Raw genomic sequence first — 57,671 nt, 5'->3', positions numbered from 1 at the left:
TGTAGTTTTGCGTCCTAATGTTTCCATCAGTTTGCCTTTCTCGCTGAACGAGTTGAACGATATGGGAGTTCTATGAGAATTAAATTATTCTCTATCAAAGATTACAACATAAAAATTAAAATGTCTACCTATTTAGAGATGCAAATGTAAAGTTTCAATGTATTATTTTTTCGAAATAATTTAACAAAGTTCGTGAATGTTACATTTCTTGTGTTATATAATAAAAAATGTATATAACACAAGGATTGTTTTGAGTATTTATTTTAATTTTCATTCAAATTAAATTATTCGAATATATCTTAACTAATGAATTTCGGAGGTAGTTTATCATGTTTTGGCTACAATTTCTTACGTTACTACTCTGCATTTTTATTGGCGCACGCCTAGGCGGAGTTGGTTTAGGAGTAATGGGTGGCGTTGGTATGGCAATACTTGTTTTCGTCTTCCACTTACAACCTACAGCTCCTCCTATTGATGTAATGCTTATGATTTTAGCAGTAATTACAGCTGCCGGTGCACTGCAAGCCGCTGGAGGAATGGACTACCTTGTTCATCTGGCTGAAAAAGCATTGCGAAAAAATCCAAAGCGCATTACATTCTTTGCTCCAATTGTCACTTATTTATTTACACTGTGCGCAGGAACTGGTCACGTTGCTTATTCTGTACTTCCTGTTATCGCAGAAGTCTCTCGCGAATCTGGGATTAGACCGGAACGACCAATGTCAATTGCCGTAATCGCTTCCCAACAAGCAATTACAGCTAGTCCTATATCAGCTGCAACAGTTGCACTTTTAGCAATGCTAGCTGACTATAAAATCACTTTATTAGATATTTTAAAAGTAAGTATTCCTTCTACCTTCATCGCTTGTATGGTAGCTGCATTTGTTGCTAGCAAAATGGGGAAAGAATTAAATGAAGACCCTGAATACTTGAAACGTTTAAAAGAAGGAATGATTCCTAAATTTGAAGAGAAGAAAGAATTTGTTGGTTTAAAAGGCGCTAAACTATCCGTTATCCTTTTCTTAGTAGGAACTTTCCTTGTCGTGCTTCTCGGTTCATTTGAAGCACTTCGTCCAGGATGGATAGTCGACGGGAAGTTAGTTCGTCTTTCCATGCCAAACACAATTGAAATGGTTATGTTAACTATCGCAGCTCTTATTATTATTTTCTGCAAACCAAATGTAGAAAGCATCGTGTCTGGTAACGTCTTTAAAGCGGGTGCAACAGCAGTTGTTGCTATTTTCGGTATCGCTTGGATGGGAGATACTTTCTTTAACGGAAACTTAAATATGATTCAAGGATCAATTCAACACCTAGTAACAAGTGCACCATGGCTATTTGCCATCGCATTATTCATTCTATCTATTTTACTATACAGTCAAGCCGCAACAGTACGTGCTTTAATGCCTCTCGGATTATCACTCGGTATTCCACCAGCACTACTAATCGCGATGTTCCCTGCAGTAAATGGATATTTCTTCATTCCAAACTATGGAACAATCGTTGCTGCCATTAACTTTGATCGAACTGGTACAACAGGCATTGGTAAATATGTTTTAAATCATAGCTTTATGATTCCAGGTCTAATCGCAACATTCACTTCAATCGGAATTGGAATGCTCTTAATTTCAATTATGTTTTAAAGAAAAAGCACAAACCTACATGGATCAAGGGTTTGTGCTTTTTTAATCAAACGTTTGTTTAAATAAACGAAACAACTCATTTTGCAACGCTACAAACCTATTCCGTTTCAAATAATCCCCCCTATTTCTAATGATTAATACCCAAAAAGCTATGTAGCATTTTACTACATAGCTTTTTTCTACAAATTCTTACTTACTTCCTCTACTAACTTCTTCGTACTTTCATACGCTGATTCCGCTAAACTAATCGCAGAAATAATGGAAACACCGTCCGCACCCGCTTCTATAACTGAAGCTGTATTTTCAATTGTAATGCCACCAATCCCAACGATCGGTATTGTAATTCCTTGTTCTCTAAAATGAGCTAAACCTTTCGTGCCTTGAACTGCTTTCGTATCTTTTTTCGTACTCGTCGGAAAAATCGGGCCAACCCCTAAATAATCAGCTCCGTTTTCAATTGCCCAGTGTGCTTCTTCAATTGTATGTGTAGATACACCAACAATTTTATCCCCCATTTTTTCACGAACAGAAGTAATTCCTTCATCATCTTGTCCAACATGCACGCCATCTGCATCTAACTCGATAGCTAGTTCCACATCATCATTTACAATGAATGGGACACCGTACTCCTTACAAATTGCTTGTAGTTCTTTTGCGAAACAAATACGTTCCTCTCCCGTTAAAGCACCTTCCCCCTTTTCACGGAATTGAAAAATTGTTATACCACCTTCCAGTGCATCTCTCAATACTTGTAGTGGCTCCTTCGTACAATTGTTACTTCCCATAATAAAATATACTGATAACAATCTAGACATTTCAGCCTTTGTAATACGCGGCATCTAATTCCCCTCCTTACTATATAAGCTCAATCTTCCCATACTTCTCAATATCATCTGAAGTTGTATTCGCTAACTGATTTAAAAATTCAATTTGGAAACTACCAGGTCCCTGTTCCACTGTCTTAGCAGCTGCCAGTTCCGCAGCTACACCATAAAACGTTACTGCAGCTACTGCTGCCTTTACATAATCCTTTTCTACCGCTACAAATGCTCCTATTACAGAAGTTAGTAAACAACCCGTTCCCGTAACTTTCGTTAAAATAGGGTGACCATTTCGAATAAGAATCGTTCGCTCTCCATCTGTAACAACGTCTTCTTTTCCAGTAATCACCGCAACTGTATTTAATTCATCCGCTGCCTGTTTTGCAATACTTACAACATTGCCATTTCCAGCACCAGCGTCTACCCCTTTAATTTCCCAGCTCTCATTAATAACATTCGCTACTTCAGCCGCATTTCCGCGGATAATCGCTAAATCAATTTCAGCCGGAATATGTCTCGCAACTTCTGTTCGATACGATGTTGCTCCTGCACCAACTGGATCAAACAATACTGGTACATTGTTCACATTTGCTGATTTACCCGCTAGTAACATCGCTTCTACCTCTTCAGGACGAAGTGTCCCCATATTTAATACTAACGCTCCAGCAATGCTAGCCATTTCTGCTACTTCTTCTTTTGCATATGCCATTACAGGCGATGCTCCTAACGCTAACAAACCGTTAGCTGTAAAGTTTGTTACAACGACATTGGTAATATTATGAACGAGCGGATTAGTTTCTCTCACCAAATCCACTACTTTACTAATTTCTTTCATATTCATTCTTCTCATCCCCTAACTATAATGATGGGAGATACACAAAAAGGCACTTTGCGCGTACGCAAAGTGCCTGAACATGTGCTTTTACACTCTCCCTACGCTGGCATTATCCAACAGGTTCAAATGGTCAATGACGGATTAGTCATACTCTCAGTTTGCATCCACAAACTCCCATGTGCTTATTATTCATCTACTTCAAAGTCTACTCTTATTCTAGTAAAATAACAAGTTCTTTCCTTTTATAGAATGATAGAGATCATAACTCTCCTGGTTCAACCATTCTTCTCCTTTATATAAGTAAAATTCTCACACGTATATTTCATCACAAATAACTCAAACCGTCAGCAAGACTGAATAGAACAAAGATGTATGCTATATTTAACGTATGGAAATTTGAAAGGATGTTTTTAAATATGGCAAAAAGTATTGTAATTGCTGAAAAACCTTCTGTTGCACGTGATATCGCACGTGTACTGAAATGTGATAAAAAAGGGAACGGCTATCTTGAAGGTAGTAAATATATTGTTACTTGGGCTTTAGGTCATCTCGTTACATTAGCTGATCCAGAAAGCTATGATGTGAAATATAAACAATGGAATTTAGAAGATTTACCAATGCTACCGGAGCGTTTAAAACTAACCGTTATTAAACAAACAGGGAAACAGTTTAACGCTGTAAAAAGTCAGCTTCTTAGAAAAGATGTAAATGAAATCATTATAGCTACTGACGCCGGTCGTGAGGGGGAGTTGGTCGCACGCTGGATTATCGATAAAGTTAAAATGCAGAAACCAATTAAACGTCTATGGATTTCATCTGTTACTGATAAAGCAATTAAAGATGGCTTCGCAAATTTAAAACCAGGAAAAGCATATGACAATCTATACGCTTCTGCTGTCGCACGTTCAGAGGCTGACTGGTATATCGGCCTTAATGCGACTCGAGCATTAACTACTCGCTTTAATGCTCAACTAAATTGTGGTCGTGTCCAAACACCTACTGTAGCCATGATTGCAAGCCGTGAAGATGAAATTAAACATTTCAAAGCTCAAACTTACTATGGTATCGAAGCTCAAACAGCTGAGAGATTAAAACTAACTTGGCAAGACACAAAAGGAAATAGTCGCAGCTTCAATAAAGAAAAAATCGATACACTTGTGAACAAAATCAGTAAGCAAAATGCTACTGTTGTAGACATCGATAAAAAACAAAAGAAATCGTTCGCTCCTGGTCTTTACGATTTAACTGAGCTACAACGTGATGCGAATAAAATATTTGGTTATTCTGCGAAAGAAACATTAAACATTATGCAAAAGTTATATGAACAGCATAAAGTTTTAACGTATCCTCGTACAGATTCACGCTATATTTCATCTGATATTGTCGGCACACTTCCAGAGCGTCTGAAGGCGTGCGGAGTTGGAGAATACCGTCCTTTAGCACATAAAGTATTGCAGAAACCTGTAAAATCTAATAAATCATTTGTTGATGATAGTAAGGTAAGCGATCATCACGCGATTATTCCAACAGAGAGCTATGTAAACTTCTCAGCTTTCACAGATAAAGAACGTAAAATTTATGACTTAGTTGTAAAACGTTTCTTAGCTGTTTTATTCCCGGCCTTTGAATATGAACAACTAACATTGCGCACGAAAATTGGTGATGAAACGTTCATCGCACGAGGAAAAACAATTTTACATGCTGGTTGGAAAGAGGTTTATGAAAATCGATTTGAAGATGATGATACAATCGATGATGTAAAAGAACAAATCTTACCTCGCATCGAAAGAGGCGATACATTAAACGTAAAACTAATTGTCCAAACATCAGGTCAAACAAAAGCACCTGCACGCTTTAATGAAGCAACTTTACTTTCAGCGATGGAAAACCCAACAAAATACATGGATACGCAAAACAAACAACTTGCTGACACGTTAAAGTCAACTGGTGGATTAGGTACTGTAGCTACACGAGCTGATATTATCGACAAGTTATTCAATTCGTTCTTACTTGAAAAACGTGGTAAAGATATTCATATTACTTCCAAAGGCCGTCAGTTACTTGATTTAGTGCCAGAAGAACTGAAATCTCCTACACTAACTGGTGAATGGGAGCAAAAGTTAGAAGCTATCGCTAAAGGAAAATTAAAGAAAGAAGTATTCATTTCAGAAATGAAGAACTATACGAAAGAAATTGTTGCTGAAATTAAATCGAGTGATAAAAAATATAAACATGACAACATTTCAACGAAGTCTTGTCCAGACTGCGGTAAACCGATGTTAGAAGTAAACGGCAAAAAAGGTAAAATGCTTGTATGCCAAGACCGTGAATGTGGTCATCGTAAAAATGTATCTCGTACAACAAACGCTCGTTGTCCTCAATGTAAGAAGAAGTTAGAATTACGTGGTGAAGGGGCAGGACAAATCTTTGCATGTAAATGTGGCTATCGCGAGAAATTATCCACATTCCAAGAAAGACGTAAAAAAGAATCTGGAAACAAAGCTGATAAGCGCGATGTTCAAAAATATATGAAACAGCAGAACAAAGAAGAAGAACCATTAAATAATCCGTTCGCAGAAGCTTTAAAGAAATTAAAATTCGATTAAACAAAAAGGTTCCTACCTCTATCGGTAGGAACCTTTTATTATTAATGAATAATTTTACTTCCTTTTGCGTTCTCAACAAACTTTTCACTCGATTTGTTAATTGGTGTTTTCAATAATAACGCAGCAATAACAATGACTACTACGAAAACACTTAACACAAGTAAATCTCGCGTTACGATATCCCAAAGCATTCCACCTACCGTTTCACGAATTGCACTAATTGCATATGTGAATGGTAAGAACGGATAAATCGCTTGGAAGAATGGTGGTGTCATTTGAATTGGGAATGTTCCGCCCGATCCTGCTACTTGAAGCACAAGTAAAATAATTGCCATCGATTTCCCAACGTTTCCGAAAATAGAAACAAGTGAGTACACGATACAAACAAATACTCCGCCAATAAATAAACTAAATAACACAAACCAGAATTTATCGACTACGTACGTACCGAGTAAGAATATATCCCCCATTGATACGATAAACGCCTGCGAAAGACCTATCGTTAAGAATGTTAATAAACGTCCAAAGTATATTTCATGGCTCTTATAATTCGCGCCCTCTTCATGTACTTCTACCGTTAATAATGAAACCATTAATAATGCGCCTACCCATAATGCAAGCACTGTGTAGAATGGTGACATTGCTGAACCGTAGTTCGGCATTGCAAATAATTTATTCTCTTTTAAATTTACTGGATTCGCAAAGTAGTCACTTTGCTTTTCAACATCATTTTTCAATAAGCGTATGATGTCTTTTATATCCTCTTCCGATTCAAAATCACGAATTTTATTTGCTAAGTCTTTAATCTTTTTCTCAGTCTCTGGCATTTCAGCTTTAATGTCCGCTAATTTCTTTCTACCATCTACTAAGCCTTTTGATGAATCTTCTAGTAATTTCTTCACATCTGGAAGCTTTTTGTCTGCATCGTTTAAAATTTGAGTTGTATTTTTCGACATCTCTTTTGTACGAGCAATTGCTGTATTGAAATTAGGTACAATTTCTGAATCGTACGTCGATAATACATCTGTTAATTGAGCTGACCCGCCCTTCGCAGCGTTGTTAATACTTTCAATTACATCTTTTGTAGGTTTCTGTCCATTGTTAAGAAGTGTAATTCCCTTATTCGTTGCATCTACACCTTTTTGCAGACTACTTTTCGCTTTATTTAACTTTGCAATTCCATTATTAAGATTTTTATCACTATTTACATCAGCTAAAACCTTATTTGTGCTTTCTAGAACAGGAATCATATCATCAATTAAACCGATTCCAGATTGGAATTGACCATTTAAACTATTTAAAGCTACTTTCGTGGAATCTAAACCGTTAACACCTCTATTTTGTACATCTTCTTTCGCTTTTTGTAAATCTGCTTTTGCACCTTCAAGGCCATTTTTTGCTTTATCGTAATCTGCTTTTGCATTGTCATATGCTGCATTTGCATCAACTTTAGCTTGATCTACTGTGCTAACTGCTTTTTTATAATCTGCTACAAATGTTTCATTGTAATCTTTTTCCGCTTGATCAATCAATGAATTTGCTGCATCTAATTTTTGATTCGCTACATCTGTAACATCTTTCTTTACTTCTTGTCCTGTACCGATAACATTTACAATATCTTTAATACCATTATTTGCATTTTCCATACCTTTTTTAACATTAGTTAAGTGATCCACTCGCCCTTTGAAAAAGCTAATTCCAAAATCAGTCGTCGCTGAGTTTTGAAGTTCAGTAAAGAAATTAATAAGATATGAAATACCATCTGTACCAGTTTGCAATCGATCTGATACCGCATTTAAATCTTTCTTTGCTTGTTCAGGGTCAAATTGGCCATTTTGTAAGCCATTTAAAACACTTTTCCCATAAGCTGTTCCTGCACGTGATGAACTTAAAACATTATTTACTGTTTGATTAATACTTTGCGCTATACTCTTATAACCATCACTATTCAACTTAGAAAGATCCGGTCTCGCTGGGAATTCAGGTAATCCATTCATTCCAGACAAGTCAGGAATATTTAATTCTACACCTGGATTCATTAAAAAGTCAGTAAACGCAGCTGCACTATCCATAACGCCTTTTGCTGCTACTAAATCATTTCTTATCGTTCCTGGAGCATTTTTTAATGTTTGATCTTGTCTTGCAAAGAACTTATCTAAATTTGCCAATGCTTCCTGTCCATCATTTATGACACTCTCTACAACAGGTAAATCTTTTTGCGCTACTTTCACAATATCTTCTGCTCGAGTCGCATCATCTAACGCCTTATCCATAAGTGTATTCATTTCTGGGAACTGCGCTTCTAACTTAAAGACAAGATCCTTGACCTTCTCAATACTCGGCAAGTTCGTTTCTAAATCGATTCCAAGATCGTTGAAGATTTCAAAAATCTCGCCGTTTGCTGTTTTAACAAAGTTTTTACTAATCTCTTCTGTAAGACCCGATGCACCTTTAGCTGTAATCTTCGGCGCAATGGCATTTACCTTTTCATTTACGTAATACTCAATTTCTGGTTTCTGTGGATTTTCATCCAAGACTGTTGCAATCTTTTCAGAAAAATCTTTTGGAATAGTAATACTTGCAGAATAATCTCCACGCTCTACCCCATAAATCGCTTGCTTTTCATCGACAAACTTCCACCCAAAATTTTTGTCCTTCTTAAGTGAATCTACAATTTCTTTCCCGATGTTAATATCTTTCCCTCTTAAATTTGATCCAGCATCTTGGTTAGAAACTGCAATCTGGATTCCTTTTGTATTTCCATAAGGATCCCAGGAAGCTTTAATGTTAAACCATGCATATAACGATGGTAAAATCATTAATCCTAAAACAATAACAATTGCAGCCCAATGTTTAGCTACATTCCGTAAATCTGTCTTATAAATACGCCAAATTTGTTTCATAGAAGTTATCACCTAATTATATATTTTTCCTTCTTTAGAAAATGATACATACATTTTGCAATTATATCACTTTCTACATCGTGGATTAAACGAAAATACACTATTTTTCCCATTAAATATTTCACTTACTTCATTATATAACGAAGTAAAAAAAGTATGCATACAAAATGACCAAATTAGTTTTACATTCAATAATAACAAATATATAGGAAATGTCATAAAAAATACAAGTATTTTCTCTTGGCAATACTTGTATTCCTCAAAAAAATCCTCACAGCTTTTCATCATCTGTGAGGATTTCTTCTATTCTATATCTACTTGTACTTCTACACCGAAATGATCTGAAATTACATTTCTGTTCGTACCATTAAAAATGACTTTTGAAGAACGAACTTTTTCACTTTGATTACACAATATTAGATCGATTCGTAAGTTATGTTTATTTTCATCCCAACCAGCAATCTCACCTTGGACAGTCGTTCCTTCATCCTTCTCTATTGCTAGTTCATATGTGTCATACAAACCTTTTTGCATCATATATTCATAGCCTTCACCTTGTAAACGAGCGTTATTATTAAAATCACCCATTAAGAAGGAAAGTTCATTACTGTCTACACGCCCCATCAAACGATTAACTTGATCTTTGAATGATTCTTCTTCATCATTCCACCAACCGAGGTGGCAAGAGTAAAACGTGATGTTCTTATCATTATAAGCAATTGTCGCGCTTACAATTTTGCGTGTTTTCCAATACGTTGTATCCTTATTTTCTGAAATAAAGAACGTATCTTCTTTTACAACATTATGCTTCGTTATAATCGCTAATCCTTCTTCATACACATCATATCCAATATGAGAGAAATCCCAAGTAATATTGTAATCTTTTACATGTAACGCTTTTAACTCTTCTAATAGTAAAAGTCCAAAATTATCTTTTTTCTTGTGACCGCATACATTTTCAGCTTGTATAGACTGACTTACTTCTTGCAATGCAATCACATCATAATCTTCTTCTTGAATGACTTTAGCAAGATATTTTATCTTTTCTATTTGATTCTCTTCTTGCCAAGAGTGACAGTTTAAAGTTAGCAATTTCATATTATTACGCACCTAACATATCTTGAATGTCTGACTTTAATACGTCAGCTTTCGGACCATATACTGCTTGTACACCTTTATCTTTTACGATTAGTCCTAAAGCACCATTTTGTTTCCACTGTGCTTCTGGTGCAACAACATCTAAATCTTTTACTGTTACACGTAAACGTGTCATACAAGCATCTACGTCAGCAATATTTTCTTTTCCACCTAATAAATCAATAACTTTTGTTGCTAATGAACCATCTTGTACATTTCCTGTTCCTTCTGATGACTCATCTTCATTATCAATATAGTTACCTGCACGTCCTGGTGTTGGTAAGTTGAACTTTTTAATTAAGAAATTAAATAATGTAAAGTTCAGACCGAAGAATACTAATGAAACGATAACGAAATTGATTAAATCTCTAGTTAGCCCTGCATTAACCATCATCGGTGTACGAGTAATTAACTCAATAAATCCAAATGCATGAACACGTAAGTTAATTAAATCTGCTAATGCAAATGCAAGTCCTGTTGTAATTGCATATACAACATATAATACTGGAGCAATAAACATGAACATGAATTCAATTGGTTCTGTTACACCTGTTAAGAATACTGCTAATGCCGCTGATAAGAACATTGGTTTATATTTTGCACGTTTTTCTTTATCAACATTACGGAACATCGCGAATGCAATACCCATTAATGCTGCTGTTGAACCGATAACTTGTCCAGCTTTAAAACGAGCTGGTACAACATTATTTAATAGATCGTTATATGCTTTTGTATCTCCATTTGCTAATAAGTTATTTAAATCTGTAATCCATGCAAGCCATAATGGATCTTGTCCTGCTACAACTTGTCCAATTTTTGAGCCAGTTAACATTGTATACGTTCCGCCTAGTTCTGTGTAGTTCATCGGAATCGTTAACATATGGTGTAAACCAAATGGTAATAGTAAACGCTCTAACGTTCCATATACAAATGGTGCAACAACCGGTGCACTATCCTTTGAAGCTGCAATCCAGCGACCAAATTCATTTAATCCACTTTGGATAAATGGCCATAAAAGTGATAATACAATTGCAGTGACTGTAGACCAAACAATTACAACGAATGGTACAAATCGTTTTCCGTTAAAGAACGCTAATGCCTGTGGCAGTTTGTTATAGTTATAATATTTGTTATATAGAGTAGCTCCTAAGAAACCTGTGATAATCCCTACGAAAACTCCCATGTTTAATGCTGGTGCACCAAGTACAGAAGTAAAGTAATCTTTTACAATTAAATCTCCTGCTAATACTGAAGAAACTTTCGCTTTTGAATCCGCTAACATTTCAGCGTTTACGCCAAATATAGCTCCTGTAATTCTGTTCGTTAAGACGAATGCTAATAGCGCTGCAAATGCACCACCTGCGCGATCTTTCGCCCAAGATCCCCCAATTGCTACTGCGAATAAGATGTGTAGATTTGTAATAATTGCCCAACCGATGTCTTCCATTACGCGAGCGATTGTATGAACTGCGTTAATATCCCCAGCAGACATCCCAATTAACTTACCGATAGAAATCATTAAACCAGCTGCTGGCATTACAGCTACAACAACTAATAATGCTTTCCCGAACTTTTGCCAAAAATCAAAAGACGTAATTTTCATCTGTTCTTCCTCCCCTTTATTTATAACAACATAATGATTTAAATTATAATTTCTGTTTCTATTATGAAAACGATTCCTTATGTTACTTTATTTTTATCTTTACGCAACCGTTTTCATAAATCTATTTTAATAAAAGCGTTTTCACTTTGCAATAGAAATTTATTTTTTTTCATAAAAAAAGATGCTCTAAGAGCATCCTTTTTTATTATGAAATGCGATAAACCCTTGTTTCATAAGGCTTTAACGTGATTGAAGTTACTCGTTCATTTTCCGCAACTTTATAGTTATTTAAAAGCAAACGTTTGCGTTCTAGTGCAAATGAACCCTCATTATACACAGCTTCCTCTTTTGAGATATTGCTAATTACAACGACTTTTTCATCGTTTAATGTACGAGTATATGCATAAATTTGCGAATCGTCTTCTAGAAGTAAATCGTACGTACCGTAATTCAGTACATCGTGCTCTTTTTTCAAAGCAATCATTTTTTTATAGAAATTGAAAATAGAGTTTTCTTCATTCTTTTGCTTTTCAACATTAATTTCTTTGTAGTTTGGATTCATACCAAACCAAGGTGCACTTGTTGTAAAACCAGCATTCATCTCATCATTCCACTGCATAGGTGTACGTGAATTATCGCGGCAAGAAGCCCATATAATCTCCATCATATCTTGATGTGATACACCTTCTGCAATTTTCTCGCGATATAAATTTTTAATTGCTACATCATCGTAATCTTCAATATTTGGGAATTGAACATTCGTCATCCCAATTTCTTGTCCTTGATAAATAAACGGTGTACCGTGCATAAAGAAATACATTGCTCCAAGAGCTGTTGCACTTTCACGCCAATATTGTTTATCATCTCCCCAAGTTGAAACGATACGTGGCTTATCATGATTCTCAATATATAAAGCATTCCATCCTTTATTTTCTAACCCTTTTTGCCATTTCGTTAATACCTTTTTCAATCCTACAACATCAAGATCTTTCTTCTTCTCTGCATCCCATAAACTTAAATGCTCGAATTGGAATACCATATTGAACTTACCTTGCTCTTCTCCAACCCAAAGCTCAGCATCTTCAATCTTAACGCCATTCGCTTCACCAACAGTCATAATATCATACTTAGAAAACGTATTTTCTTTTAACTCTTCTAATAAAGGTTGAATTCCATCCACATTCATATGTTTATCAAAAGATGGTACATACTTTAATTCTTTTGGATTTGGCATATCTTTGAAGCCATCTTCTTTTTTAATATGGCTAATTGCATCCACTCGGAAACCATCAATTCCTTTATCAAGCCACCAATTAACTGTATCGTATAACACTTCACGAACTTCTTTATTCTCCCAGTTTAAATCTGGTTGTTTACGTGAGAATAAGTGTAAATAATATTGTCCTGTTCCTTCATCATATTCCCATGCCGAACCATTAAAAATACTTTCCCAGTTGTTTGGTTCCGCACCATCTTTACCATCGTGCCAAATATACCAATCACGCTTCGGATTGTCTTTAGATGAACGGGACTCAATAAACCACGGATGTTCATCACTTGTATGATTAATAACTAAATCAATAATAAGCTTCATATCACGCTTATGAACTTCATCTAGTAAAGCATCAAAGTCTTCCATCGTACCAAACTCATCCATGATATCTTGATAATCACTAATGTCATAGCCATTATCATCATTAGGTGACTTATACATTGGACAAATCCAAATTACATCTATACCTAAATCTTTTAAATAATCTAGTTTCGCAATAATACCTTGTAAATCTCCAATACCATCACCATTTGAATCCATAAAGCTACGTGGGTAAATTTGATAAGCAACCGCTTCTTTCCACCATGTCTTATTCATAGTCATTCTCTCCTTTTGCATCCCATCGGAAAAATTTATGCAAACGTTTTCGTAACACTATCATAACAAAATATGAATAGTTTGCAACTGTTTTCATTGAACTCTATGTAGATTCCTTATTCTTATGCTTTATTTATTTCTCACAAAAGCAAATCTCATTCCTCACCTGCTCTTGTCCACGCACGTTACATACGCTTTTCATATATTAATAAAAAGCACTGCTTATTTTTAGAAAGGAGTGATAAATTGAGACAAACAAAATTAACAGGTCGTATCGTTGTTCCCTCTGATCCTGACTATGACGTAGCCCGAATGAATTTAAATTTAAGTATTCCAAAACTCCCTTGTATTATTGTTTTTTGCAAAAATAAAAATGATGTGTGCAACGCCTTAAAATGGGCACGCGAACGTCATGTACCATTTCGCTTAAGAAGCGGCCGTCATAGCTATGAAAATTTTTCTCTTTTAAATAGAGGACTTATTATTGATGTGAGTGAAATGCATCGCATTACTGTTAATACAGATACATTAACAGCAACAATTGAAGCTGGTGCAAATCTTGGCACTGTTTATAAAGAGCTTTGGAATTATGGTGTGACAATACCAGCTGGTACAAGTGCAAGCGTTGGAATTGTTGGATTAGGCCTTGGCGGTGGCATCGGTATGCTTTCACGCTTATTTGGATTAACATGTGATCAATTAGTAGAAGTTGAAATGGTACAAGCGTGCGGTAAATTTGGAGCAAAAATCATTCGCGCAAACGAACATGAAAATCATAACTTGTTTTGGGCATGCCGCGGTGGTGGTGGTGGAAACTTCGGAATTGTTACTTCTTTAACTTTTCGAGTACATCCTATAAAGAATGTATCAATCTTCTCAATTACATGGGAATGGGAAGATTTTATCGCTGCATTTCAAGCTTGGCAAAATTGGGCGCCTTATATAGACGAACGTCTCACTTCATCAATTGAATTATTCGCAAAGCAACGAAATAAAATTGAAGTAAAAGGTGAGTTTGTTGGCCCTCCCTCTGAACTCCATTCCTTATTATCTCCTCTTCTTGAAACTGGTAACCCCTCACTTTTTATAGATGAAGTTCCGTATATAAAGGCTGTTCGATTCTTTAATAGCGGTAATATTCCTGAAAACTTTAAGCGTTCTGGTTCCTACGTATATAAACCTATCCCTCTTAAAGGCATTCAAATCATGCAACATTTTCTTTCTCACGCTCCAAATAAAGATGCCAGTATTTGGCACCAATCCCTCGTAGGTGCTGTTGAAAATATTCCTCCTACTGAAACAGCTTATTTTCATCGTAAAGCAATTATTGCGCAAGAATACATTACCTCTTGGAAATGCGATGATGAAGAAAATCGTAATATACGCTGGGTTAAAGATTTACGAGAAAGCTTAGATCCTTATACACTAGGTGACTATGTCAATTGGCCCGATATCGACATTAAAAATTGGCAAACTAGTTATTATGGCCCTAACTTTCAAAGATTGCGTAAAGTGAAAACCATATATGATCCGTGCAATGTTTTTCATTTTCAACAAAGTATCCCTCCTTTTCATACGTAAAAAAGGAAGAACAGAATGCTGTTCTTCCTTTTTACATTGAAAATCGTTCAATTGTTTGTTTCAAATCCGCTGCTTGCTTCTCTAAATCCTTTAGTAATTGATCGATTAGTACCATATTTTTTGATTGTTGCAACGTCACACGTGCCACTTCTTGTGAACCCGCTGATGTTTCCTCAGCAATTGCTGCTACAGCCTTCGTCTGTGCTCCTGTTTGATGAATGTGACTAACTTGTTCGTTCATATAGCTACTAATCTGCTTCGTTGCATCGGCAACTTCCATAATACTTGATGACATTTCTTTTAAAATTAATTCAGTAGCTTCCCCACGTTTTGCCTCTTCTTTAGCTGTTTTCACTTGCTCTGTCATTTTCAATGCGACTTGTTGCACTTCCTCTTGCATATTCCGTAATAACTGCGAAATATTTCTTGCAGAATGATCGCTTTCATCAGCAAGCTTACGTACTTCTTCAGCTACAACTGCAAAGCCCCTTCCGTGCTCTCCAGCACGAGCTGCTTCAATAGAAGCATTCAGTGCTAATAAATTCGTTTGACTAGCAATCTCACTCACAACAGAAACAATATGTTCCACTTGTTTCATTCGTTCTTCTAACTTCTGTACATTTTGCATCGAATTTTCATTTTCTTTTGCCAATGTTTGAATACCTTGAATTAAAGAAGTAAAGACTCGTGTACTTTGCCCCAAAGCTTGAACCATTTCTAAAGACAACTCATCAGACTGTTTTGCTTTTTCTTCTACTTCACTCGCAATGGAAGTTGTTGTATCAACAGCCGAAACAATCGCCTGAATGGAAGCTGCTGATTGCTCAGCACCAGAAGAAATCTCTGTAAGGGTTTCAGACACACCTCGTGCTTGCTTTGTTGCTTCCCCTGTTTGCCTTCTAATTTGCTGAACTTGATTATTTGTATACGAAAATGTAGTATCAATATTTTTTACCATACTTCTTAAGTTCCCTAGCATCATATTAAATGCAACACTTAAAGATTTAATCTCATCATCTGTTTTTGGTAACGGAACATCTTCACGAATATCGCCATCGGCTGCCTTCCGTGCAGCCTCCTCCAACTTTCGAAGTGGTTTAATTAAAAAGATTGCTGCTCCATACGCTAAAATTCCAGACCATACTACACCTAATAACATAACGATAATATTATAAACAGTTTGACTTACATAACTTTGAAAATAATCGTATATCACGTAAATAAAAAATATGCTTGTTGAATATGTAATAAAAGCTAAAACTGTAGTAAATAGCATAAGTTGTGTACGTAAACCAAAGGAAAAAGTTTTCTTCTCCTTTTCCATTTCTCATTCCTCCTCATAAGTAATATACATACTATCTATATATTATTATCCATATTTTCCTTATAGAAAGATATATCGATTTTTATTTTTTTATTTACATATTCATTACATTACTTTTTCTGTATATAAATAAAAATAATGTATACTTTTATTTGGATGCCAATTATATATTCAACTAAATAATGTAAGGTTAGGTGATTCTATGTTAAAAATTTTAGATCGTTTAAACGTTATAAACAGATTGATATTGTTAGTGGCAGTACCCATTCTTTCCATACTAATTATTAATGTTGTAAATTATATAAATTTACAACAAATGCACAAACAGCTTCAAACAGTATATGTGGATCGTCTACAACCTATTAAATGGCTAGGCTCTATTGAGAGCAGCATGTATCAAGAGTTTAGTTATGTAAAGGAACTCATTATTACGGAAGATGAAAATCGGCGTACTACAATTTTAAATAAATTAAATGATACAAATAAAGAAACCGAAAAATTACGAGCTCAATACGAAAATACATATGTAACAGGAGAAGAAAAAAAGCTCCTCAACCAATATAAAGAAAAGCTAGAAAACTATGAAAAGCATCGTACTCAAATGCTTGATCTCATTAAAGAGAATAAGCTTAATCAAGCATATTCATTTTACCTAACTACAGTTGAACCTAATTTATCAGCTACAGTAGACGCTTTAAAAAACCTTAGTGATTATAACGAAAAGTTAGCTGAAAGTCTGTATAACGAAAGTCAACACTCTTATAAGCAAGTGATAAGCATAACAATTATTTTATTCATTGCATGTTTAGTTCTTTGCATTCTTATCTCCTTATTTACTGCTAAATCTATTATCAATCCAATCAATTCATTACGAAACATAATGAATACAGCTGGAAAAGGTGATTTAACCGTCGCTGTACCAAAACAATATCGTCATGAATTTGGTCATATGTTTAATAGTTTTGATCAAATGATATTAAATTTACAGCAAATTATTAACAATGTGATTCAAACAAGTGCAAAAATAAAAGGCTCTACAAACCACATTGTTGAAACAGCAACCGTTTCCTCTTCCACTATGGATAACATTGCAAATACAATGAAGCAGTTGTCTCACCATATTAATGATCAGTCTGCGAATATTAAAGATAGTTCTACAGCTATGGATGAAATAGCAAATGGCGTGCAAAGCATAGCTGAATCTTCTACAACGATTTCAAACTTAGCTATTTCTACTTCTGATAAGGCAAATGTAGGAAGCGAAATCATTGAGAAATCCATTTCTCAAATGACAACTATCCATACCGTCATGGATGAAATATATAAAATGGTAGATCAATTAGTTGTCCGTACACAAGATATCGATAAAGCATTACAAACTATTACTTATATTTCTGAACAAACAAATCTGTTATCTTTAAACGCTGCCATTGAATCTGCTCGCGCGGGTGAACATGGAAAAGGATTTGCAGTTGTGTCTGAAGAAGTTCGTAAGCTTGCTGAACAATCAAAACAAGCAGCTACAGATATAACAAAACTAAACTTACTCGTACAAAATGATACAAAAGATGTCGTCAACGTTATGGGGAAAGGACAACAAGAAATTCAAGAAGGCATTCATGCCGTTCAAAATGCAAAATTAGCATTCCATAATATCGTGAATCATATTAATGAGGTTACAGATCAAATACAAGATATAACAGCAAGTGCAGAAGAAATGTCAGCAAGCTCAGAAGAAATAAATAGCGCACTTATTAATATCTCTTCAATTTCACAAAATATAGTTTCGGAGACTAATTATACATCTCAATCTTCACAAGCCCAGTCGTTATCAATACAGGATATTACAAATATGTCTCTTCAAATGCAAAAACTTGTTGAAGAATTAGAAGCGTTCGCAACTCAATTTAAAATTAAAAATTTGTAAGCATTGGAAAGACTACCTAATTTAGGTAGTCTTTCTATTTTAATTATACATTCAGATTTTTTTATATAAGAACTGTCCTCCGAAAAAAAATGAAGGATTCTGACAATTTGTGGCTAATAACAGAAATAAGGGGCAACATTTGCAAAATATATTTTTGACTGGGGGTTTTGTATGATTCAGGTTCGAAATCTAGTAAAATCATTCGGCTCACTTGATGTTTTAAAAGGAATTGATTTAGAAGTAAAAGAAAAAGAAGTTGTTGTTTTAATTGGTGCCAGTGGTTCCGGTAAAAGTACATTACTTCGCTGTCTGAACTTTTTAGAAATGTACGATGAAGGTGAAATTCACTTACAAGGGGAACAAATTGATCCTAAGCATTCAAATTTAAACAAAGTCCGCGAAAATGTCGGTATGGTTTTTCAGCACTTTAACCTCTTTCCCCATATGACCTCACTAGAAAACATCATAGAAGCACCTATTCATGTAAAAAAATTAGAAGCAGCAAACGCAAAGGAAATCGGAAATCAGCTATTGGAAAAAGTCGGCCTACAAGATAAAGCAGATGTAACGCCCCACCTCCTGTCAGGTGGTCAAAAACAGCGCATTGCCATAGCACGAGCTCTTGCTATGAACCCTAAAATTATGCTATTTGATGAACCTACCTCAGCCTTAGATCCTGAACTTGTTGGAGAAGTATTGCAGGTTATGAAAGAACTTGCTGAAGAAGGAATGACCATGGTTATCGTTACTCATGAAATGAATTTTGCGAGAGATGTAGCTGATCGCGTCATTTTTATGGATGATGGAAAAATTGTAGAGGACGCTCCGCCAGCGCAATTCTTTTCCGCTCCATCACATGAACGAGCAAAACAATTTTTACGCAACGTTTTATAATGTAGCTTCTGTTTCAAACGAAAAGAAATACATTCATACGGTGCACAACTCAATAACATACTTAAAACCATCCGTATGATCAATATATAGGAGGGGTTTTATGAAAAGAAAACTATTAACCATTGTTGCGAGTATTACATTATGTACATCCTTCATACTAGGAGCCTGTAGTAAGGAAAGCGCTACTACTTCTTCAAATGGTGAAAAAGAATTCCGTTATGCGATGAGTGGCTTATATAAACCTTTTAACTATAAAGAAAATGACGGAAAGCTTGCCGGTTTTGATGTGGAAATTGGTGAGGCACTTGCGAAAAAAATGAATATGAAACCCACTCCTATTACAAATCCGTGGGAAACGCTAATTCAAGGTCTACAATCGAAAAAATATGATGCTATATTGGGCAGTATGGCAATTACAGAAGAACGCTTAAAAGCTGTTAATTTCTCAAATCCTTATTATCGTTCTGGTGCCCAAATTTTTGTGGCTAAAAAGAATACATCTATCTCCTCTCCAGAAGATTTGAAAGGTAAGAAAATTGGTGTTGTAAAAGCTAGTACCTTTAAAGACCTTGTTGCAAAACATACTGATCAAATCACAGAATATGACAGCGATATTACTGCACTTATGGACTTAGAGCCTGGACGTATTGACGCAGTAATCACTGATCAAATGGTCGGTTTACGCATGATCAAAGAAGGGAAATCAAATATAAAAGAAGCTGGAAAACCATTAAATCTTGATGAAATGGGAATTGCTATTCGTAAAGATAATAAAGAAATGGTTGAGAAAGTAAATAAAGCTTTAGATGAAATCATTAAAGATGGTACGTATGAAAAAATCAGTAAAAAATGGTTTGGGCGTAATATTCTCGGTGAAGAGGCAAAAACAAAATAATTTAGCCCTTCAAATGTTTCATACATTATGCCCCACTTTTTATGTGGGGTATTTCATTCCCTACCAAAATCCATACAATATGAGGTGACACATATGTTTGAAATTTTTATGTCTACTTATCCCACACTCTTAAAGGCTACTATTGTCACATTACAATTAACACTAACATCCCTAGTACTCGGTTCACTAATTGGATTACTATTCGCCTTTTTTCGAATCTCTAACAATAAGGTTTTAAATAGTATTGCTCATGTATATATCGCCATTATTCGTGGTACACCTTTAATTGTTCAAATTGCCATTCTCTATTTCGGTATTACATCGATTATTGTCTTCACTCCTTTTTGGGCAGGGGCAATTGCTTTAGCAATCCATAACGGTGCATATATTACTGAAATTTTCCGCGGATCCATTCAATCTGTCGACCGTGGACAATTAGAAGCTGCTCGCTCTCTAGGTATGCCTTATCCTTTAGCGATGCGCCGTATTATATTACCGCAAGCATTTCGACAATCCCTTCCTCCTTTAGGAAATCAGTTTATTATTGGATTAAAGGATTCTTCGCTCGTTGCATATGTAGGAATGTCCGAATTATGGGGATCTAGTTTATCTATTGCTGCAGGTAACTTCCAACAATTAGATACATACATAATCGTTGGTTTATATTATCTCGTGCTTGTTCTCCTATTCACTTATCTTGTTAACCTTTTGGAAAAACGCCTACAACGAAAAGAAACTAACTCCGGTCAAGTCCATAGAAAGAATAAAAAAGAAGTCTCTTTATAAGAAAAAGCAAGCCTGAGATGGCTTGCTTTTTCAATGCAAAATATATCAATTTTTACTGATTTACTTTTTTAATACTCTCTTCTTCCTCTATATGTTCCTCACGATATGAAATATTATGAGGATCTAGTCCATTTCCTAAAGAACCATAGAAATGCTCTCTATGCGGATCCACTAATTCACTTCCTTGATAATACACACGTGGTGTATTCCATAGCGCTGCCAAAGCTTTTGTCATTGGCATCTCATGATAGCGTTCCGGCCACATTTCTTTAATTTTCTCTTTTACTAACGGATAGTATTTAGAGCTCATAGCAGGGAACAAATGGTGTTCTGTATGATATGAGAAATTGAAATGTAAAACGTCTACCCAGCGCGGCACTGTTACTGACAGACAGTTTGCTAACGGATCATTTACTGGAACAATTGGATTTAAGCGGTGATTTGTTGCGATATATGCCATTACAATAAAGTTAGCAATTAACAACGGAATCACATATGCAAATAACCATTTTGCTGGTCCCATAATAAACAATAAACTAATCCAAACTGTCCAAGGCAAAAGAAGTTGAAGCCATACAGATTTTTGATTGGATGACTTAAATTCTTTTATAAAATGAAAGAACATTCGAGTCGAATGCAATGTAAATTGAATAGTTAATGACAGAAAACTAAAGAATGAACGTACATGAAGAGGCATACGATATACCCAGCTCAAAAACTTACTCTTCTTAAGCTTCTCAAGTGTAGGCCATGCATCTGGATCATTCTCTTCATGTTGTGTATGAACGTGATGCGTTGCATTATGCCACTTTCTCCAAAGTTTAGGACCTGTTGATAATGGCATAAATGCAATCGCGCCTAAGAAATCACGAAGCCAAGCTTTTCTTACAACAGTTCCATGTAAAATTTCGTGCCCTAAAAACCCAAGTGAAGCAAAACATAATCCAAGAACAATCGCAATTCCTAGATTCGCCCACACATTCAATTCAAATACACCAATCGATATTAACCCCGCCAATGCCACAAGCAAATAAGCCAGTCCACCAAATAAACGAGTAGGAACTGGTTTAAATGCTTTTTTCGGCAAATGTGGTGATACACGTGCTGCATACCACCCAAACGTATGAAGCTCCTTCATCCTTTTGCCCCTTTCTTATGCCGCGTCTTGCGCAACTTACATATATCAATTCTTGCTTCCAGATTGATTTTACTAGGTGATTAAAAAGCATCTATGTATAAGGAAAATATACTCACTCTATCGTCACTTATTTTTCCGCTTTTATTATCAATGAAAAACATTTCTCTTTTTACTCTCTATCAACCTTTCCACATGATGAATCATATCAATAGAATTTCTATATTGTCAACAACTTTTATGACCTAGTAATAAAAGTTGGTTATATTTTTATAATCATACTTTATTTCACTAAAGAAAAAACATAGACTTTATAAGGTTTCATCCATTATGCATGTACATACACTGACATACTATAGACTCTATCTTATTCAAGAACTCTCTATGTAAACAACAAATAAACTCACCTGAATCTAGCTTTACACAACTCCTACCTCTTCATACCGATGACATTAAAGAATTATACTAAAATAATTTTATCTTTCTTTTAATAAAAATAGACACCTTCTAAAACAACACACATGAATTTCATATCATATGGAAATATTAAAAGGAAAATTGTTCTAAAATCGGGAGGTTTCTATAATGACAAGCGATACATTTCCACAATTCCCATTATCTTATTGGATTAAATCTACTCAAATCCCTGCTTTTCCCCCTTTATCCGAAAATATAAAGACGAAAGTCGCTGTTATCGGTGCTGGTATTACAGGTATTACTACTGCCTATTTACTTGCGAAAGAAGGCATCGATGTTGTTTTAATTGATTCTGGTCTTATTTTAAACGGAACAACTGGGCATACAACAGCAAAGGTGACAGCTCAACATGATCTTATTTATGATGAATTAATCAATCATTTCGGTTTGGAAAAAGCAAGGCTTTACTATGAATCAAATAATCATGCTCTACAATTCATAAATGAAACGGTGCAAACATATAAAATCGACTGTCATTTCTCAAATGAAGATTCATATTTATATACAACTACTGATAATGGATTAAGAAATTTATCAAAAGAATATGAAGCCTATCAAAAATTAAATATACCTTGTGACTATGTTCAATCCCTATCGATTCCGATTCCCGTACAATCTGCACTTGTCATGAAAAACCAAGCACAATTCCATCCCCTTCTTTATTTGAAAACACTTCTAGAAAAGTTTGTGGAGATGGGCGGCAAAGTTTATGAACAAACAACCGCTATTGATGTAGAAAAGGGGGATTATCCACAAGTCATTACAAAGGGCGGACATCGCATCACTTGTGAATATGTTGTCTCTTGTTCACATTTTCCTTTTTATGATGCGAATAGCTTTTTCTTTACACGAATGTATGCTGAACGATCTTATGCTCTTGCAATCAAAGCAAAAACGGATTATCCAGGTGGCATGTATTTAAGTATTGATGACCCAAAACGCTCTTTGCGCTATACAACAAACAATGGGGAAAAATTAATTTTAATTGGCGGAGAAAGTCATAAAACAGGACAAGGAATAAACACAATGCTTCATTACGAAGCACTGTATTCTTTTGCGGAAGCAACGTTTGGAGTAGATGAAGTTCCTTATAGATGGTCAGCACAAGACTTAATCACGCTAGATAAGCTCCCTTATATTGGACATATTAACGAGAGCAATCCAAATATATTTGTTGCAACTGGATATCGTAAATGGGGAATGACAACTGGAACTGCTGCCGCTCATTTACTGAAGGATTCCATTCTAAAAGTACACAGTCCATATAAAGAACTGTATGCACCATCACGCTTCCATGCAAATCCAGATATAAAAACGTTCCTCTCCCAGAACATTGATGTTGCGAAACATTTAATTGAAGGAAAGATCGAGACCGCATTACGTAAACCAGAAGATCTCGAGGTTGGTGAAGGATCTGTCGTACATGTTAATGGGAAACGAGCAGGTGCTTATAAGGACAAAGATGGAAAATTACATATTGTCGATACAACTTGTACACATCTTGGCTGCGAGGTTGAATGGAATAATGGTGATTGTACTTGGGACTGTCCTTGCCACGGTTCCCGCTTTTCAATTGAGGGTGATGTTATAGAAGGTCCAGCAGATCAACCGTTAAAACGAGTTGATAATGAGTAGACAATGCAATATGACTTAGCATGGAATTTTTACTTATTCTCATTCGCAGGTCTCATCGCAGCTATATCTGTTTTCTTTATTCCTACAAAATAAAAAAGAGCACAAACTCACTTGTGCTCTTTTTCATATCCTGCAAACAACATATCTCGAAACAATGTATTCAAACTCTCAATATCAATCCCTGATCCCTTTTCAATTCCTTTTACATATTGCTGATAGTAATGAATTTGTTCTTGTAAAAATTGATTCAAAATCTCAATTTTTAATCCAATATCTAATTCAGTACCTGCCTTTTTCTTTATTAATAACTGTTCAATTTCATCTAATACGCTACGTTCTAATGATAATTCTGTAATCAATCGATCGAATTCTACGGGAGGCAAAGTTGTTTTCTCCTCTAACCACTTACAAGCTAAAATAGGACGCAATACATAAAAGTACTTTTTCAATTTTACATTCTCGCCTTGTAAAAATTCACGATAATTTTTTGAAGCCATATGTAAGTAATGATATATCGTTGCTTTTGGGTCAAAATGCTTATCACTCATTTGCTGAAGTTGTTCTGGAAAATGAGTGTTTTTCGAATAAAAAATCGGTGATCGAATCCATTCAAGTAAAGCTGGGTTTGATTTTGCAAATAGTTGTAACGCCTTTTTAATATCCCATCCACTTATATCTAAATCATCACTAATTGGATACTCAATTACATCTCGTTTATCATGAATTGATAAATACCACTCTACCGGATGCATATAAACAAATCTAACATCATAATCGCTATCTTTCGATGGAAATCCCCAAGCACGACTTCCTGATTCCACTGCAAATAAGATTTTTACATCATTCTCTTTTTCAATTCTTGCTAACTCCGCTTTAATTTTCTCTCTCATTTCATACCCTCTCCATTTTTTGATTATTTCCTTGGAAATTCGACAAATATATTACTAAGTTTACTACATACTAAAATAGCTGTCAGAAAATTCCCGACAGCCTGCCAAAATCCCTTATTTTTTACTTGTTCTTTTCTGTTACACTAACCGCAATTCGTTCAAACTCTTTTTGAATCTCCTCTTTATATGCATCTACTTTTGAAAAATCCATAGCCGCAATATAAATTCGTTCTAATTTATCACGAACTGATTTCGCTTTCGCTAAGAAAGACATCGCCTCATTCATTTTCGCTTTATATTGAATTGACACGTCGCGAATTTCTGTCGCATACTTCTCATCTGTCCCTGGTTTCACGATTAGGGCATACATATCTATAATTTCATCACCTTCACGGCTTGGAAAATATTCATGTGGTGCGGTACTATCAAAAATTGCAAACCCTAACTCTCTTACGATAACCATATCAAGACTATTTGGATCAAATCCACAATGATATACTTCAACCGCAAAGCCTTTTTCTTCTGCTGCCTTAGCTAATTTTTTGAGCATAGTTGATTTCCCAGAGCCTGGGCGCCCTTTTATAAAATAACGATGTGGTAATCCTTCTGTTAAATTAGGAACAAAATCAACTGCTCCTTTTGGGGTAGCTGCTCCTAAAAAACGATGTTTCACAAGCGATTGTTTCCCTCCTTTATCCGTAAAAAGCTTCTCAATCAGCTGATCAGTTAGTTCATTTGCTTTATTAAAATCAATATTATTAATATATATTTTCTCCCACTCATCATGTATAATTAGCGCCTCGTGAAAACAAGCGTAAGCAGCTTGAAAAGCTTTGCTTGCCTCTGAAACAAATCGTTCAATTTCCACCTTCTGCTTTCTTAATTTATCTGAGTCCCAAGCAACCCCTAAATTGATATACTCCTCAACAACTCCTGGCATTTTCGGCTCAATAACATGCGGAGATGTTCCATCAACAATTCCTACTTTTAACTTCGGGATAATTACACCATCAACCGATTTATTATCGGAAGAACAATGTAAAAATTCAATATCATATCCTTTTTCAACCCATTCACGACCTATTGCCTTAATTAAAGAAGATTTCCCCGTTCCAGGGCCACCCTTTAAAATAAATAATCTGTCTAACCCTTTTAAATTCTCATCATATAAATTATGAAATCCTCTAGCTGTATTTCCACCAGCATAATAATTCAATACAGTCCCTGTCACTGCACTCACTCCTTCGCAGCATTCTATTTACATAAGCTACAATATGCGAGCAGCTTTATTTGGGTGAATACCTATTTTGTATTGCACGAAAAAAGGAAATGAATTACAATTTAAATACAATGAATATTCAGAACTAAAATTAAATATGTCTTTATCAAGAGAGGCAGAGGGACCGGCCCTTTGACGCCCAGCAACCTCAGTTTATACAAACTGAATAGGTGCTAATTCCTGCAAAATGCATTGCATTTTGAAAGATAAAACGTAACTATTGTGTGCAAAACTCATCTTTCTTGATTACGAAAGGTGAGTTTTTTTATTTCAAAACATATATTGGAGGTATATAAAGTGAAAGTAATTGACCTATCACAAACATTTGAAAACAATATGTCCCAATTCCCTGGAACACCAAAAATCAATTTAGGGGCCATTACAAGCGTTGAAGAGACAGGCTATCAAGTTACAGATTTTCATTCTGTCGTTCATGTTGGCACGCATTGTGATGCTCCTGCTCATTTCATTTCAGGCGCAACGACTATTGATCAATTACCCCTAGATCAATTTGTAGGCGAAGCGGTTCTTATTGATGTAACTCATGTACAAGAACGAAAACTACCTAAAGAAGTATTGCACAATGCTGACATAAAAGAAGGAGATATTGTTATTTTCCATTCCAATCTATCTACTAAGTGGAATACAGAGGCGTATGAGCAAGAAGCTTTTTATCTTTCTGAAGAATTAGCTGAGGAATTAGTTCAATTAAAAGTAAAATCGGTCGGCCTAGATTTCATTTCTCCTGATGAGGTAACGACAGAAACATCACCAATTCATCACATACTACTTGGGAATAATATTTATTTAATTGAAAACTTAACAAACTTAGATGCCATTCACACGAAACGTTTCTTTTTCTCAGCGGCACCTTTAAAAATTAAAGATAGCGATGGTGCTTTTGCAAGGGCATTCGCTGTAATTTTTTAAACAAACTATACAAAAAAAGCAAAGATCATCATTGACCTTTGCTTCTATTTTTTTTATTTAAACTAAGAAAGAATTGCTCAACACGAGGACGTAACCAAGCTAAATAATCTTTCTCTCTTTTCTTTGTACAAGCTATTTCTTCCCCATCTACCATTCCGACAAGCTCTAGCTCTAACAGTTGCCTCGTAAATGCTAACATATTTATTTCTTCTTCTGGATACTCTTCTTTTAATTTTTCCTCAATTTCTCCCAATAAAAAACCGTCACGCATCATTGCCAATGCATCAATCCAAAGTGGCGGCATTTCATATTTTTCTCCTGTAATTGTATCTTTTACAATATAATTCTTTTGCTCTTTTCTAAATTGAATCGTGTGTAAACATACAGTCGAATTTAATGTTAATTCCATCATACCACCTCTTTCATAATATCTGCATAGAAAAAAGGATGCGCGTGCACCCCTTCTTTTCCTAACACTACCGAACCGTTACATGAATAACAAATCTCATGTCGATATTTTCTTCCATTATAAACGAAGTATTTTATAAAAAAAACCCTTCTTGAAACATTTTATAAAATGTTTATATTTACACAACAAGAACACTTTTCTGAAAAATATTCTCTCCTATCACATTATACTGTCGGTAAAGAAATTTCCACTTTCGTTCCTAGTCCCACGCTACTTTGAATCGCGATACTTCCTTGATGTTCCTTAATAATTTTATATGTAATCATTAGCCCAAGTCCCGTACCATTCTCTTTTGTTGTATAAAAAGCCTTTCCAATCTTCTCTAGCTTCTCCTTCTCTATACCAAAGCCTTGGTCTTCAACAGACATGCACAACTGCCCTTCCGTTTTTTGATATGCACGGATATGAATATCTCCACCTTCTGGCATTGATTCTATTCCATTTTTAATAACATTTAATAACACTTGTTTTAATTGTTTATCATCACCATTTATAACAGGTAGATTCCCATCTACTTGCAAATGAAATCTCACTCTATATTGCGCTGCATAACTTTCCATTAGCTGTACAACATATAAAAGGATTTCCTGTATATTACACCATTCATAATTCGTTGGTTTCGGTTTTCCTAATAACATCAATTCACTAACAAACCCGTTAATTCTTTCAATTTCTTGTAACATAATATCGTAGCTCATCATATCTGCAGGGTTTCTTTCTTTTTGCATTTGTGTAAATCCTTTTAAAGCTGTTAATGGATTTCGAATTTCATGTGCGATTGTTGTAGACATAGTCCCAATTACAGCAAGATTTTCTGTCTCCTTTATATTGTTCATCATCTCAACAACTGTTCTTACATACGACTGAAATCGTTTTAACAAAGAATGCGAAATAATAAAAAAGAATACACATAAAACAAGCGGGATTACAACTTTTTCATCTTGTAATAGTAACGTGAAAAATACATACTTTCCAATTACGCTAAAAGAAACTAAATAAAAATATTTTCTATTCACAAATATCGGTGCAAATAAAATTAAAAATATTTCAACCATATTCCCATTTTCAAAAACACGATCACTGTTTAAATAAATCATTAGATTATTAATAAGATCAATAAACATATACCCAATTAAAAACAAATATTTTACGAAATATACATAACCCTTTTTTTGAAGGTATATCGAAATAGGAAATAAAGATATTACTAATATATACAAACCTATCCCCATTCCACCTTCAGGCCATCCTATCCTTGCCCCGTTAATGTCCATGGCTGGATACACAAAATAATAAATAACGTCATATAAAAAAAATATAATATAGAATAATAATACAAATACTTTTAAAGCTTCTCTTTCCTCATATATCAAGCTTTTAAATTTGTTCATATAAATACTCCTCATGATCCATACAAAAACTTTACAGATTATCTCATTAAATTATAAGTATGAAATTGCTTTCAGGGCAATATATAACCTTATCATACGAAAAGGAAGGAGATCTCTCCTTCCTTTTCGCTATAACTTATATCCATCTTACCCGATCATGTAGCAGGCCATCCGTAAAATTATTATGTCCTATTACAAAATTATTCATATATAAATTTAAATATTCACCGTACTTACTTTCTGTATTTAATAATAATTCCTCGACATAGTAAGCACCTTGTCCAAAGCGATCTAATAATAAGCTGCACAGGCCTGCATAAATCCCGCACCCTACTTGAAAGTAAGTGGCATTCGTTTTATATTTATGAAAAACTTGGCTACTATTCATTACATTGTACATATACGTCTCGCTATTTTCATAAACGAGTAGCACACCAACCAGGTCCTCCCCTGCAATCTCTTCTTCCGCTGGATTAAATACTTTACGATTCCAATTCCATAAATCTTCTACTTGGTCTAAGTTCTGTCTAATTACATTGGTCGTATACTCATTAATTCGGTACAGAAAGCCTACTTCCATATTGAAGTTTTTCCCTAAAATTAAAACTTCCTCATGTGGCATTAAACAACCATGGAACTCTTTCTCTCCTAACTTTACTTTATACTCTGAAGCATATACATCTTCATAAAAGTAAAGGGGACGATGATGACTCATATACATCGGATAACTCCATATCGCTTCATCTAGAAATCGCTCTACTGCCCATGAAGCATAAAGTGTATGAGGCTTTATCAGTGCTTCATCATTCAAAAATGAAGTATCATGTTCTACTATATAGCATGCTTTTGGTTTTTCATTTGGACGTTCCTTCATAAGTTCGACAACCATCCATTGCACAACACCTGGATTCATACCTGAGCCTATAATTGCTTTTGTATTTGTAAATTTCTCTTTCTCCTTCTCAAACCTCGTATATCTTTCCGTAAGCTGAAAACCGATTAAACTGTCGTCCTGATCTACTGCTTCATTTTCCAAAGCTGAATTAATATAACAAATTCCAAGTTCATTACAACAGCTTAATACTCTAATCGTATCTGCGCCTGAAACATCAATAACAACACCCGTACTTTTTTCTTTCAAATGTTGTTTGAATTTCACTACATCTTGAAGGTCAATTTCATATAAAAACAATTGATCTTTCAAATTCGGAAACAACTCATCATAATAAGTCCTATCTTTTTGTTTTATATCAACCAAATGAAATTGAACATTCCTTATCGCTTCATAAATCGGATCTTTTTCATTTACTATCGCTTGATTTAAAATGGCTAAAACTGCTTTTGCTGCTCCACCAGCACTACCAAGTAATGTAATCGATGACGAATTTGAAAACTGTTCCACCAACAAAACCCCTTTAATATAGTAGTTGAACAGTTCTCCCTCCAAAAAATAAATTGAATATACTAAAAGATGGCTCGTACATATTCTTTATAATTTTGCACAAGATTAGCTCTCCATAGATCAGGCTAATACATTTATATTCAATTCATTTTTCCCCTCACATCCAAATCAAACTAAATAAATAGGCTCGACCTTTTCTTTTTTATCTAAAAGAAAAAGCCAGCCCTTTCAACTCGTCTACGGACAATGGACAGATTTTACATGTTGAATATTTACATACATTTTTGCATCACGTGCTTTTAATATTTCAATGTGCCCTTCATCAATCTTCGCCATCTTTCCAATCTTATTAGATTCCTCACCTAAATCGAACACCATGATTTTTCCAGCCATTTTAATAAGCTGTTCTTCAAATGTTCTAGCTAACGTAATATTTAATGGATTTACGGGGAGTTCATTTTTATTGAGGGCATAAGGGACTTGATTTTCTTTATACGGAATTAACCATTTCAAATGCTTTAAAGATATATATACTGTTTTATAAACTGGACTATAAAAAACGATATAATCGTTCATTACACTTGTAACATAACCATGTATTGGGGCATTTCCTGCTACATAAACTTCTGTAAAAATTCCTTTAGACGTACTTAATACTTTTCTTAAAGAAATGGAAGGTGATTCCCTCTTAATTACAGAATCAACATCTGGTTTTGATACTTCTTCATCATGTGGTCTTAAAAATTTATAATATTGTACATGGTATAAAGATATATATACGTAGTCTTGTCCATTGTAAATAACAACGATATCATTTCCTACATCAATTAATACGCCTTTAAATCTCTTTTCACCGATTAATTTAACATATATATTTTCTCCAATACTTTTATTTAACTCATTCATCTATATCCTCCTTCCTATGGATTTCACCTTTCCTATCGTCCATTTCAAAAAAATAATCAGGGCAATGTTCCGTTTTAATAGTAAGTAATTCCTTTTCATACTATTGAAATAAGAAATTGTTCTTCTCTTTCCCTCATAATGCCCCTCTTATTTATTAAACATTATTCATCTTCATTCTTTTTACATTTCACTACTTGACTCACACTCTTTATATGATAATTAATGATATAAATGACTTCATCACAGTTTACTAGCGTAATACATTCTTCATGCACTTCACTTAATAAACCTTCCACACACTCTGGGCCGCCACGATTAATCTTTACCCACTTATACTTCAAGTCACGTAATACATCGACAAAAGTATCATCTTCAGAGCAGAAACATGAAACATAGCAATCGCCACATTTACTTTCTTTCACTTTCTTAACTAGACTCTTCACGTGTTTCAATTGGTAATATACTAATTCACCAAGAGGAAGTTGTAATGTAAGATAATCTCTTCCTAACGATACAAGTACCCCCACTCGACTCTCTGGTCCACGAAGATTCACTTTTACAGTCTCACCAACTAAGCACTTAATTTGCTCACAGCATAATACACTCTCCAAATTTATATCCTCCTTTCTTATTATCTTCCTCTACTTGATTGTCTTTGTGCGCGATCTCGACCTGAACAAGTGCTTTCACTATTGCTTTCTTTGCTTTCTTCGCTCTCTCCGCACTCTACTGTGACACTCTTAATATGAGATACTGCAACTAATATAACTTCTTCTTTTACAATTAATGTCACGAATTCACAAGAAACATCTTGTAAAATACCTTCAACTTTCTCCGGACCCCCACGATTAATTTTCACCCAGCGATATTTGAAGCTTTGAAGTAGCTTTTCAAAGTCATCTTCACATTCACATTCAAACCATCCGCAATCATCTGCTTTACAATCTTTCGCATTTTTTGTAACACTTTTCAGATGACGAATCTGATAGTAATAGAGCTCTCCTTTTTCATTCTTTAATACAAAATAATCCGAACATACTGCGACTATTGTCCCTTTTTGAGATTCTGGACCACCTCTGTTTACTCTCACAAAAGATCCAATTAAATCTTTCAGAAAATCACAATGAAATAAACTCACGAGAAAACCCCTTCCATTAATTTATAAGCTTTTGCACTGATAGTATATGTATCTGTACAGGTTACGTTCTCTATGTTTGTCCTAGCTAGAAAAAAATATGCTTTTAACATGGTAGACTATTACCTATCAAACTCTTACAAAATGCTTAAGGTCTGTTAAATTTGGCATCTTCACAAAAAAAATCCCGTATGAAGATACATTTCTGTATATCTTCATACGGGATTTCCCATCGTTTAATCTTCGTCTTTAACATCCATATCTTCTGGAATTGGTTCGTTCAATATTTCTTCCACTAAATGCTTATATTTCTCCATTTGTTCTAAATGTGTATTGAATTGTTCTTTATTTAATAAATATTGCTCTCCATCAAACAGTGCACGAATTTTCTTTTGCTGAATTAGCTCTTCAATATACGACTTTGGTAAATTCAAATACTCCGCAGCTTCTTCTACTGTTATATACAACGCATTCATTCCTTTATTGTTTTTTCCTATATACTGTATCTTACTTTATTTTTGTAAACAAATAAAAAAGATTTTGTAAATGCAATTTAAAAAGAAGGTGGATGCATTCCATATATTGTATAATAATATAGTAAGGATTTTTTAAATATAGAATGGTACTACCCATTTACACAAAGGAGAGTTAACATATGGCTACTCGTCACATCATTACAATGTTAGAAAAAACATTACAGGTTGAAACAGAAAACACAATTTCTCATTTAACTACATCTTTATCTGATCGTATTCTTTCTCAAAGCTCAGCAATACATGAAAACAATCGTTACCATACAATTGGGGAATGGTACAAAAATCATTTTTTATTCCAACAAGATGATTTCCTTTGGGCTAAATACGCTTTCTATGACGCATATTGTGAAGCTATAAAGGGACAAGGACATCTTACAAAACGCGTCCGCCAAATATTAGAATCATTAGCTCGAATGCATGGAAAACAGTACATTGCTTCTATATTAAATATGCCATTTCCTAACGAACGAGCTAAAGGCACAGCATAATGTAATACTGTTCTGCCTCAGCAAAACATAGATTCATTGTTTTCTAGGAAGATTTACAAATAAAACGTTCATATCACATGAACTGATGAAACCGGTGTCATTATAATGATTGAAAATATAGTAAACAGGAAAACCCCCATTTGCCTCTCTTATCATTCGAATAGAGAAGTAAATGGGGGTATACTTGTTTTTTATTATTTCATCATCTGCTTGATCAATTCACGATTTCTCTTCTTAAATACTTCATTATGCGAAGAAACCATTCCATACTCGCTTGCATCTGGTTGAATAAATTGTTTCGCTTTATTTACAGCATTTCCAGCATCTTGGAACGCTCCCGCAATTAAGTGTAATTTCCCTTCATGCTTTAAAATATCTCCCGCAGCATATAATCCATCTACTGAAGACTCGCTATTTGCATTCCCTGCAATATAATAATTATCTATAATTGCAACGTCTAACTCACTATTTTCTAATAACGTAATGTCACGCTCATATCCATGGTTAATAATCACTTCATCAATAGGTATATGGGCAACTTCACCTGTCTCGTGATTTGTTAATTCTACATATTCAATCGCTTCATGATTATCACCAGCAATTAATTTTGTAATAGAGGTATTAAAGAAACACTCCGCTGAGCTGTTCATAAGTTGCTTCACTTGTGCTTCATGACCAGATAATTCTTCTTTTCTATATGTTAAATAAACTTTTTTCGCAATTGGTTCTAACTCATTTGCCCAATCAATTGCAGAGTTACCTCCGCCTGAAATAATGACCGTTTTATCTTTGAAACGTTTTAACGATTTAACTGTATAATTTAAGTTTGATACTTCAAATCGCTCCGCACCTTCAATTGATAACTTTTGTGGATTCAATATACCGCTTCCAGTTGCAACGATCACTGTTTTTGAAAAATGTTCTTCTCCATTGCTTGCCTTTAACGTAAAAGTGCCATCTTCGTTACGAATAATCGATTCTATTTTTGTATTTACTACCACTTCAGGCTGAAATGTTAACCCTTGTTGTACAAGTTGCTCAATTAATTTTTCACCAGTAACCGGTAATAATCCGCCAATATCCCAAATCATCTTCTCCGGATAAACATGTATTTTTCCACCTAACTGTGGTTGAAATTCTATTATTTTCGTTTTCATCTCTCTGAGTCCACTATAAAAAGCTGAATAAAGCCCTGCAGGTCCCCCGCCTATCACGGTTACATCAAACAATTCTTCTCTATTCATTCACCTTCACTCCTCAGCTACTAATCATTGATTATCATTCTCAATAAAATATAACCTGTTTCCGCAAAATTTACAATCAAAATTGCTATTGACAATACACCTAGATAAAATTATATTATTTAAAGAATCAATAGTGATAATCATTATCATTTTGTTAATAATTAGCAAATTTGAGATTACATCTTCTTTCACTAATATGGTTAATACTATATTGTAAAATCTCATATTCAAGATTTTTAATAAGCATTTTGCATTACCACTACTCTTTCAAACAGATTGCAGTTAAACAAATTATTGTATACACATATCATCTATGTTAAAGGAGAAAGACGATGAAAAAGTTATTTATTTCACTAACAGTTCTTTTCGTTCTTGTTATGAGCGCTTGTAGCAATGGCTCTACAGACAAAAAGAACGATGCAAAAGGTAGTAAATCAGAAACAATTACATACCAATCTGAAAATGGTAAAGTAGAAGTTCCTGCAAATCCAAAACGCGTTGTTGTTTTATCATCATTCGCTGGTAACGTAATGTCATTAGGAGTAAATCTTGTTGGGGTAGATTCATGGTCTAAACAAAACCCACGTTTTGATAGTAAACTGAAAGATGTTGCTGAAGTATCAGATGAAAACGTTGAAAAAATCGCTGAACTAAATCCAGATTTAATCATTGGTTTATCAAATATTAAAAATGTCGATAAGTTAAAAAAAATCGCTCCTACTGTAACATACACTTACGGAAAAGTTGATTACTTAACACAGCATTTAGAAATCGGTAAGTTATTAAACAAAGAAAAAGAAGCAAAAACTTGGGTTGATGACTTCAAGAAACGTGCACAAGACGCTGGTAAAGAAATTAAAGCAAAAATCGGTGAAGATGCAACAGTTTCTGTTGTAGAAAACTTCAACAAACAGCTTTATGTATACGGCGAAAACTGGGGCCGTGGAACAGAAATTCTGTACCAAGAAATGAAATTAAAAATGCCTGAAAAAGTAAAAGAAAAAGCATTAAAAGAAGGTTACTACGCATTATCTACTGAGGTATTACCTGAGTTTGCTGGTGATTACTTAATCGTAAGTAAAAACAAAGATACTGATAACTCATTCCAAGAGACAGAATCATATAAAAACATCCCGGCAGTAAAAAATAATCGTGTATACGAAGCAAACATGATGGAATTCTATTTCAATGATCCACTTACATTAGATTTCCAACTAGACTTCTTCAAGAAGAGCTTTCTTGGTAAATAATACAAACATGAGGAATTCTTAAATTAAGAATTCCTCTTCCTTTATTCTATGAACAGAAAAGATGTGAAACGAATGACAAAAGATCACGACAATCCACGTTCTATAGCTTTTACATACAAACTAATTTTGAGCATAATTGCATTCTTTCTTATTTTTATGGTGGCAATGGTATTAGGGGCTGCCGATACTTCAATAAAAGATGTATGGTTAGCACTCACTTCATCTGCTAAAGGGGACAAAATATCTATTATTCGAGAAATTCGTTTACCACGTGAAGTAGCTGCTATTTTTGTAGGAGCTGGACTTGCTGTTTCTGGAGCAATTATGCAAGGATTAACACGAAATCCGCTTGCAGATCCTGGACTATTAGGATTATCTGGTGGAGCAAATGCTGCACTTGCACTGACACTTGCTTTCAATCCTTCCATCAGCTACCTTTACTTAACATTTGCTTGCTTTATCGGTGCTGCAATTGGCGCAATTATGGTATTTGGAATTGGTATGGTGAAAAAAGGCGGGCTGTCCCCTCTTCGAATTGTATTAGCTGGTGCTGCCGTTTCAGCATTTTTGCTTGCAATTTCAGAAGGTGTCGGCATTTATTTTAAAATTTCACAAGAGGTATCACTTTGGACTGCTGGGGGCGTAATTGGAACAACTTGGGGCCAATTAAAAATTATTATTCCAGTCATTTCAATTAGTATCTTTATCGCTATCTTACTAGCAAAAAAATTGACAGTTCTTAGTTTCAGTGAAGAAGTTGCTATTGGACTAGGTCAAAAAATTATTGTTATTAAAACCATTCTATTTATCATTATTATATTACTTGCTGGTGCGTCTGTAGCTCTTGTCGGAAATATGGCATTTATCGGTTTAATGGTGCCTCATATGATACGTCCAATTGTTGGGCCGGACTACCGTTTTGTTATACCGATGTCAGCAATTGCTGGAGCTTCCTTTATGCTACTTGCAGATACAGTCGGACGTACTATTAACGCTCCGTACGAAACACCAGTTGCCGCTATTGTCGCAATTGTAGGGCTGCCATTCTTCCTATTCGTTGTACGTAAAGGAGGAAAAACATTCTCATGATGCAATCTATTCTAAGAAAACAACGTCTTATTATACTCGCTTTACTTATACTAACCATCACAACCATTGTAGTTGGAATGGGACTTGGTTCAGCATCTTTATCTTATGATCGACTACTCCCAACATTAATGGGACAAGGTACTTTTAAAGAGGAGTTTGTTTTATACTCTTTACGACTACCTAGAATTGTTATTACATTATTAGCTGGTATGGCTCTCGCTTTATCAGGTGCTATCCTACAAGGAATTACCCGAAATGATTTAGCGGAACCTGGTATTCTCGGTATCAACTCTGGAGCCGGTGTTGCTGTTGCTATTTTCTTTTTATACTTTCCAATAGACGTAGGTTCATTTCTTTACTTACTACCTGTTGTTGGATTTATCGGTGCGTTTCTGACAGCTGTTCTAATTTATGTATTTTCATATAGTAAATCAACTGGACTTCAGCCAATACGATTAACATTAACTGGTATTGGTTTTTCATTTGCACTATCTGGAATGATGATTGTCCTTATTTCATCCGCTGATCGTATGAAAGTGGACTTTATCGCCAAGTGGATCGCGGGAAACATTTGGGGAGATGACTGGGTCTTCGTTTTCGCAATGCTCCCGTGGTTAATCATATTAATTCCATTCGTTTTCTATAAAGCAAACCGATTAAACATTCTAGCATTAAACGAGCCAGTCGCAATCGGTGTTGGAATTGAAATTGAAAAAGAACGCAGATACTTATTAGTCGCAGCCGTTGCGCTTGCAGCTGCAGCTGTTTCCGTAACAGGAGGAATTAGTTTTGTCGGACTAATGGCTCCTCATATTGCAAAATCTTTAGTAGGTCCAAGACATCAAATTTTCATGCCTATCGCCCTTTTAATCGGCGGATGGCTATTGCTATTAGCAGACACAATCGGACGTAATATCGTCGATCCTAACGGTATTCCAGCTGGTATTGTCGTTGCTTTAATTGGTGCTCCTTATTTTATGTATTTGTTGCTTAAAAAGGCGTAAGAAACACCCTCAAGATTTTTTCTTGAGGGTGTTTTTATTTCATTCTACTGCTGTCCATACCCTTCAAACTTCTTCGCCAAATTCGCCATTTCATCTTCTGGCAATAGCTTCGGCTCTCCGACGCTTTTCGTTTGATAATAAATTTGCGCACAAAACTCAATTTCTTCTGCAACAGTAAATGCCATTTTTATGTTATTTGCACCTGCAATTAAACCGTGGTTCTCAAGTAAAACGGCACGACGATCAATCATGCCTTCAAAAGCAGCATCTGCTAATTGCTTCGTACCAAATGTTTCATACGGTGCACAGCGTACATTCGGACCTGCGAAAGCAATTAAATACGATACTGCAGGAAGTTCCCATCCTAATGATGCAATCGTCTTCGCGTAAGGAGAATGTGTATGCACAAGCGCATTTATATCTTCACGCTTTCTATAATAAATAAGGTGCATATCGAGCTCACTTGATGGTTTTCTCTCTCCCTCTACCACTTCACCATCTAAGTTTAATATAACTACATCCTCAGGTTTTGTTTCATAATACTCTAAACCACTTGGGCTAATTGCAACAAGACCTTGCTCGCGATTGAAAATACTAATATTGCCGCCTGTCCCCTTTGTTAAACCACTAGAAATCATTTTCTTTCCATACGCTACAATTTCTTCTCTTTCTTTTTGTAATAACATATACATCCCCCTAAGTATGAAGCTTATGATGACTGCCTTTTTAACTCTATCTACTTATTGAAATAATTTTTTTAAGTTCTCCGTAAACGGTGCTTTTACAATCCCTTTTTCCGTAATAATCGCTGTTACATTTTCATGTGGTGTGACATCAAATGCTGGATTATATACTTTACTTTCTTTCGGAGCAGAATATTGCCCGAAGCGATTAATCACTTCAGCAGCATCTCTTTCCTCGATCGGAATTTCTTTTCCTGTCGGTGTTTTTAAGTCGATTGTCGGTGTTGGTGCTGCTACATAAAACGGAATATTGTAGTATTTCGCTAAAATAGATACGCCTAATGTCCCAATTTTATTTGCTACATCACCATTAGCTGCCACACGGTCGCATCCAACAATCACCGCATCAATCTTTCCTTGTGACATGACCATAGCTGCCATATTATCCGTAATAACAGTAACATCAATCCCCGCTCGCTGTAGTTCTAATGCTGTTAACGTTGAACCTTGTAATCTAGGACGTGTTTCATCTGAATAGATTTTCAAGTCCCATCCTTTTTCTTTCGCTAAGTACATTGGAGCTGTCGCAGTACCATACCTAGTCGTCGCTAATGCACCTGCATTACAATGTGTTAATACTCCCATTCCATCATGGAATAATGTTAGTGCATGTTCTCCAATTTGACGGTTAATTTCTTCATCTTCTCTATGAATCTCTTTTGCCTCTTCTAGTAATCTATCTTTCAACTGGGCAATTGATAAGTGTGCGTTCTCTGTCGCGACTGCCTCCATTCTTTCAAGTGCCCAAAATAAATTTACTGCTGTCGGTCTTGATGTTGCTAAGTATGCACATACCTTTTTGACTTCCTCTATAAATTCTTCCACCGTATTTTGAGTAACTTCCTTGGCTCCTAAATACACACCATAAGCTGCCGAAACACCAATCGCTGGCGCTCCTCGTACTTTCATTACTTGAATGGCATCCCACACACTTTCAGCTGTCTTGAAAGATTCATAGACAATCTCATTCGGTAGTAATGTTTGATCCAATAAAACTAAAGCATCATCTTTCCACTGAATTGGTATTAATTGTTCTTCCATCATCTTCTCCCCTTACTTCACATAGTGCATGGACTGTTCTTTTAACGTTTCTACAAAGCTTGTACCTGTTTTATATTGATTCGCCTGTAAAATAAATTTCTTCGCTACTTGAAGACAAATGCGTTCTGCTCTAGCACGTGCTTCTTCGTTCTCGATACAAGTAATATCTTTTACTTTCGCTAGCCCAACAATACGACGAATTAACTCAAGGCCCGTCACTGCAGCCGTATCCTCTAATACAGATTGTAAATATACTTCGTTAAAGCCTTCTTCCTTCGCCATAATCTCGGTCACATGCATATTCCAAACATCTAAAAACTTCTTCTTAAATAAATCAATTACCTCTACCATTGTTGATTGTAGCCAATCTATATACGTATCTTTCTCAGCCCCGGGCGGCATGGTTGCATCTGCATTTACCCAAGCAAACATTAAATTCGCCATTACATTCCCAACGTCATATCCCATCGGTCCATAAAAAGCAAACTCAGGATCAATAACCTTTGTAGAATCATCTCTTACAAAAACAGAACCAGTATGTAAATCACCGTGAATAAGCGCCTGTGCATTCGTCATAAAAGAAAACTTAAGTTTTGCTACTTCCATACGAAGCTCGTTATCACTATAAATATGCTCTCTAATCCATCCTTCATTTAACGGAAATAACTCGTTACGCTTATTATGATTTATAAATGGCTCGGCGTAGACGAGGTCTTCTGTAATTTCACATAACTCAGGATTTATATAATTTTTCACAAGTTCCTTCTTCTCTTTATGATTCATTACAACATCTGATGTTAATAGAAGAGTATTTACCATAAAAGTAGTTAAATCATCCGCAAGATTTGGAAACATTTGATGATTTATAAGTGCTGTACGCAATATAGTGTGATCCGATAAATCTTCCATTACGCAACAATTCATCACACTATCAAACAAATACACCTCTGGAACAAGCCCAGGTGCTAACTCTTCCTCTAACTGCAAAACATCTGATTCTATACGAATACGATTCGTCGACAATTTAAACTCATCTGAAATGCGTGCTGTATGCCCAGCTTGCTTTACAATGACAGAAATATTCTTCTGTTCATCCCAAACGCGGAATACATAATTTAAATTACCATCGCCTATTTCTTTACACTGCAACCCCTTTGCATCCTCAAACCTAGATAATTTCTCTTTCACATACACAATCACATCGCTAGCTTCCATTAAAAAATACTTCGTGAACTTAGACATGGTTTCCCCTCCACACTAATTGTAAGCGTTTTCTAAAAGCTATAAAAATAATAGGGTAAAATTTTTTATCCTATATTATATCTTCTTCTTTTTGAAAGGTATATCTAGGTTTTATTATATCTTGTTAAAAATGGGAGTCAATGCTTCTCTTTTCTTAGTTTCCCCTCTCTACATAAAGGAAAATTTCAGTGCTACGGATAATTCATTTGCACCACTCCAATACGTACGATGCCTGTATTCATCCACCCCCTTTCCTTATCTTTGAACTTTCATGTAGAACATTATTTCCTCTACATTACAGGATAAATCATTAAAAACCACAGATTTCATAACATGTAAATATATTAAATCTTTATATCTAATATATACAATTTAAATATTGGAAATTTTATTATATATTATTGAAGAAGAGGTGATTGCTCCATGTGGAAACAAGCCATCGGTTGGCTTCTCATCACTGTGATGATTTTTTTAATGATACATATTAACTTTCGAGATAGTGATACAAATCTCATTCAAAAACCTGCACAAAATGGGACAATCGACTTACGTGATCTTCCTTCAAATGCGAAAATATTATCTTTAGCAGGCGAATGGAAATTCACCCCAAATGAATTTGTGAATGTGAACCAATTTCAAGAACAAGCTCCAAATCAAGTTGTGCCAGGGCAGTGGGAATCCAATGCACAATATGGTACTTATCAATTAAAAATCGAGCTACCTAAGCATTTTTCTGAAGTTGGTTTTCGCATTCGAAACATTTGGTCCGCCCATACCATTTATGTAAACGGCGAAAAAGTTTCTGAAATAGGTCAGATTGGAAAATCAAAAGAAGCTACAAAACCTGAAAATCCATCATATGAAATGTATTTAAAACCGAAAACAACAGAATTGCTCATAACAATTCACGTTTCAAATTTTTACAATGTACGCGGAGGTATTATTTTCCCAATCGATTTCGGTGACGCTAAAGCGATGCAAGAAGACGTAGCTGAAGATACAAATATCGAATGGACAGCCGTTTCCATCTTATTAGTTTTTAGTATTTTTCATCTAACTATCTTTTTATTACGTAAAAAAGATGATGGCTTTTTTTATAGCGGTTGTTATTTCCTAAGCCTAGCACTAATTGTTATGACACGAGGAGAACGTATATTACTTCGTGCGGTTCCTAATATCCCTTTTGAATTTTATTTTCGCTTACAGGACTCTATTACATTTTTTAGTGCTATTTTATTACCACTATTTATTTCAAAAACTATGCCGACTATTATAAATAAAAAACAACTGCTTTTATTATTTTCGCCTTTCTTTATTTATAGCGTAGGAATAATCTTATTTCCAGCTCGATCTCTATCCAATCTACAAACTCCATTCTTTTTTTATATGAATATAATGTTGTTGTGGATTATCCTGAGAATGATTCAGCTCATCATACAAAAAAAGTGGATTATTAGTAAAAACGAAATTTTAATTTTCACCCTGATGTTACTTACTCTATTTATGTTTCTTTTTAGCGGTACACTCGAACAACTTTTTGCATCAGGTCGTAATATATTTAACCGCTTTGGGCTACTAGGGTTCATTATTATGATGAATGTTTTTTTAGGCACACGTTTTATTAATCGTACCGAAGAGGCCGAGCACTTATCAAAAAAATTAGAAGCGATTCATTTAACAAAAGATTCTTTTTTAAAAGTAACAACACAAGAATTAAAAGATCCTTTATACCATGCAATTAATTTAATTAAATCTGTAAAAGCTAATGATAAAAAGGAGAAGCATTCAAATGAGCTACATGTATTAGAACAGCTTACAGAACGTTTACTATACCTTACTAATGATCTACAAGATTTTACAAAAATTAAATTTCATGATTATTCTTTTACAGCAAAATCAACAAATATAAAAATGGTTGTGAATCATGTTTATAAATTAATGGAACTACCTCTCTCAAGAAAACATATTACATATCAAGAATATGTATCAAATAATTTACACGGATTAGTAGATGAAGACCGATTAACACAAGTGCTTTACCGTATTTTAGAAGAATGTTGTTACTATGCAGTAGACGGGAAAATTGTTATTGATGCTCAGCATATAGGAGAAAATATTCATTTAACCTTTAAAGCGACTAGCAACTCTACCGTTACTTATGAAGATACTCGCACTGAAATCGGGTTATTAATAAGTAAAGAACTACTAGAACGTATGGATGGACATTTGCAGGTAGATTACTATAAAACTTCTATCTTATTTAAAATCCAAGTTCCTTTTTATGAATATAAAGAAATACATATTATTTTACAGGAACAACATAATTTTAAAGAAGTTTCTCAAGCAAACACTAGTATGCTGCCAACAATCTTAATTGTAGATGATGATGTCATACATACAGAGGTACTAAAATCTTTACTAGCAGAAACATACAATATTACCATTGTGCATTCGGCTCAAGATGCTATTTTCTTATTAGAGAGCACGAAAGATTTCGAGCTTCTTATCATAGATGAAACTCTTCCTGAGATTGGAGGAGTCGAACTAGCTAAACATATACGCAAAAAAACATCAGTATTAGAATTACCTATTCTAATGTTAAGTTCAAAAGATTATCCAACGAATGTAGATCATTTATTTGCAAGTGGAATAACTGATTACTTAGTCAAACCTTGTACAAAGCAAGTACTATTAGCTAGATTACATACTATTTTCCAAACAAAAGAAGCGATACTGCAAGCGTTTGAAAATGAAATGGCCTTTCTACAGGCACAAATTAAACCGCACTTCTTATATAATGCAATGAGTAATATTATTTCATTTTGTTATACAGATAGCGAACGGGCTGCACATCTCCTAACGATGCTAAGCTCCTACTTACGCTATATATTTGAATCTGGAAACGAAACAAATTACTCTACATTACAAAAAGAAGTTTCTATCATTCAAGCATATGTAGAAATAGAAAAGGCACGATTTGGCGAACGTCTTTCTTTTTCATATGAAGCTGACACTATTGAATCTTTAGATGAAATATATATACCTAATTTACTCGTACAACCACTTGTGGAAAATGCAATACGCCACGGTCTATTTGAGAAAGAAGGAAACGGTCATGTACAAATTAATATAAAACAAATAAAAGAGATTTTATTTATACAAGTAATAGATAACGGGATTGGGATGTCAGAAACAACCATACACAATTTGTTAAACGGAACTCTTCAGAACCAAGGAATTGGATTTTCCAATGTTTTACGTCGTGTTCGAAAGTTTTCCAATGGAACTGTAGAGATTTATTCTATTGAAAATAAAGGAACAACTATTAATGTAACGATTCCATTAAAGGAGAGAATGTAGTGTGGCGAATAGTAATAATAGAAGATGAAAAGCCTATTTTAGATTTACATAATCATTTGTTAACAAAACATGGCGGATTTCAAATTGTTGATACTTTCCAGTCACCATTAGAAGCAATTAACATGCTTCCTCATTACACATTAGACGCTATTTTACTAGATATTGAAATGCCTAAAATGACAGGAATTGAACTCGCTAAGAAATTAGTAGATGACGGTATCGATGTTCCGATTATCTTTTCTACTGCTTATCCCAATTATGCTTTAGAAGCGTTTCGGGTACAAGCTCTCGATTATATATTAAAACCGTTAACACCTAGTGCTGTACAAGATTTAGATTACCGCCTAAAAAAATATTACGGTGTTCCAAATCAACAAAGAAGTTCAAATACTCTTCAAGTACAACTGTACGGTAATACATTTATAAAAAAAGACCATCAATCACTAAAGTGGCCTACCCGTGTTACTGAAGAGCTGTTTTATTACTTCCTTCTCCATAAAGAAAAAACTGTTTCAAAGTGGCAGATTCTTGATGATATTTGGCCTAACATAGATGAAAAACGTGCATTAGCAAACTTATATAATACTATTTACCGAATACGCCAACTATTTAGTGAGCTAAATATCCCTCTCAAAATCGAGCGTACAACTGATGGCTATGAAATGCAGATTAACCAAACAGTTCAATTTATAGAAACACACAATACCGACGACCTATTATTAGAGTCCAAAGGATATTTATGGGCTTACAAACTTCAAAATATACAACTTTAAGAAACCTGTTTCTAAGCTGAAACAGGTTTCTTATTTTATAACAAATACCTTGAGAGATTTTTGAGAGAAACGTTTGATACATTAATAAATATAAATAAACCATATTTAAAGTATTATCCCATTTCATTAAACTATTTTCTTACTATCTATATAAGGAGAAAAAAATGAGCACTCACACTAATCAAGACATTATGCTTACAAACATTGAATCCATTTCCGACAGGACCAATTTTAATTTATATTTACAAGAATCCAATGATTTCGATCCTAACCTTATAAAATGTACCATGTTAGAATTTATCGTCACAAAAGACAGTGTAAAGATTTACATAAAACATACACCAAATTGCGATTCTGAAATTTATACGATCAAAGAGTACATGATTCCAAGCTCAGCATTCCATTACGTTTTCCCAACTATTCATGAAAATAACGAGGAGATATCCGTACACATGCAATGTTTTGGTATACATGGCGAACTACTCGTTGCTGAAAAACTATTTATCCATAAAAACAATCAGTTAAGTTCTAAATTACGTACATTTTTCGAAACACTGAACAGCAATATACATAACGCCCTACACGCATTAAAAAAGGATTAAAAGGTCCCCTATCAAGTCACATTACACTTGATAGGGGATTTTTTAACCCTTTAATTTTACAAAAGAAGCTGAGTTATTTCTTTTTCTCTAACTCCTCGTGAAACAATTTACACTTCTATATATGTCCAATAAATGAACAATTAAAATAACAGTAATTTTTCAAAAAAATTCCGATTCATTTTGTTTTATTTATCTCATCATTCTTTGTACAATAAAGTAAGAAGTTACTTTTCAACCACATAACCTACTAAAAAATCTTTCCTCAAAACATTTAATTATCATCTATATGTTTCAAGCTTAAATGTAAACAATCTTCCATCTATGATTATACTGATTCCTTTACAACTAAATTTTCTACTCTATCACTGCCAAACTGTTTCATCATCTCAATTGAGAATAAATATTAATTAAATTGATATAAAGTTGGTTTATTCTCTTGACAAAATAACCACTTCTATATGATAATTAATATCGAATTAGAATTATTATAGTTAATTAAAAAATATATTTTATGAGCACACTATTTTTTGATGCTCAAAACCAACATTTAGGAGGAATTTTAATATGTTATTAATCGGCACAGAAGTAAAACCGTTTAAAGCTAATGCTTACCATAATGGAGAATTTATCCAAGTTACTGACGAAAGTTTAAAAGGAAAATGGAGTGTAGTTTGTTTCTACCCAGCTGACTTCACATTCGTTTGCCCAACTGAACTTGAAGACTTACAAAACCAATACGCAACTCTTAAAGACTTAGGCGTTGAAGTATACTCTGTATCTACAGACACTCACTTCACTCACAAAGCATGGCATGATAGCTCAGAAACTATCGGCAAAATCGAATACATTATGATTGGTGACCCAACTCGCACAATCACTACAAACTTCAACGTTTTAATGGAAGAAGAAGGTCTTGCTGCTCGTGGTACATTCATCATCGATCCAGACGGCGTTATCCAATCTATGGAAATCAATGCTGACGGTATTGGCCGTGACGCAAGCATTCTTGTTAACAAAATTAAAGCAGCTCAATACGTACGTAACAACCCAGGTGAAGTTTGCCCAGCTAAATGGCAAGAGGGTTCTGCAACACTTAAACCAAGCCTTGACCTTGTAGGCAAAATCTAAGGAGTTCGATCAAAATGATACTAGATGCAGATATAAAAACACAACTATCCCAATACCTTCAGTTAATGGAGAACGATATTTTACTTAAAGTAAGCGCTGGAGACGACGACGTATCTAAAGATATGTTAGCTCTAGTAGACGAATTAGCTACTATGTCATCTAAGATTACAGTAGAAAAAGTTGAATTAGAGAGAACACCAAGCTTTAGCGTAAATCGCCCTGGTGAAGACACTGGTGTCGTATTCGCTGGTATTCCATTAGGACACGAATTTACTTCATTAGTGTTAGCTTTACTACAAGTAAGTGGACGCGCTCCAAAAGTTGAACAAAAATTAATCGATCAAATTAAAAACATTCAAGGCGAATATCATTTTGAATCTTATATCAGCCTAAGTTGTCATAACTGTCCTGATGTTGTACAAGCTCTTAACGTAATGAGCGTTCTAAACTCTGGTATTACACATACTATGATTGATGGCGCTGCATTCAAAGAGGAAGTAGAAAGCAAAGACATCATGGCAGTACCAACAGTTTTCCTAAATGGCGAATCTTTCGGAAGCGGTCGTATGACACTTGAAGAAATTTTAGCTAAAATGGGTAACGGTCCAGATGCATCAGAGCTTTCTGATAAAGATCCATACGATGTTCTTGTTGTTGGTGGCGGCCCTGCTGGGGCAAGTGCAGCAATTTATGCAGCACGTAAAGGCATCCGCACTGGTATCGTTGCTGAGCGCTTCGGTGGTCAAGTAATGGATACTATGGGTATTGAGAACTTCATCAGCGTAAAACGCACTGAAGGTCCTAAGCTAGTAGCAAGCCTTGAAGAGCACGTAAAAGAATACGACATCGATGTAATGAATCTACAACGTGCAAAACGTTTAGAGAAAAAAGAACTTATTGAAGTGGAACTTGAAAACGGCGCTATTCTGAAAAGTAAGAGCGTAATCGTTTCAACAGGTGCTCGCTGGCGTAACGTTGGCGTACCGGGTGAAGCTGAGTTCAAAAATAAAGGTGTAGCATACTGCCCACACTGTGACGGTCCATTATTCATTGGAAAAGACGTAGCAGTTATCGGCGGAGGTAACTCTGGTATTGAAGCAGCTATCGACTTAGCAGGTATTGTTAATCACGTAACTGTTCTTGAATTCATGCCAGAATTAAAAGCTGATGCTGTATTACAAGAGCGTCTTAACAGCTTACCAAACGTAACTGTTCTGAAAAACGTTCAAACGAAAGAAATCACTGGTACTGATAAAGTAAACGGTATTTCTTACATCGATCGTGAAACTGAAGAAGTTCATCACGTTGAATTACAAGGTGTATTCGTACAAATCGGTCTTGTGCCAAACACAGACTGGTTAGGCGAAACAGTTGAACGCGCTCGCGGTGAAATCGTAACAGACAAGCACGGCGCTACAAACGTACCAGGAGTGTTTGCTGCAGGTGACTGTACAAATAATCCGTACAAACAAATCATCATCTCTATGGGTTCAGGTGCAAACGCAGCTTTAGGTGCATTTGATTACTTAATCCGTAACTAATTATATAGACGTGAGTAAAAGACGCGCTCCTAATAGGTAGCGCGTTTTTTTTATGGCATTGTATGCAAATGGTCGTCAAATTCCTTCCACCATATTAAATCATACGGTGGTTCTATATCTAATACTACATTTACCTCTTCTGCTACTACTTGTATTCTTTTGGCTGGGTTATCTCTTTTTCCTGAAGAATAAATAGCAAGCTTAATTATTTCCTGCTCTCCATCTTCATAAATCCTTTTCTTTAAGTCTAATTGGTCAATTTGTTCTTTTGAAGGAATCTCTTTCCCTTCCCATTCACATATTTCAAATAGAGGATATCGATCCCCATACCATTCTTCAATAATCTCAATGACTTTCAGAATAATATAATTCCCCGATATTAGTTCGTAACTAACAGCATCACCTGCTTTTAAAGAAGTATTTGCTATAAATCTCTTCGGTACTTTTTTAGCTTGTGGCTGCGGAGAATGTAACTGTTCTCTAAGTTTATTTAACACTACTTCACGTTTTCTCTGTAATGTAGGTTCTTCTTCCCAGCGTGCTAAATCTGCGCCGCTCTCTATTATTTGCAATGCCTCATATTTAACATTCTCTTGAAGCCTTCCTAACTTCCATTGTATATAAGCAAATGCTACCCAAAAAACAAGTATCTCTTCATCATCTAGTTCATTCTTGTATTCCTCAATTACAATCCTACTTGCTTCTTCATTCGAATATTCGTTTCCTAACAAATCCTTATAAATTAACTGAATATCTTTAGCAATATCATCTGACAATATCGCTACTCCCCAAGCCCCCATACATTAACACTCCAATCTATAAACTAAAAACCTCTCATTCCCATTCTTCTCATAAGCCCCAGGCAACCTGACTTCCTTCTTCAGCTCAAACGCAGTCTGATTCTCCAAGAAGAAAATATAATCTTCAGAAGGATAGTATAAAATAATATCCACTTCTCTCTCCGCTTTTTCTACCGAAAGTAAAATATTATTTACTACGTTCATAAATACTTGTACAGAAAATGGATTAAAGAAATAAAATCGGTTATCACGTGGATCAATCTCATATTCCTGCGCTAAACAACATTCAAACCCAATTTTATCTTTACTGTTTCTTACCTTTCGTACATAACGATCCAGATTATCCATGGCTTCTTTATAAAACTCTTCATTCATTTCAATTCCAACCGCTGAAGCACCACACTTATAGTGCATGTAAAAGTTTAATCGTCCTTTTCCGCATCCAAAGTCTACAACCCGATCGCTACTTCTTATTTCATATTGATTCAATAGCTCATCTAATCCGCTATATGGCGTCGGTTCATAACGGTGATAATGCATAGATTTATTAAAGCCCTTTTGTTCACCGACAGTTTTTATATTTAAAACTGCATCATAATATTGTTCGTTCATTGATTTTCTCCTATTAAGAAATGGTACTTATTATTATACACCATGTGCTAGAGAGGGATTTTTCATTGAATTAATTGGTACGTGAAATTATATAGACGATTTTCTGAATATATCTATCGTAACTTCAAATATATCGACGTTTCGACAAGGAATATCGACTTACCGACAATTCACGACAAAAAAACAGGAGCTATCTAGCCCCTGTCCTCTAATACTTTCCATACAGTTTGTTTCAATATTTCTACTCCATCCATAATACAACTATGATCGAACTTCATATACGGATGGTGTAATCCAGGTTGTAGGTTTGCCCCTAGTCCAAGCATGACAGCTTTTAAATGTGGTCTCTTCACTGTGTAGTAATGGAAATCATCGCTTCCTGTCGTATAAAGTGGTCCAGTGCATCCCTCTTCCCCGTATACTTCAAGAATGCCTTTTCGCATAAAGCGCTCAGCTTCTTCTGAAACTTCAGCTCCTGGTGCGAGATCGATCCACTCATACGATACTTTAGATCCCATTGATTCAGCCGCCAAAATTACTCGCTCTATTTTTTGCTTCAATTCATTTAGTAATATGTTATTTTCTGCTCTTACATCTAAGCTAAAATGGCCGTTACCTGGAATGATATTTAGATTATCCCCGCCAGCTTGGCACCTTGTCATCTTCACTGAATAGGAACTTTGTGGTGGTAACCATATATTTTTCAAACCGATATTGATCATAGAAATGACATCAATTGCATTTATCCCTTGATGCGGACGTGCCCCATGTGCATCATCTCCATGAATCGTTCCTTCTAAAAATCCTGCCGCTCCGTGATGAATAGATGGGGCAGCTTGTTTCAAAGGTAGTTCTTCAATTGGTCGCAAATGAACACCGAATAGGAAATCTACATCATCCACGGCACCCTTCTCTACCATCTTTAAAGAACCATTTCCTTTTTCCTCTGCCGGCTGAAAAATAAATCTAACCGTTCCACTATCCCATCTCATATTTTTCAATTGTAAAATAAGCCCCATCACAATTGTCATATGAGCATCGTGACCACATGAATGATTCGCTTTAAATTCTCCGTCCACTTCTTGCCAAAGTGCATCCATATCGGCACGAATCGCAATAACTGGATTCCCGCTTCCGAGTTCAGCAATCACGCCTGGGCAATCATCAAATATTTTATATGAAATTCCTTCTTCTTTTAAAAAGTTAGTAATATACGCTGTCGTTTCATACTCTTTCCAACTCACTTCAGGGTTTTCATGTAAATGCTGAAAAATTTCAGTTAAACGCTCTTGTAGTTCTAATGTTTTCAAAGCTACATTCTCCTTCCCAAATTCCAAAACCATTCAGGTTAATTATACTTATGAAAAACAGATGTTTTTATGAACATATTGAATTTTAAGAAAAAAGTCAATTGTTTATTTTTAAATACGATAAACAACTCATTTCCACTCATTCCATAACGATAGAACATTCCTTATTTTCTGTTTTTTATTGACGCTCGTATCAATTTTTAGTTATTATAATTTAATAACGTCTATTTTGCGACAATTCTAAAAATACAAACATACATAATGAGGAGGCAGTTTATGAAAAAAGAAATACCTTTTGGCGTAGCAATGATCCCTGTTATCGTTACAGTTGCAGTTATGATGGTTACAATTGTTGTATTAAAACAAAGCCCTCACGTCCCACTTATTATCGGTACTACCGTTGCTTCTATCGTCGCTTGGCGTTACGGTTACAAATGGCACGATATTGAAGAAGCAATGTATAAAGGAATTCGCCTCGCATTACCCGCTATCGTTATCATTATCCTAGTAGGTTTAACGATTGGTGCTTGGATTGGCGGCGGAATCGTCGCAACAATGATTTATTACGGTTTAAATCTTTTAACTCCATCGCTATTTTTAGTTTCAATTACAATTATTTGTTCTATTGTTGCATTAGCTATCGGTAGCTCTTGGTCTACAATGGGAACAATTGGTGTTGCAGGAATGGGAATTGGCCTAAGTATGGGAATCCCAGCTCCAATGGTTGCCGGTGCTATCATTTCCGGTTCTTATTTCGGCGATAAAATGTCACCGCTTTCAGACACAACAAACTTAGCTGCAGGGTTAACAAATACAGATCTATTCACACATATTCGTCATATGTTATTTACTACAATTCCAGGTTTACTTATTACTCTTATCGTTTATGCGTTCTTAGGAAGAAGCTTCGGCGCTAACAATATTGATGCAAAAGGTATCGATCAAACGTTACAAGTATTGCAACAAAACTTTGTTATCTCACCTTTCCTATTAATTATACCTGTAGTCGTTATGGTATTGGTCGCTAAAAAGGTTCCTGCGATCCCAGCTATTCTCGTAGGTATTATTTTAGGATTCTTATCACAAGTCTTTATTCAAGGCGGTTCTGTTTCCGCATCTGTCGGTGCACTCCAAAATGGATTTGTCATAGACACTGGCAACAAGCTAGTAGACGAACTCTTTAACCGCGGTGGCTTAGATTCGATGATGAATACAGTTTCTATGACAATTGTCGCTATGACTTTCGGAGGAGTACTAGAACATACTGGTATTCTTCGCTCAATTGTAAATCAAATTTTAAAATTAGCGACATCAGCAAAAGGACTTATCGCTTCTACTATCGCATCTTGCTTTGCAACCAACCTTACTTGCTCTGAACAATATATTTCAATTGTTGTTCCTTCAAGAATGTACGCAAATGCATACACAGAAAAAGGACTACATTCTAAAAATTTATCCAGAGCATTAGAAGATGGCGGAACATTAACTTCTGTTTTCGTACCTTGGAATACATGTGGCGTATTTATTCTCGCAACACTTGGAGTTGGCGCATTCGAATATGCTCCTTATGCTATATTGAATTTCATCGTACCTATTATTTCAATCCTTTACGGCATAACTGGTCTCACAATTACGAAACTATCAGACATTGAAAAAGCAGAACTACTAAAAAAACAAAAAGCTCAATTAGAAGCTTAAAGATAACGGTAAATTCAGTTCATATATTGCGCGAGGGCGCCCTTGTTGATAGGGCATTTCCTCGCCGCAAATATGAGCATACCCATAATCAACTAGTTTCTTTAATAACCTTTCTGTTGATCGGCGAGTCACTTGTAAGTATTCAGAAAGATCTGCTGCTGTAAACTTCAATGACGGATGTGATTGACTAAATTGAATAATTTTTGATAAATTTGCTGGACTAAGTTTCGTTTCCTTCGCTATTTTCATGAGTTCCGGGTTTTCATTCTTCAAACTTTGTACTCTCTGTTCTTTCGGGAACGGACCAAATAGTTCTTTATCACTTGTTAGTATATAAAAGCAGTGGTCTATTGTATTATTCTTCGCGAAACTTTGAGCGATTTTAGCATTTCGCTCCGCTTCTTTCACAGTTTTCCCGTAACCAAATCCAATAGCTATCGTTCCTTCTATACTCGCAAATAAATTATTTATCATATTTGTTTTTATAATTGATTCAATATCACCACGAGTCGTATACAAAATGAACGTCATTTCATCAACTCTTTTAAATGAACCACACAGTTCTTTTGAAATGACATCTAATTGCTCAAGCAAACCTTCTCGTAGATCTAATAAAGAAATCATACAAGCACCAACAGTAGCTGAATGGCTTTTTGCTAACTCAGCTTTTATTTTCGCATCTTTTAACCCATGTATAATGGATTGCTGCGGATCTATCATACGCTTTGAAGGAATACCTATTTTTTGAAGTGCATCATAGACAGCATGAATACTAGTTAAAGCTAAATGAGCTTCTCCTGATTGATATTTAGCTATATGAAAATCCGTAACTCTATTTATTTCATCTTTACTCCACAGCATATTTTCATAATCAAACACTTGTGGACTTTCTTTTATACCGATATCATGGAACACATTTGTAATGAATGAACGGTCTACTAAATCAATTGAAATTTTATGTGGTTGAACACCTTGGTGATACATGACAGAAAGAATGGAAGATACGACAGTTGTCTCGTCTTGCTGTAAATACGTACTTGGAATTCGTAATTGTTCTCTTATTTCTTTTGCCATATAATAAGGTAAAGCACCTGAGAAAAAGATGAAGTCACAAGGCTTTAAACGCTTTAATAGTTCAGAAGATTCTGCTGGATGAAGGTAAATATATGGATCAATCTCTATTTCTTCTAATTTATGAGCAATAGGTAAAAGTGTTTCCATAAACTCTTTTGAACCGACGACTGCAATTTTTATCATCATTTCTCTAACTCCTTATCATTAATTAACGACTATTTAACGTCAACTATATCAAATGTACAAAACTATTGTAAACAGAAAGGGGTCTCTACCTAATGAAAATTACAGCTATTCATCTTTATGCAATTCGTTTACCGCTTCGCGATCCGTTTGTTATTAGTTATGGTTCTTATTCTGATATGCCTTCTATTATCGTCAAAATGGAAACAGATGAAGGTACTATCGGTTACGGTGAGGGCGTTGCTGATGATCACGTTACAGGCGAATCATGGGAAAGTACTTTCCATACTTTAAAACATACACTTGCTCCTGCGCTCATCGGGCAAAATCCAATGAATATCGAGAAAATACACGATATGATGGACAATACAATTTACGGTGTGCCTACTGCGAAGGCTGCGATTGATATCGCTTGTTTTGATATAATGGGCAAAAAACTAAATCAACCTGTATATCAATTAATTGGCGGTCGCTACCATGAAGACTTCCCTGTCACTCACGTCTTAAGTATCGCCGAACCTGAAGACATGGCTGAAGAAGCTGCTTCCATGATTCAAAAAGGTTACCAATCTTTCAAAATGAAAGTCGGTACAAATGTAATAGAAGATGTAAAACGAATTGAAGCGGTACGTGAACGTGTAGGAAATGATATTGCGATTCGTGTTGATGTAAACCAAGGGTGGAAAAATAGCGCTAACACATTAACAGCACTTCGTTCATTAGGTCATTTAAACATCGATTGGATTGAACAGCCTGTTGTCGCAGACGATATTGACGCAATGGCTCACATTCGTTCTAAAACAGACCTTCCGCTTATGATTGATGAAGGATTAAAAGGTTCTCGTGAAATGCGCCAAATCATTAAATTAGACGCGGCTGATAAAGTAAATATGAAACTAATGAAATGCGGTGGCATATATCCCGCTGTAAAACTCGCTCACCAAGCAGAAATGGCCGGCATTGAATGCCAAGTTGGATCCATGGTCGAATCATCCGTTGCCTCTTCCGCAGGATTCCATGTCGCTTTTTCGAAAAAAATCATTACGAGCGTTGAACTTACAGGTCCATTAAAGTTCACGAAAGACATCGGAAACTTGCATTACGACGTACCATTTATTCGCTTAAACGAAAAGCCAGGACTCGGCATTGAAATAAATGAAGATACATTACAAGAACTAACCGTCTTTCAAGACGTTGTACGCTAAAGGAGGACTAACGCATGACAGTGCTATACAAAGGATCATTAAAACAAAATAACGAGTCATTTCACGTTACATTACTATCACTAGAGAACATCGAGCAAATCTTATCACTACAAAACGTCGTAGTTGAAGCGCTAGAGGATAAAAGTCGCTTACAACCACTCTCGTTAGAAGAATTTCAATACATTCTAGAAGGAAATGGCATGATGATCGGTGCTTTTATCGAAAACGAACTCATTGCATTTCGTGCCCTACTCGTCCCTCCTATTGACGATGAACATTTAGGACTTGATATTGGTATAGCAGAAAGCGAACTACACCGCGTCATCTATCAAGAAATCTCAAATGTTCACCCGAACAGCCGAGGAAATGGGATGCAAAAAATATTAGCGACAGTCATCATGGATGAATTACAAAAAGAAGATAGCCAATACGATTATGTTTGCTGCACCGTTGCCCCTTTTAACATTCCAAGTTTGAAGGATAAGTTCGCGCAAGGAATGGAGATTGCTACATTGAAAGAGAAATATGGTGATAGTATGCGGTATGTATTTGTGAAGGAATTGCGCGAGAACATAGAAAAGAATTGGACGGATGTTAAGAGTGTTCCTATGAGTGATGCTGGTGGACAGCAGGCGTTGCTTTCGGATGGGTATCGCGGGTATGAAATGAAGAAAGTAGACGGAGCTTTTGTTGTGAAATTTGGACGATAATTGCTAGGTAAGAAAAAGGAGATGTCTGCTGTGACATCTCCTTTTTCTTTATTGAACATATCGATTGCAACTCCAAATATATCAGCGATTTTTGAAATATATCGGCTTACCGACAAGTATTGACAATAATTGCAACCTATATAAAGCCCACCACTAAACCGTCATCTTCCAACTAGATAATGCTAACCAATTCTCCATTTCTTTATAATCAGGCATTATCTTCCCGACAAGACGCCAAAAAGATCGATCATGATTTAAATGAACCATATGGCACATTTCATGAACAACTACGTAATCAATTACTCGCTGCGGTGCCATTGCTAGCTTCCAATTGAATGTTAGCTGTAAATTTGAATCGCAAGTGCCCCACGTGCGACTACTATCTGTAATACGAATAGAACGTGGTTTTGTTTTGAAGTTACTTTGATGCAATTTAATACTCTTCTCTACTAATGACTTACACTGCTTATAATAAAATCGTTTTAACGCTTGTTGTATTTTCTCGTCCTTAAGCTCTTTTACATAAATATGTAGCTTATCTCTTTCAAACACTGCACTGTCTTGCGTAATACTTGCATCTTGAGAAATCTGTATCGGATACGTATTTCCTAAATACAGAAACCCCTCTCCCTGATCATAATCCTTTTCCTGCGGTCCGAGTGCTCGCTCTTGCATTTCCTTACGTGTTTTCTGAATCCAATCCCATTTCTCCTCTAGCAACTGAACTAAGTATTCAACAGGTGTTCCCTTTGGAGCCTGCACTTCCACATTTCCGTACGAATCTACAAAAAGACGCACCGACTTTTTCTTCTTATAAGTTATATGAAAATTAATTGTCTCACCTAAATATGTATGTACCATTTCATCACCTAGTGTATTATTTTACAAATAAAAAAGAATAGGACACGAACGCCCTACTCTACCTATTATATCATTTACCGCTTTAGCAGACTCATTACCCTCTATACTTTACACCTAATCCCTTAATGAAATTCCTTGCATATCTATCGCCGCACTCTTTGTAATTTTTATGGCCTTTTTTTCTTAATAGGGCTCCTAGTTCTCCCTTTGTTACCGTAACGCCTACGCTATCTAATATATCAAGTACATCCTCACTCGTTAAAGATAGTGCAATTTTCATTTTCTTTAGAAGAAGGTTATTCGCACTCTCTTTGCTTTGTACAGGTGCCGGTTGTCCTGGTTTCGGATCTTGCTTCCCTCTTTTTAAAGTAATAAATCCATTGAAAAATGCCTCTAACATCATCATATCGCATGTTAATACGTACTCATCTTCGACCATATCATCATTTTCAGCTTCATGCTGAGGTGCTCTCTTTATTTTTGTAAGCATATCAACTACGTCTTCTTTCGTTACTTCCATACCACCAAGTTTAAATATTTCTACCATATCTATATCTCTTATATCTAAAGCGTACCTTACTCTTTTTAATATATCGTTGTTGCTCATTGCCATTGTTTTGCCTCCTGAAATGTTGATTATAGTAATGCTTTTAGCATGTGTAAATAAATGTCGTTAAGTTATTACTTTAACATTTTAGGTGGA

48 protein-coding genes, 2 pseudogenes and 3 riboswitches (1 of these 53 only partly in view) are annotated in these 57,671 nt (G+C 35.2%); of the genes and pseudogenes, 22 read left to right on the top strand and 28 right to left on the bottom strand.

From position 1 onward, the window contains the following. A riboswitch (cyclic di-GMP riboswitch) is annotated at positions 1 to 46 on the bottom strand (it extends 39 nt beyond the left edge of the window). A gap of 283 nt (positions 47 to 329) precedes the next feature. Next, complete coding sequence (locus tag ACHZK0_RS02200) at positions 330 to 1,643, top strand: anaerobic C4-dicarboxylate transporter family protein (protein WP_270342080.1); 1,314 nt, start codon at positions 330 to 332, stop codon at positions 1,641 to 1,643. Positions 1,644 to 1,822: 179 nt separating this feature from the next. Here the strand turns inward: ACHZK0_RS02200 and thiE are convergent, their stop codons facing one another. Both thiE and thiM read right to left on the bottom strand, forming a co-directional pair. After that, positions 1,823 to 2,482 carry a thiamine phosphate synthase gene (thiE, locus tag ACHZK0_RS02195; protein WP_377921230.1) on the bottom strand — a complete coding sequence of 220 codons (660 nt, stop codon included), beginning with the start codon at positions 2,480 to 2,482 and terminating at the stop codon, positions 1,823 to 1,825. A gap of 16 nt (positions 2,483 to 2,498) precedes the next feature. Beyond that, positions 2,499 to 3,305 (bottom strand): hydroxyethylthiazole kinase, encoded by an 807-nt coding sequence (gene thiM, locus ACHZK0_RS02190; protein WP_262742102.1) that lies wholly within the window; start codon positions 3,303 to 3,305, stop codon positions 2,499 to 2,501. Positions 3,306 to 3,377: 72 nt separating this feature from the next. After that, a riboswitch (TPP riboswitch) is annotated at positions 3,378 to 3,487 on the bottom strand. A 228-nt stretch (positions 3,488 to 3,715) separates the two neighbouring features. Between thiM and topB the strand changes: the two genes are divergently transcribed. After that, on the top strand, positions 3,716 to 5,905 hold the full coding sequence (gene topB / locus ACHZK0_RS02185; RefSeq protein ID WP_262742103.1) for a DNA topoisomerase III: 2,190 nt from the start codon (positions 3,716 to 3,718) through the stop codon (positions 5,903 to 5,905). Positions 5,906 to 5,946: 41 nt separating this feature from the next. Here the strand turns inward: topB and ACHZK0_RS02180 are convergent, their stop codons facing one another. The 4 genes from ACHZK0_RS02180 to ACHZK0_RS02165 form a co-directional block, all read right to left on the bottom strand. Next, the gene (locus ACHZK0_RS02180) at positions 5,947 to 8,808 is read right to left on the bottom strand and encodes a YhgE/Pip domain-containing protein (RefSeq protein WP_270342082.1); all 2,862 of its coding nucleotides are present in this window, start codon (positions 8,806 to 8,808) and stop codon (positions 5,947 to 5,949) included. A gap of 303 nt (positions 8,809 to 9,111) precedes the next feature. Further along, a complete protein-coding gene (locus ACHZK0_RS02175) occupies positions 9,112 to 9,906 on the bottom strand; it encodes an endonuclease/exonuclease/phosphatase family protein (protein WP_270342083.1) in 795 nt (264 codons plus the stop codon). A gap of 4 nt (positions 9,907 to 9,910) precedes the next feature. Beyond that, positions 9,911 to 11,548, bottom strand: a complete 1,638-nt coding sequence (locus ACHZK0_RS02170; protein WP_000705542.1) for a PTS transporter subunit IIBC — start codon at positions 11,546 to 11,548, stop codon at positions 9,911 to 9,913. Between the two features lie 205 nt (positions 11,549 to 11,753). After that, entirely contained in the window at positions 11,754 to 13,418 is a 1,665-nt protein-coding gene (locus ACHZK0_RS02165; protein WP_270342084.1) for a glycoside hydrolase family 13 protein, read from the bottom strand. A gap of 246 nt (positions 13,419 to 13,664) precedes the next feature. Between ACHZK0_RS02165 and ACHZK0_RS02160 the strand changes: the two genes are divergently transcribed. Continuing rightward, a complete protein-coding gene (locus ACHZK0_RS02160) occupies positions 13,665 to 14,999 on the top strand; it encodes an FAD-binding oxidoreductase (RefSeq protein ID WP_262742109.1) in 1,335 nt (444 codons plus the stop codon). A 31-nt stretch (positions 15,000 to 15,030) separates the two neighbouring features. Here ACHZK0_RS02160 and ACHZK0_RS02155 read toward each other — a convergent pair whose 3' ends face one another. After that, positions 15,031 to 15,957 carry a methyl-accepting chemotaxis protein gene (locus tag ACHZK0_RS02155; protein ID WP_416333833.1) on the bottom strand — a complete coding sequence of 309 codons (927 nt, stop codon included), beginning with the start codon at positions 15,955 to 15,957 and terminating at the stop codon, positions 15,031 to 15,033. Positions 15,958 to 15,972: 15 nt separating this feature from the next. Further along, a pseudogene (locus ACHZK0_RS26810) lies at positions 15,973 to 16,158 on the bottom strand (HAMP domain-containing protein); the annotation flags it as partial. 367 nt (positions 16,159 to 16,525) lie between these two features. On the opposite strand from ACHZK0_RS26810, the gene ACHZK0_RS02150 reads away from it, so the two are divergent. The 4 genes from ACHZK0_RS02150 (at position 16,526) to ACHZK0_RS02135 (ending at position 20,825) form a co-directional block, all read left to right on the top strand. Then, positions 16,526 to 18,250, top strand: a complete 1,725-nt coding sequence (locus ACHZK0_RS02150) for a methyl-accepting chemotaxis protein (protein ID WP_395761108.1) — start codon at positions 16,526 to 16,528, stop codon at positions 18,248 to 18,250. 171 nt (positions 18,251 to 18,421) lie between these two features. After that, positions 18,422 to 19,144 (top strand): amino acid ABC transporter ATP-binding protein, encoded by a 723-nt coding sequence (locus ACHZK0_RS02145; protein WP_270342086.1) that lies wholly within the window; start codon positions 18,422 to 18,424, stop codon positions 19,142 to 19,144. 100 nt (positions 19,145 to 19,244) lie between these two features. Continuing rightward, positions 19,245 to 20,039 (top strand): ABC transporter substrate-binding protein, encoded by a 795-nt coding sequence (locus ACHZK0_RS02140; RefSeq protein WP_262742115.1) that lies wholly within the window; start codon positions 19,245 to 19,247, stop codon positions 20,037 to 20,039. 93 nt (positions 20,040 to 20,132) lie between these two features. Then, positions 20,133 to 20,825, top strand: a complete 693-nt coding sequence (locus ACHZK0_RS02135; RefSeq protein ID WP_270342087.1) for an amino acid ABC transporter permease — start codon at positions 20,133 to 20,135, stop codon at positions 20,823 to 20,825. A gap of 52 nt (positions 20,826 to 20,877) precedes the next feature. Here ACHZK0_RS02135 and ACHZK0_RS02130 read toward each other — a convergent pair whose 3' ends face one another. Beyond that, entirely contained in the window at positions 20,878 to 21,963 is a 1,086-nt protein-coding gene (locus tag ACHZK0_RS02130; RefSeq protein ID WP_262742117.1) for a fatty acid desaturase family protein, read from the bottom strand. A 582-nt stretch (positions 21,964 to 22,545) separates the two neighbouring features. Between ACHZK0_RS02130 and ACHZK0_RS02125 the strand changes: the two genes are divergently transcribed. Both ACHZK0_RS02125 and ACHZK0_RS02120 read left to right on the top strand, forming a co-directional pair. After that, on the top strand, positions 22,546 to 24,072 hold the full coding sequence (locus tag ACHZK0_RS02125; RefSeq protein ID WP_395761107.1) for an FAD-dependent oxidoreductase: 1,527 nt from the start codon (positions 22,546 to 22,548) through the stop codon (positions 24,070 to 24,072). Next, positions 24,073 to 24,165, top strand: a pseudogene (locus tag ACHZK0_RS02120) (MFS transporter); the annotation flags it as partial. It lies immediately after the preceding gene. Positions 24,166 to 24,179: 14 nt separating this feature from the next. Here the strand turns inward: ACHZK0_RS02120 and ACHZK0_RS02115 are convergent. Both ACHZK0_RS02115 and ACHZK0_RS02110 read right to left on the bottom strand, forming a co-directional pair. Next, positions 24,180 to 24,962 carry a nucleotidyltransferase domain-containing protein gene (locus ACHZK0_RS02115; RefSeq protein ID WP_262742120.1) on the bottom strand — a complete coding sequence of 261 codons (783 nt, stop codon included), beginning with the start codon at positions 24,960 to 24,962 and terminating at the stop codon, positions 24,180 to 24,182. Positions 24,963 to 25,083: 121 nt separating this feature from the next. Next, the gene (locus ACHZK0_RS02110) at positions 25,084 to 26,193 is read right to left on the bottom strand and encodes a PRK06851 family protein (RefSeq protein ID WP_395761106.1); all 1,110 of its coding nucleotides are present in this window, start codon (positions 26,191 to 26,193) and stop codon (positions 25,084 to 25,086) included. A 148-nt stretch (positions 26,194 to 26,341) separates the two neighbouring features. Then, positions 26,342 to 26,454, top strand: a riboswitch (SAM riboswitch). Between the two features lie 84 nt (positions 26,455 to 26,538). On the opposite strand from ACHZK0_RS02110, the gene ACHZK0_RS02105 reads away from it, so the two are divergent. Further along, positions 26,539 to 27,171, top strand: coding sequence for a cyclase family protein (locus ACHZK0_RS02105; protein ID WP_000862971.1), 633 nt, complete (start codon positions 26,539 to 26,541; stop codon positions 27,169 to 27,171). Positions 27,172 to 27,199: 28 nt separating this feature from the next. Here the strand turns inward: ACHZK0_RS02105 and ACHZK0_RS02100 are convergent, their stop codons facing one another. The 7 genes from ACHZK0_RS02100 to ACHZK0_RS02070 form a co-directional block, all read right to left on the bottom strand. Further along, positions 27,200 to 27,580 carry a hypothetical protein gene (locus ACHZK0_RS02100; RefSeq protein WP_262742122.1) on the bottom strand — a complete coding sequence of 127 codons (381 nt, stop codon included), beginning with the start codon at positions 27,578 to 27,580 and terminating at the stop codon, positions 27,200 to 27,202. A 224-nt stretch (positions 27,581 to 27,804) separates the two neighbouring features. Then, positions 27,805 to 29,031, bottom strand: coding sequence for an ATP-binding protein (locus ACHZK0_RS02095; RefSeq protein ID WP_270606273.1), 1,227 nt, complete (start codon positions 29,029 to 29,031; stop codon positions 27,805 to 27,807). A 136-nt stretch (positions 29,032 to 29,167) separates the two neighbouring features. Then, positions 29,168 to 30,433 (bottom strand): S-adenosylmethionine decarboxylase related protein, encoded by a 1,266-nt coding sequence (locus ACHZK0_RS02090; protein ID WP_262741298.1) that lies wholly within the window; start codon positions 30,431 to 30,433, stop codon positions 29,168 to 29,170. 237 nt (positions 30,434 to 30,670) lie between these two features. Next, complete coding sequence (locus ACHZK0_RS02085; protein WP_073518109.1) at positions 30,671 to 31,339, bottom strand: DUF2642 domain-containing protein; 669 nt, start codon at positions 31,337 to 31,339, stop codon at positions 30,671 to 30,673. 161 nt (positions 31,340 to 31,500) lie between these two features. Further along, positions 31,501 to 31,950 carry a spore coat protein gene (locus ACHZK0_RS02080; RefSeq protein WP_097819453.1) on the bottom strand — a complete coding sequence of 150 codons (450 nt, stop codon included), beginning with the start codon at positions 31,948 to 31,950 and terminating at the stop codon, positions 31,501 to 31,503. 20 nt (positions 31,951 to 31,970) lie between these two features. Continuing rightward, complete coding sequence (locus ACHZK0_RS02075) at positions 31,971 to 32,477, bottom strand: spore coat protein (RefSeq protein WP_097819452.1); 507 nt, start codon at positions 32,475 to 32,477, stop codon at positions 31,971 to 31,973. Positions 32,478 to 32,710: 233 nt separating this feature from the next. Beyond that, complete coding sequence (locus ACHZK0_RS02070) at positions 32,711 to 32,950, bottom strand: helix-turn-helix domain-containing protein (protein ID WP_080467727.1); 240 nt, start codon at positions 32,948 to 32,950, stop codon at positions 32,711 to 32,713. Positions 32,951 to 33,129: 179 nt separating this feature from the next. Between ACHZK0_RS02070 and ACHZK0_RS02065 the strand changes: the two genes are divergently transcribed. Next, entirely contained in the window at positions 33,130 to 33,498 is a 369-nt protein-coding gene (locus ACHZK0_RS02065) for a hypothetical protein (protein WP_395761105.1), read from the top strand. Between the two features lie 194 nt (positions 33,499 to 33,692). Here ACHZK0_RS02065 and ACHZK0_RS02060 read toward each other — a convergent pair whose 3' ends face one another. Then, positions 33,693 to 34,742, bottom strand: a complete 1,050-nt coding sequence (locus tag ACHZK0_RS02060) for an NAD(P)/FAD-dependent oxidoreductase (protein WP_262741297.1) — start codon at positions 34,740 to 34,742, stop codon at positions 33,693 to 33,695. Positions 34,743 to 35,074: 332 nt separating this feature from the next. Between ACHZK0_RS02060 and ACHZK0_RS02055 the strand changes: the two genes are divergently transcribed. The 3 genes from ACHZK0_RS02055 to ACHZK0_RS02045 are packed head-to-tail and all read left to right on the top strand — an operon-like array spanning position 35,075 to position 38,085. Then, positions 35,075 to 35,992: an iron-hydroxamate ABC transporter substrate-binding protein gene (locus ACHZK0_RS02055; protein ID WP_000732577.1), complete on the top strand. Its 918-nt coding sequence runs from the start codon at positions 35,075 to 35,077 to the stop codon at positions 35,990 to 35,992. Between the two features lie 48 nt (positions 35,993 to 36,040). Next, complete coding sequence (locus tag ACHZK0_RS02050; protein ID WP_395761104.1) at positions 36,041 to 37,081, top strand: FecCD family ABC transporter permease; 1,041 nt, start codon at positions 36,041 to 36,043, stop codon at positions 37,079 to 37,081. Continuing rightward, on the top strand, positions 37,078 to 38,085 hold the full coding sequence (locus tag ACHZK0_RS02045) for a FecCD family ABC transporter permease (RefSeq protein ID WP_262741295.1): 1,008 nt from the start codon (positions 37,078 to 37,080) through the stop codon (positions 38,083 to 38,085). The genes ACHZK0_RS02050 and ACHZK0_RS02045 overlap by 4 nt, the downstream gene beginning before the upstream one ends. Positions 38,086 to 38,129: 44 nt before the next feature. On the opposite strand, the gene ACHZK0_RS02040 is transcribed toward ACHZK0_RS02045, so the two are convergent. Genes ACHZK0_RS02040 through mtnK form a run of 3 tightly spaced genes read right to left on the bottom strand, consistent with a single transcriptional unit; the run spans position 38,130 to position 41,111 of the window. Next, on the bottom strand, positions 38,130 to 38,771 hold the full coding sequence (locus ACHZK0_RS02040; RefSeq protein WP_000926556.1) for an L-fuculose-phosphate aldolase: 642 nt from the start codon (positions 38,769 to 38,771) through the stop codon (positions 38,130 to 38,132). A gap of 54 nt (positions 38,772 to 38,825) precedes the next feature. After that, positions 38,826 to 39,869, bottom strand: a complete 1,044-nt coding sequence (gene mtnA / locus ACHZK0_RS02035; protein WP_262741293.1) for an S-methyl-5-thioribose-1-phosphate isomerase — start codon at positions 39,867 to 39,869, stop codon at positions 38,826 to 38,828. Positions 39,870 to 39,881: 12 nt separating this feature from the next. After that, entirely contained in the window at positions 39,882 to 41,111 is a 1,230-nt protein-coding gene (gene mtnK / locus ACHZK0_RS02030; protein ID WP_395761103.1) for an S-methyl-5-thioribose kinase, read from the bottom strand. Positions 41,112 to 41,534: 423 nt separating this feature from the next. Here mtnK and ACHZK0_RS02025 point away from each other — a divergent pair, with 423 nt between their 5' ends. The 5 genes from ACHZK0_RS02025 (at position 41,535) to ahpF (ending at position 48,515) form a co-directional block, all read left to right on the top strand. Continuing rightward, on the top strand, positions 41,535 to 44,471 hold the full coding sequence (locus tag ACHZK0_RS02025) for a histidine kinase (RefSeq protein ID WP_395761102.1): 2,937 nt from the start codon (positions 41,535 to 41,537) through the stop codon (positions 44,469 to 44,471). Beyond that, positions 44,471 to 45,244 (top strand): response regulator, encoded by a 774-nt coding sequence (locus ACHZK0_RS02020; protein WP_377921209.1) that lies wholly within the window; start codon positions 44,471 to 44,473, stop codon positions 45,242 to 45,244. Before ACHZK0_RS02025 ends, ACHZK0_RS02020 begins: the two co-directional genes overlap by 1 nt. Before the next feature lie 164 nt (positions 45,245 to 45,408). Next, on the top strand, positions 45,409 to 45,846 hold the full coding sequence (locus ACHZK0_RS02015) for a DUF3978 domain-containing protein (protein ID WP_262741289.1): 438 nt from the start codon (positions 45,409 to 45,411) through the stop codon (positions 45,844 to 45,846). A gap of 564 nt (positions 45,847 to 46,410) precedes the next feature. Beyond that, positions 46,411 to 46,974, top strand: coding sequence for an alkyl hydroperoxide reductase subunit C (gene ahpC, locus ACHZK0_RS02010; protein WP_000924420.1), 564 nt, complete (start codon positions 46,411 to 46,413; stop codon positions 46,972 to 46,974). Positions 46,975 to 46,988: 14 nt separating this feature from the next. Continuing rightward, positions 46,989 to 48,515: an alkyl hydroperoxide reductase subunit F gene (gene ahpF, locus ACHZK0_RS02005; protein ID WP_262741288.1), complete on the top strand. Its 1,527-nt coding sequence runs from the start codon at positions 46,989 to 46,991 to the stop codon at positions 48,513 to 48,515. Between the two features lie 50 nt (positions 48,516 to 48,565). Here the strand turns inward: ahpF and ACHZK0_RS02000 are convergent, their stop codons facing one another. From ACHZK0_RS02000 to ACHZK0_RS01990, 3 genes are all read right to left on the bottom strand, one after another. Then, on the bottom strand, positions 48,566 to 49,315 hold the full coding sequence (locus tag ACHZK0_RS02000; protein WP_395761101.1) for a hypothetical protein: 750 nt from the start codon (positions 49,313 to 49,315) through the stop codon (positions 48,566 to 48,568). A 3-nt stretch (positions 49,316 to 49,318) separates the two neighbouring features. Further along, positions 49,319 to 49,927: an SAM-dependent methyltransferase gene (locus ACHZK0_RS01995; RefSeq protein ID WP_262741286.1), complete on the bottom strand. Its 609-nt coding sequence runs from the start codon at positions 49,925 to 49,927 to the stop codon at positions 49,319 to 49,321. Positions 49,928 to 50,121: 194 nt separating this feature from the next. Continuing rightward, complete coding sequence (locus tag ACHZK0_RS01990; RefSeq protein ID WP_395761100.1) at positions 50,122 to 51,237, bottom strand: M20 peptidase aminoacylase family protein; 1,116 nt, start codon at positions 51,235 to 51,237, stop codon at positions 50,122 to 50,124. A gap of 276 nt (positions 51,238 to 51,513) precedes the next feature. Between ACHZK0_RS01990 and nhaC the strand changes: the two genes are divergently transcribed. Further along, positions 51,514 to 52,935, top strand: a complete 1,422-nt coding sequence (nhaC, locus tag ACHZK0_RS01985; protein ID WP_395761099.1) for a Na+/H+ antiporter NhaC — start codon at positions 51,514 to 51,516, stop codon at positions 52,933 to 52,935. On the opposite strand, the gene ACHZK0_RS01980 is transcribed toward nhaC, so the two are convergent. Beyond that, positions 52,924 to 54,195 (bottom strand): transcriptional regulator, encoded by a 1,272-nt coding sequence (locus ACHZK0_RS01980; protein ID WP_395761098.1) that lies wholly within the window; start codon positions 54,193 to 54,195, stop codon positions 52,924 to 52,926. The two genes, nhaC and ACHZK0_RS01980, sit on opposite strands and share 12 nt — an antisense overlap. A 92-nt stretch (positions 54,196 to 54,287) precedes the next feature. Here ACHZK0_RS01980 and ACHZK0_RS01975 point away from each other — a divergent pair, with 92 nt between their 5' ends. Together ACHZK0_RS01975 and ACHZK0_RS01970 are read left to right on the top strand one after the other, a co-directional pair. Then, complete coding sequence (locus tag ACHZK0_RS01975) at positions 54,288 to 55,397, top strand: mandelate racemase/muconate lactonizing enzyme family protein (protein ID WP_395761097.1); 1,110 nt, start codon at positions 54,288 to 54,290, stop codon at positions 55,395 to 55,397. A gap of 14 nt (positions 55,398 to 55,411) precedes the next feature. Further along, positions 55,412 to 56,107, top strand: a complete 696-nt coding sequence (locus ACHZK0_RS01970; protein ID WP_262741282.1) for a GNAT family N-acetyltransferase — start codon at positions 55,412 to 55,414, stop codon at positions 56,105 to 56,107. Between the two features lie 153 nt (positions 56,108 to 56,260). Here the strand turns inward: ACHZK0_RS01970 and ACHZK0_RS01965 are convergent, their stop codons facing one another. Both ACHZK0_RS01965 and ACHZK0_RS01960 read right to left on the bottom strand, forming a co-directional pair. Continuing rightward, on the bottom strand, positions 56,261 to 56,968 hold the full coding sequence (locus ACHZK0_RS01965; RefSeq protein WP_395761096.1) for a M48 family metallopeptidase: 708 nt from the start codon (positions 56,966 to 56,968) through the stop codon (positions 56,261 to 56,263). A gap of 94 nt (positions 56,969 to 57,062) precedes the next feature. Next, entirely contained in the window at positions 57,063 to 57,581 is a 519-nt protein-coding gene (locus ACHZK0_RS01960; protein ID WP_262741280.1) for a DUF1456 family protein, read from the bottom strand. Positions 57,582 to 57,671 lie beyond the last annotated feature (90 nt).

It is taken from the genome of Bacillus sp. 3G2 (genome assembly GCF_044324725.1).
Lineage (GTDB): Bacteria > Bacillota > Bacilli > Bacillales > Bacillaceae_G > Bacillus_A > Bacillus_A mobilis.
Note: the sequence above shows the minus strand (reverse complement) of the source record. Positions and strands in the feature narration are given on the sequence as shown.

Bases quoted from the DNA above. Each gene is read 5' to 3' on its own strand.
- ACHZK0_RS02140 (WP_262742115.1), top strand. From the start codon at position 19,245: ATGAAAAGAAAACTATTAACCATTGTTGCGAGTATTACATTATGTACA.
- nhaC (WP_395761099.1), top strand. From the start codon at position 51,514: ATGAAAAAAGAAATACCTTTTGGCGTAGCAATGATCCCTGTTATCGTT.
- ACHZK0_RS02155 (WP_416333833.1), bottom strand. From the start codon at position 15,957: ATGGTAAAAAATATTGATACTACATTTTCGTATACAAATAATCAAGTT.
- ACHZK0_RS01980 (WP_395761098.1), bottom strand. From the start codon at position 54,195: ATGATGATAAAAATTGCAGTCGTCGGTTCAAAAGAGTTTATGGAAACA.
- ACHZK0_RS02045 (WP_262741295.1), top strand. From the start codon at position 37,078: ATGATGCAATCTATTCTAAGAAAACAACGTCTTATTATACTCGCTTTA.
- ACHZK0_RS02115 (WP_262742120.1), bottom strand. From the start codon at position 24,962: ATGAGAGAGAAAATTAAAGCGGAGTTAGCAAGAATTGAAAAAGAGAAT.
- ACHZK0_RS02165 (WP_270342084.1), bottom strand. From the start codon at position 13,418: ATGAATAAGACATGGTGGAAAGAAGCGGTTGCTTATCAAATTTACCCA.
- ACHZK0_RS02150 (WP_395761108.1), top strand. From the start codon at position 16,526: ATGTTAAAAATTTTAGATCGTTTAAACGTTATAAACAGATTGATATTG.
- thiE (WP_377921230.1), bottom strand. From the start codon at position 2,482: ATGCCGCGTATTACAAAGGCTGAAATGTCTAGATTGTTATCAGTATAT.
- ACHZK0_RS02025 (WP_395761102.1), top strand. From the start codon at position 41,535: ATGTGGAAACAAGCCATCGGTTGGCTTCTCATCACTGTGATGATTTTT.
- ACHZK0_RS02040 (WP_000926556.1), bottom strand. From the start codon at position 38,771: ATGTTATTACAAAAAGAAAGAGAAGAAATTGTAGCGTATGGAAAGAAA.
- ACHZK0_RS02175 (WP_270342083.1), bottom strand. From the start codon at position 9,906: ATGAAATTGCTAACTTTAAACTGTCACTCTTGGCAAGAAGAGAATCAA.
- ahpF (WP_262741288.1), top strand. From the start codon at position 46,989: ATGATACTAGATGCAGATATAAAAACACAACTATCCCAATACCTTCAG.
- ACHZK0_RS01995 (WP_262741286.1), bottom strand. From the start codon at position 49,927: ATGAACGAACAATATTATGATGCAGTTTTAAATATAAAAACTGTCGGT.
- ACHZK0_RS02000 (WP_395761101.1), bottom strand. From the start codon at position 49,315: ATGGGGGCTTGGGGAGTAGCGATATTGTCAGATGATATTGCTAAAGAT.
- ACHZK0_RS02070 (WP_080467727.1), bottom strand. From the start codon at position 32,950: ATGAATGCGTTGTATATAACAGTAGAAGAAGCTGCGGAGTATTTGAAT.
- ACHZK0_RS02130 (WP_262742117.1), bottom strand. From the start codon at position 21,963: ATGAAGGAGCTTCATACGTTTGGGTGGTATGCAGCACGTGTATCACCA.
- ACHZK0_RS02125 (WP_395761107.1), top strand. From the start codon at position 22,546: ATGACAAGCGATACATTTCCACAATTCCCATTATCTTATTGGATTAAA.
- ACHZK0_RS02015 (WP_262741289.1), top strand. From the start codon at position 45,409: ATGAGCACTCACACTAATCAAGACATTATGCTTACAAACATTGAATCC.
- ACHZK0_RS01975 (WP_395761097.1), top strand. From the start codon at position 54,288: ATGAAAATTACAGCTATTCATCTTTATGCAATTCGTTTACCGCTTCGC.
- ACHZK0_RS02085 (WP_073518109.1), bottom strand. From the start codon at position 31,339: ATGAATGAGTTAAATAAAAGTATTGGAGAAAATATATATGTTAAATTA.
- ACHZK0_RS02145 (WP_270342086.1), top strand. From the start codon at position 18,422: ATGATTCAGGTTCGAAATCTAGTAAAATCATTCGGCTCACTTGATGTT.
- ahpC (WP_000924420.1), top strand. From the start codon at position 46,411: ATGTTATTAATCGGCACAGAAGTAAAACCGTTTAAAGCTAATGCTTAC.
- ACHZK0_RS02095 (WP_270606273.1), bottom strand. From the start codon at position 29,031: ATGAACAAATTTAAAAGCTTGATATATGAGGAAAGAGAAGCTTTAAAA.
- topB (WP_262742103.1), top strand. From the start codon at position 3,716: ATGGCAAAAAGTATTGTAATTGCTGAAAAACCTTCTGTTGCACGTGAT.
- ACHZK0_RS02180 (WP_270342082.1), bottom strand. From the start codon at position 8,808: ATGAAACAAATTTGGCGTATTTATAAGACAGATTTACGGAATGTAGCT.
- ACHZK0_RS02135 (WP_270342087.1), top strand. From the start codon at position 20,133: ATGTTTGAAATTTTTATGTCTACTTATCCCACACTCTTAAAGGCTACT.
- ACHZK0_RS01970 (WP_262741282.1), top strand. From the start codon at position 55,412: ATGACAGTGCTATACAAAGGATCATTAAAACAAAATAACGAGTCATTT.
- ACHZK0_RS02060 (WP_262741297.1), bottom strand. From the start codon at position 34,742: ATGAATAGAGAAGAATTGTTTGATGTAACCGTGATAGGCGGGGGACCT.
- mtnA (WP_262741293.1), bottom strand. From the start codon at position 39,869: ATGGAAGAACAATTAATACCAATTCAGTGGAAAGATGATGCTTTAGTT.
- ACHZK0_RS02100 (WP_262742122.1), bottom strand. From the start codon at position 27,580: ATGGAATTAACATTAAATTCGACTGTATGTTTACACACGATTCAATTT.
- ACHZK0_RS01960 (WP_262741280.1), bottom strand. From the start codon at position 57,581: ATGGCAATGAGCAACAACGATATATTAAAAAGAGTAAGGTACGCTTTA.
- ACHZK0_RS02065 (WP_395761105.1), top strand. From the start codon at position 33,130: ATGGCTACTCGTCACATCATTACAATGTTAGAAAAAACATTACAGGTT.
- ACHZK0_RS02200 (WP_270342080.1), top strand. From the start codon at position 330: ATGTTTTGGCTACAATTTCTTACGTTACTACTCTGCATTTTTATTGGC.
- ACHZK0_RS01965 (WP_395761096.1), bottom strand. From the start codon at position 56,968: ATGGTACATACATATTTAGGTGAGACAATTAATTTTCATATAACTTAT.
- ACHZK0_RS02170 (WP_000705542.1), bottom strand. From the start codon at position 11,548: ATGAAAATTACGTCTTTTGATTTTTGGCAAAAGTTCGGGAAAGCATTA.
- ACHZK0_RS02055 (WP_000732577.1), top strand. From the start codon at position 35,075: ATGAAAAAGTTATTTATTTCACTAACAGTTCTTTTCGTTCTTGTTATG.
- ACHZK0_RS02050 (WP_395761104.1), top strand. From the start codon at position 36,041: ATGAACAGAAAAGATGTGAAACGAATGACAAAAGATCACGACAATCCA.
- thiM (WP_262742102.1), bottom strand. From the start codon at position 3,305: ATGAATATGAAAGAAATTAGTAAAGTAGTGGATTTGGTGAGAGAAACT.
- mtnK (WP_395761103.1), bottom strand. From the start codon at position 41,111: ATGTCTAAGTTCACGAAGTATTTTTTAATGGAAGCTAGCGATGTGATT.